This is a genomic window from Streptomyces sp. NBC_01216, from assembly GCF_035994945.1.
Lineage (GTDB): Bacteria > Actinomycetota > Actinomycetes > Streptomycetales > Streptomycetaceae > Streptomyces.
Map to the genome: position 1 here is coordinate 5136722 of NZ_CP108677.1, position 56729 is coordinate 5193450.

The window sequence follows — 56729 nt, forward strand, 5'->3', positions numbered from 1 at the left end:
GCGACACTCCTCTATGTGGTACGCCGCTCCGTCGTGCCGTGCGAAAGGACACGGAGTGGCCGTGCGAGTGATCAGCGCCCTTGTTGGGGGCCGCGGATCACGAGCTGTCTGGCGTCCGAGAGGTGCGAACTCTCGGGCGCCGATGGCGTTTTGGGGGGAAGGGCGGCGCCTGGGTGATGCGCTGTCTCCCCTCTCCACCAAGTCGGTCCACGAAGGGAACCGCAGGTGGGCGAAGGCTGAGAGGGGTGCGAACCCCCTCGTTTTTCGCTAAGATGAAGCTATCTTGGTTCGCATCAAAAGTCAACAGTCCGAGGTTTCCTCGGTTCGCCCAAAAAACGAGGTCCGATGCCAGCTCGCCGTTTCGACAAAGAACGTGTGCGCGCTGTACGCCGAGCTGCGGACGTCTCGCAGGCCGAAGTGGCGTCGGCCCTCGGTGCTGCGGACTCGACTGTGGCGGGGTGGGAGTCGGGAGCGACGACACCCGATCAAGAGAAGCTGCCTGCTCTGGCCAGGGTGCTGGACCGGGACCTTGACGACCTGTTCCCGCGCGACGGCTTGCCCGATCTGACCGACCTGCGGTGCGACGCCGGCCTCTACCGGTACGAGACGCGGGCGGTCATCGGGACCAAAAGCGACGGGCCGGTGGCTGGAGCCGAACAGGGCGTCCGCCGGCTCAAGGAGCGGTACGTCCCTCTCCTGGCGGCTGCCTACGGCGTGACCGAGGACGAGCTGATGCGCGCCCAGGACCGGTCTTTCGGAGAGGCTGACGAGGACGCTTCCGAGGCCGAGAAGGTGCCGGAGACGCTGGCCGAGAAGATCACTCTCCTGCTGAAACGCTCCTACCCGGGCCGAACCGCTCCGGGTGATCAGGAGATCGCGGATTCGGTGAACGCCTACGCGGGCTCCCAGGTCACGTCAGCCGAGGGCATCGAGGCCCTACGAACGGGCAAGGGCGACGCGCCGGTGCCCGTGGTCCTCGAAGGTCTGGCCCAGTTCTTCGACGTCTCCAAGCTGTACTTCGAGCCGAATGAGTCCGTTGCCCGGCAGGTCTACGAAGGGCTCCGTCTCATGTCGGCGGCTAAGCAGGGCAAGGTGGGCAGAGTCCGGGCTCGCGGAATGAGCGCCGAGGGTCTGCCGGCCGACGTCCTCTCGATCCTGAACGATCTCGCCAGCGAGCTGGACAAGAAGGCCGGTCCAGGCACCAACGGCTAGTGCCCTGTCCCCCGGGCCCGTGAGGGTCAGGAGACAGGGCACCAGTGTGAGGTTCCTACCGCTCCGTGCTGTTCGGCTCGTGGCGCAGGCCAGAGGCGAACACGGCCCGGACGGCGCTCAGTGCGGAGAGATCCGCGAGCGGGTCGCCGTCCACCAGGAGGAGATCCGCTCGGTAGCCGGGAACGACCTTCCCCGTGATGTCGCCCAGGCCCAGGGCGGCGGCGGCCTGCGAGGTGGCCATGTCGATGATCATGGCGTTCGGCAGCCCCAGGTGCGAATAGAACGACAAGGCCTGAACTAGCCCGTCGAAGCCGGCGCGCTGCACTCCTGCGTCCGTCCCCGCGATCATGCGGACCCCGGCATCGGCCATCTGCCGCACCAAATCGAACATCGCGCGGGCTCGGTCCTCGCCGAAGAAGCGCGGGAGCATCTGCCAGTGGGGGCTTACGGCCGGGCAGACGGTGATGTCCTTCGCGATGATCTGCTGGACTACGTCGGGCCGGTAGTCCAGGCCATCGCTCGACATCCAGGTGCAGTGCTCGATGGTGTCGACGCCTGCCTCGACGGCGGAGGCGATGCCGTCGGCACCGTGGGCATGTGCTGCGACGGGCACGCCCGCCTCGTGGGCTTCCTCGACCAGAGCGGCCAGTTCCTCCGCCGTGAACTGCGACTGATGACTCTTGGGGCCGTCCTTCGTCAGACCGCCACCGGTGACCATCGCCTTGATGACCCCGGCCCCGGCCGCGAGGTTGCGCCGTACGAGTGCCCGGATCTCGGTCTCGCCGGAGACTTCGCCGCCAAAGAAGTGGCAGTGCCCACCCACGGTGGTCGCCGGGGTGCCCGCAGAGACAATCCTCGGTCCCGCCGTACGGCGATCGTTGATCTCGGCAGCCAGACGAAGGGCCAGGCCGCCGCGGTCACCGAGATCGCGGACGGTCGTGACGCCACTGTGCAGGAGTTGTTCGCCGCGGCGCCGCATGTCCTCGAAGAGGGCTTCATCCGTCGAGCCCTGGAGGGTGGACACCGGATCAGGCCCGCCGTCGAAGGCCAGATGAACGTGGGCGTCGATGAGTCCTGGCACCACGGTTCCGTCGAACTCGAACCGGGGCACGTCGGCCCCGGCCCGCTCCTCGATCTCCGCGCGCGGCCCGACAGCAGAGATCGACTCGCCCTCGATGAGAACGGCGCCGTCTTCCAGGTAGGTCCCTGAATCGACGAGCACTCGTCCACCGGTGATCAGCATCGTGTGACTCCTTGATCGTGCGAGGTCATGCGGCTGCCCGCAGTTCGTCGGATACCGCAATCAGTTGTTTCACATCCGACTCGCGGTCGCTGCCCAGCGCCATCGCGAGTGGAACCGCGCGGCGGGGGGAGGGGGCGCCCTTCTCGATCCGGGCGGCGGCCCGGCGCAGCCGGGCGGCAAGCTCGGCGGAGTCGATGTTGAGGACTGTGCTGTCGTCACTCTCTTCCAGCAGGTACGGACTGATGTCCACCAAGCCGTCGCGGCACTCCACGATGCGACGGTGGTAGCGCCGGTGTACGCCGCGGGCTCGCCATCGGTCCAAGGCGGCCGAGGACGCCGGCCGCAACACGTTGTCCGGGTACGCCTCCGCCAGCAGCTCCCACAGCGGGGCAAGGCGGCGGTGATCGCGCCGGTGCTGGAGCCACAGCCGCAGAGACGAGATCCGGGCTCGGGCTCCGGAGTACGTGATGCCCGCCGCGAACGTGAGGATGGACGCCACCAGGAGGAAGGCGACGGCGGCCATGAGCGGTCTCGGGACCTCTACGCCGGCCGCGCGAACGGCGACGATGACGGCGCGGATCGCGCAGGCCGCCGCCATCGCTCCCAGACCCACGGCAGCCATCCAGAGCCCGGTGGAATGCGGGCGGCGGGACATGCGGGCGTAGCGGCGAGTCCATCGGCACGCCATGCCGAGCGCATACATGAGGTAGAGGCCCGCGACGCCGTAGAAGAACGCGATTTGCGGCGTAGTCATGTCGGTCGTGCTGAAGGAGCCGGCGAAGACCTCGTGCGGCACCGACACGGCAGCCACGGTGATTGCCACCGCGACGACCGCGACAACGACGGCTTCATTCCGCGCCCGGCGTCGGCCCGCCTCCTCGTTGGCGGCGGAGAACAGGTAGAAGCACATCAGGAAGTACATCGCCAGGAGCAGCAGCACGTTCTGGATCAGCTTCGCCGTTCCGTGCCCGGCGACGGTGTCGACGCCGGACGCGCCACCGGGCATCGCTACCGGGTACGAGAGCGTGGCGCAGAGCAGGCAGAGGGTGACGGAGCGAAGAGGTGCGTCATGCGGGTTTCGCTTCCACTGGTAGAGCTTCCAGACCAGTGCGGCCACGAGCCCCAAGAGCAGGAGTTCCACGAGTTACAGCCATCCCCGCCGGTCACCGAGAGCGGCCTCGACCCGGCGCAGAGCGGGGTCATCGGCCGGCGGAGTGGAGCTTGCGAGCAGGGCAGACCACTCCAGGATGATCGTGGCCACGAGCTCGACGGAGCACTCCTCGCCGTCGTCGTACGAGCAACGCTGGGCAACACGCTTGACCGCCTCAGTCCCGAAGACCGGCATCAGGGCGGCCCAGCCCTCCACATCGACGGCTGTCGCGTCTCCGTCGCGGGCGGATTCCTCGGCTGCCTTCTCGTTCTCTGCCACGAGGATGTGCCCGACCTCGTGCAGGATGATCCCATCCTGGTGCAGGTCGGTCGTCTCCTGCTGGTACAGGATCACGTCGTAGGTGTCGTACTCCGCCCACATGCCCGAGGGGCCGGGCTTGGGCAGCGGAGCTGCCCGCAGAAACAGGGGGCGCCCGCGCCGTCGGCTCAGCTTCTCGCAGAGGTCGTGAACGTCGAGCGGGGGAGTGACCCCGAGGTCTTGCAGCTCACGCCGAATCAGCCGGTGCAGATCCTTCTCCACCGTCCGGGCTGCGGCTGTGCGCCAGCGTCCGAGACGTCGGCGGTTGGCTCCGCCTTGAGCAGGAATCTCAGACTCCGCCGCGTCTCGACCACTCTTATCCGACCACACTGAGTAATCCCTCCAACCGGCAGGTGATGGCTCCCCTGAGCCGGGCGACATCGCGCCCCCATCCATGGCGTCCGGATCCCGGCGCCGGAACGACCGCCTCTTGAAGAGGCGGGAGGCCGGACGCCGAGGGCCTTCCGCGAGCTCGGATATCGCGCACGCGAACGCGCGCCGATGCCCCGAGCTGGGCAGACCCGTGGAGCCCCCGGAAGCCTCTTGGACAGTACGTGACGCTTCAGACAAGACATGGCTTAAAAGCCATGATCGATTCGTGTAGATGGCAGGCAACTTTGACCCGCCAAAGTGCCCCAAATCAACCTTGTTCAATTCTGCACAAGGCCCTGAGCTGCGTCTTCGCAATCTGGCGTGAACGGGTCAACGTCTGCGGGCCTATAAGTGGCTCCGTTATCAACCTGGGACTTTCGGCGAGTGAAACACCGCCCCATAAGCGCATGAAAAGGACGAAAGTGCTGCTCGGTGGAGGGTGTGGCGACGGTCGCTCTGGGGCAGTTCGGGCAACTGTCGCGTTTACGCTTTCAGTCATGTCGAACGCGATATCTGCCCAGCCAGACAGTTACCTGGAGTTCTGGAATGAGTACCATCTGTGCACATTGACCACGCTGCGACCTGACGGGCGACCGCATGTCGTACCTGTCGGGGTGACGGTGGATGCTGCGGAGGGTGTGGCCCGGGTTATCACCCGCAAATCGAGCCGTAAAGTGGCCAACATTCTTGCGGGCGGGAGTGAGGCCCGTGTAGCCGTCTGCCAGGTCGACGGCGGCCGGTGGGCCACGCTCGAAGGCGTGGCGGAGGTGTGCACCGACGAGGCTGTGGTCGAAGACGCGGTGACCCGTTACGGAAAGCGATACGGGCGTACGCCGGGCCCGGATCCTGAGCGGGTGGTTATCCGTATCTCGGTCGAGCGGGCGCTTGGTCAGACCTTGGGTGCGCGGCCTCAGCCAGCCCAGGCCGCTGCGTAGCGGCAAGTGATCCACGGGTGGGCTGTCCACGGCATAGGCATATGCAGACCCTGAGTGTTACTCAGCCCTGAGTTTTCCTCAGAAGCCGTATCTCAACCGAACGTGATCGCTTGATTTCTGCTGGTCAGGCATGGTGTAGCTCCGAATGAGGGAGGGATCCGGCGTCTTGTTTCCGCTCCATGAGCAAGGGGTGCGCGATGGCGTCGGTTCTGGGAATGCTGGAGGAGCGGGAGACAGCGGCCCGTGTGCGGGTGGAAGGGCTTCGGGAGGAAGTCGCGCGGTTGGCTGGGGTGTTGGAGGCCGCCGAGATCGAGTTGGACCGGCGGGTGATCGCGCGGGAGGAACTGGTCGAGGCCCTGGCCGTGTCCGCGGCCGAGACGACTGCCGTGACCGAGGCGGAGCAGGAAATCGTGCCCTCGCCCGCGCCGGTGCCGGGGTCGATCGTGCCGCCTTGGCGCGAAGGCTTGCCGGTGACGGTGCTGGCGCCGGACTACCAGCGGATCCTGGGCGTGCTCGATGAGCGGCAGCCGGCGGGCCAGGGATCGCTCAAGGCCAGGGAAATCGCGGTGGGGCTGGGCCTTCAGACGACGTCGGCGAAGGTCGAGGGGGTGCGCTCGAAGGCCAGGCGCCTGGCGGAGCGCGGGTGGCTCGTGCAGGAGACGTCGGGGGCCTTCAGCGTCGGCCGGCGGCCCGTGGCCGTGCCAGGCGACGGCTCATCCGCGTGACCATCGACCACCGGATCATCGCCTCGCTGCTGGCCGGCAACGTCTCGTAGTCCCGGGCCAGTCGGCGCGAATGCATCAGCCACGCGAACGTGCGTTCTGCGTCCGGTGGTCAGGTGCGGCAAATTTTCGTTACCCGCGGCAATGGTTCGATCGCCTTAGCTCGAAAGGGTGAAGAGTGGGCGTTGGGTTGATTTCTGTTTCGGCGGCGAGTACGGGATTTCGTGACCGAATTTGACAGAGGCTGGACGCGTGATGGCGCTTTATGTCTGCAGGTGTCTGTGCGGAGTATGGCGACCTGGATTCAGGGGTGCTCGCGTGGAGTTCCGGGCTCCGTTTTCGCGGGTTTCTGCACCGCGTGGGGCGGAGGCGGGCGCGGCTATCGTGCCAAGGAGCACGGGAGGGACCCGGGTTGGTGTGGTGTCAGCCCCGGAGCCCCTACCGCCGTGCCGGACCTACCCCAACGTGAGGAAAAGGGCATGACTCAGCACGTCCGCCGAAAGCTCGCACGCATTCTCCCGACGGCGCCAGAAACTAGTATTCCGCTCTCCGCCGTTCTGCAAACCGGAGTGTCGAGCGTGTCTATGACGACGCTCCGCTTCAGCTCGCTGTTGACGCTCGGCGTCATCGTCGCCCCGGTGTACTGGCAGCAGCCCGTTCCCGCGCAGTTGCTGCTTGGGCTGTCGTGCACCGCGGCTTTGGACCGCAGCGGGTTCGTCCGCCTGAAGGTGCGGCGCTTCAGCTGACGCTGCCGCGCTCGTCGGCCGAGGAGGGTCGCCGCCCCGCGCACGGTGCGGCGGCCCGTCCGTACTTCCGCTCACCCTTTTACCGCCCATGACCGGGAAAGGGGGCGCGCGTGCGAGTGCCCTCCCCGCGTCGCCAGCCTCCTCTTTGTGCCTCACCCAGCTGCGAGACGACCACGATGCTGCTGCGACCCGATTCTCCGTACCCCCGCGCGACGAGCACTGCCGGCTCCTCGGTACTCGGCCCCATCCTGCCCGGTGCCGGCCCCGCTCCCGGTGCCGGAGCCGCCTTCACCGCCTTCTGCCTCGAACACGGCGACGTCTACCGCCGCTACGCCGCTGCCGTCACCGGCGACCCGGCGGCCGGCGAGCGCGTGGTTGGTGTCGCGCTGCTGGAGCTGCGGGCCCAGTGGTTCACGGCGCTGAGAAGCCCGGCACCGTCCGCGCTCGCCTGGCCCCTGCTGTGTGCGGCCACGGCGGCCAGTCGAACAGTCACCATGCGAGCGCTTGAACGAGCTCTCGGTTCACGCCAGGCCGACGCCCTCGTACTGCGCCACCGGCTGGGCCTGACTCCCCAGCGGGCAGCCCACGTCATGGGGATGACCCCGGCTGCCTTCGAGCTGCTCAGGCGCAAGGCTCTGCGCCGCGTAGCGACCCTTCCCGCCGGTGCGCATATGCCTTTGTCGGATGCCTTCTGAGCAGGTGTGTTGTGCGCCGGAGCGCTTTCCGGCCAGGCCCTCAGTGATCCGCTTCCAAAAGTTTCGCCGGCTGGCGAAAGCGGGTAGCTGTCGACCGGACCGGCCTCCTAGCATGGGCGCTTCCACCCTCGGGAAACAGCCGCACTAGCGGGGTGCGCGCGGCCGGGAAAGTGTGGGGAGCAGCTCATTCTTGACATCAGTAAACCCAGTGTCGCGCGGATGTACGACCATCTTCTCGGCGGTACTGACAACTACAAGGTCGATCGCGAAGCGGTGCAGGAACTGCTGACGATGGCACCCAGCACACGAGAACTTGCCCTGGTGAACCGCGCCTTCCTTGTAAGGGTGGTGCGGTACCTGGCCCGCGAGCACGGCATCCGACGTTTCCTCGACCACGGATCCGGTCTGCCGACCCGGCCGAACGTCCATCAGGTCGCCCAGGAAGTCGATCCGTCGAGCGAAGTCGTCTACATCGACAACGATCCCACCGTCTACGCTCACGGTCGCGGGATGCTCGCCGAGGACCCCCACACCACGGCCGTTTTGAACGCGGACTTCCGCGATACCGACGAGATCTTCGACAGCCCCGAGGTCCAGCGGCTGCTGCGCGACGGCGCACCGGTGGCTGCGCTGTTCGTCTCGGTACTGCACTGTATTCCTGACAGCGACGACCCCTGGGCCCTGGTGCGGCGCGTGGCCGAACACCTTCCCGCCGGCAGTTTTCTCGTCGTCTCGCAGCTCGCCAGCGACGACGCCCAGCTCCGGGCTCAGATCACCGACTTCATGGCGGACATCACCGACAACCACTGGGGGCAGGTCCGCTCGATAAGCGAGGTCAACCGCCTCTTCGCGGGCTTCGAGCTGCTGGACGGCGAGCAGCCCTGCGAGGTCTCCCTGTGGAAGCCGGACAGTGATCTGGCGCCCCGGCAGCGAGGCCAGGAGTGGGTGGAGTACGGCGGCGTCGCGAGAATCAGCTAACGCGCCTTCGGGGGCGGCTAAGCGAGGTACGCGATGTACTCGTCGATCTTCCGCATCGACTCCTCCTTGCTCAAAGCCCGCCCCCACAGGTCGTCCAGGGCTGCCTGGTACATCTCCACGTCGTCCACGTCTTCGAGCAGTTCACCGCCGCGGTTCCTGGTCTCCAGGTAGACCGCGCGCCCGACCGAGTCGTCATGCGGCTTGAGCAGCATGATGGACGGGTGCAAGGCAGCCCCTGCCGATCTGGGCACGATCCGGACGTGGATGTCGGGACGGTTCTCGGCGAGGTTGAACAGATGCCGCAGCTGCTCGCGGAACACCATCCGGCCGCCGACTTCCATCGACAGCACGCCCTCCGCGATCATCGCCTCGAAGACGGGGGCGTCCTCTTCTTCAAGAAGGCTCTGGCGCTGCAGGCGGATCTCCAGCCGTCGTGCGACCAGACTCTCGAGTATGCGCTTGCGCTCAGGGTTGGGCTGGGCGCGGGTGAAGTCGGTCATGAGCGCCTTGGCGTAGGCGCGGGTCTGGAGCATCCCGGGGATGCCGCTCTCCTGGTAGGTGCGGATCACCTTGGAGGCTGCCTCCCAGGCGAACAGGCCGGCCAGAGGCTCATCCACGACATCCGACGACTTGGCCCAGGCGGGCGAGTTGTCGATACGCCGCAGGCTGCGCTCCGCCTCGTCGATGACCCAGTCCGGCGCGCCGCATGCGAGGAGGAACTCCGTGACCTTGGCAGGGTCCTGATTCGCGGCACCCGTCTCGTACTTGCTCAGAGTCGGTACGGACCCCATCACGGGCACGGCCGCGACGGCGTCGGCCTGACTCCAGCCCCTCTGCTTGCGGTGAAACCGCATCATGCTGCCGACGGACCGCGCCACCGGGTGCGACGCGGCCTTCGGCTTCTTCCCCGGTTCCTCGGGGAAGGGGATCAGCTGACCGGACATGTGTTCCACTCCTCACGGCCGGCGTTCACCGTCCTGCGAGCAGCATTATTCGTCCATTCAGCCCAGCGCAACCCCTGGCCAGGGAATTTCAGACAGTCATCCCGTTGAATTCACCCTTGACGGCTCCGTCCAGGAAAGCAGACAGCTCCCCCTTTGTGAAGATCAGGGCCGGGCCCTTCGGGTCGCGGGAGTTCCGCATGGCGATGTTTTCGCCGACCGCGGCAAGTTCGATGCACTCGTTGAGTGCGTCGCTCGCCTTGGCCTTCACCCAGCGTGCGCCTGCCAGTTCGGCGGCGCCGATGCCGTTGGGTACCTCGCTCACATCTCACCTGTCTTCCTGCTGCTGATCAGCAGCAATGATCTGCCCTCGACGGCCACCCGAAGGGCCGCCCCTCCACTTTCGCCGAGCCGCGAAAATTTCCTGTCCTGGCGAAAGTTCTCAGGATTCTAGCCCTGCCGGGAGGGGTTTCGCTGTCCCTCGAAAGGGCGCTTCCGTGAGGATAGAAAACGTAAGTATGAATATCGGATTTAAGGTCGAAGGTGGTGAGAGGGGCCGTGAAGAATGGCCGAAGGGCGCTGAGGTGAACCGCCTGAGCCGCTTGGAGAAATGCTCCTGGTGCCTGTTTTCGGGGCTCGGATGCTGCACACGGCTGACGACCGGCGTGCGTGTGACGGCCGGCCCGGCGGCTTCTGAGCGCCCGCATTCAGTGGCGGCGGACCCGTGCAACACGTCCATCAAGGTGCCTGTTGGTCCCGCGGGGCAGGGCCGAACGGCCCTGTACGCGTCGCCGTGACCCCCGTCACGCTGTGGGGCAGGAGGCGAGCACCGTGGCCGCTTCCGGCGGCTCGGGAACGACGCCGGGTCCCCCTCACCTGCCGGACGGCTCTGACCCGTCAGACCGCTCTGGCCCGGAAGGAGCCGTGTGGGGTGACCAACTCACTCGTATCCCGGAGCAGCACCGCGCCGAGCCCCGTGCGGCCGTCCCGGTCGGTGCCGGTGGAGCCCGACGAGGCATGGAGACTGCTGAGCAGCGTGAGGCTGGGCCGGATCGTGTTCACCCGTTCCGCGCTGCCCGCCATCCGACCGACCCCGCATCTGGTCGAGGGGGCCGACATCATCGTGCGCAGCCACGACTGGCCCGCCCTCACCCCGGCGGCACACTCCGGCCTGGCGCACGGCGTGGTCGTCGCCTACGAGGCGGACCTCCTCGACCATGACACACACCTGGGCTGGAGTGTCGTCGCCGTCGGCTACGCCCACCTCGTCACCGGGTCCAGCGAACTCGCCCGCTACCGCGACCTGCTGCCGGCCTGGGCGGCCGACCCCGCGGACCGCGTGGTGCGTATCCGCGCGGAGGAGATAGCAGGCTTCCGGCTCACGGCCTGACCCACCGCAAGCCCCGCACCCCCTCAGCCTTCTCGGCCCCTTCTTCCAGGCGCAGTGCGCGCCCACACCTACGGCGGGACGCGCCGCGCATCCGCGCGTCCTGCTGTGCCCCTGCCCTTCGTCAGACGGACTTCCCATGGCACCCCTCGCCCCTCAACCCCTCAACGCGACCGATGCCCCGCGCCCGGTGAGGCCGGCGCACCGGCGCACCGGGACAGCCGGCCCCGGCCCCGGGCTCGCCTGGCTGCTCATCGTCACCAGCGCGCTCGGCACGGTGGCCTCGTTCACGATCACCCTGGACAAGTTCCGCCTGCTGCAGGACCCACACTTCGCTCCCTCGTGCAACCTCAGCCCGATCCTGTCCTGCACGAGCGTGATGAGCAGCGGGCAAGCAGCCGTGTTCGGCTTCCCCAACCCCCTGCTCGGGCTCCTGCTCTACCCGGCCCTCGCCGCCGTCGGCTGCGCCGCCTTGGCCGGCGCGAGGATGCGGGGATGGTTCTGGCTCGGGATCAACCTCGCCACGCCGCTCGGCTCGGGGCGTGGGAGCTGGCGCACCAGCTCAATCAGTGGGTCGACGCCGCCGACAGCTCCGCCCAGACCACGCCGGGCGGGCTCGACCGCTTGTTACTCAGTTCGCTGGGCTACTCATAGCCCGATGGCGGACTTCGGCCCCATGTAGGACCCGGCGCCCGGGAAGCCGTCCCGGCACAACTTCACGAACACGTCGCTGAAGCCACGGGCGGGCAGATCATCTAGCGCTACGAACTCGACGCCCCGAATCGGTCGGGTGTCCGCGCCCTCCGTAACCGCTCCGATCTGCCCACCCACGAGTCGGGCCTCGAAGGTGATGTGAACGACGTGAGCACCGGTGTTATCGCACAGGTACAGCAGCCGGCCCACTTCGACCTCGACGCCGGTCTCCTCCCGCATCTCCCTGACCAGCGCATCTTCCAGGGTCTCGCCGTCCTCGACCTTGCCTCCCGGCAGGGACCAGGTCCTGGGGCCGTCGGTGTCCTGGTTCAGCAGAAGGACCTTGCCGTCCTCGATGACGATGCCCGTCACGCGTGTATGCATCCACCGACGTTATCGCTCGGTGGACCGGACCGAAGGGGACACTGATGAATCTGCGATCAACCTCTGCGGCGCCACCTGTGGTGATCGCCGCCGGGGGATTGGGTACCCGCGTGGGCAGCTGGTCACCGTACTTCCCCAAGGAGCTTCGGCCGGTGTGTGGCCGGCCTGGCCTCGCGCACATCGTGGACGAGGTCGCCGCCATCGGCAGTGACCGTGCCGTCGTGGTCCACCACCCGTACTACACGCCGCTGATCGACTGGACCCGTCAGGTCCTGGCCCCGGGAGCCTTAGCGCGCTACCGGGCGCTCACCAATCAGCTGCCGGTCAAGCCCCGGCCGGCCGACCACCTTCGTGTCGACTTCATCGCCCAACGCGGCAGGTACGCCGACGTCACGTCCGTGCTCAACGGTGCCGAACATTTGCGCACGGGGGAGTTCTACGTTGTCTTCGCTGACAACGTCGACCCGACCCACGCGGCACTGTCTGCGCTCACGGAGACCCCGCTGGACACCGCCGCCGTATTGGCCGCACCCTTCGACGTGGACGCGGCGAGCAACCACGGAGTGATCGTCTGCGCGGGCGAGGGACCCGTTCTGAGGATGGCTGGCTTGATCGAGAAGCCCGACCGACAGCAGGCGGCCCGACTGGAAGCGGAGCGTGGTACTGCCAACCTGCGACTCCTCCATGGCCGGCTGCGCGTGACGCCGGATCTGCTGGACCACCTCGCCATAGCCGGGCGGAGCAGCACCAGCGAGCCGAAGCTCTCCCTGGCACTGGCCTCTTACGCACGATCCAATCGCGTCGACGTGGTCACCAGCACACAGCCCTTCACGGACCTCGGTCTCTCGAGCCCCGGAGGAGCCGTACAAGGCGACGACGTTCCTTTGGCTATGCCTCGGTCTTGACCTCGCGGACCTTGGCCTTGTCCACGAGGCGAAGGAGGAGGTCGGCCAGCTGGATGACCTCAGCCGCTTCCATGGGGTCGTCGAATGTCACCGTGCGGTGACTCGCCGGGTTCTTGAACAGCCCGATCGCGCCGGCGAAGAGGGATGACATCGCCAGTTGCTCGCCACCCTCGGCCCCGGCGTCAGCCAGCGCGCCGCCGCCAGCCCCGTTGTTGTGGGGCTTGAAGGCGGTGCGCATGAGGTTCACCCCGATCTCGGAATGCCCGAGTCCAGCGGTGTCGCGCACCGCCACCTCGACTTCCTTCATCGCCGCGAAGCAGGCAATCTCGTACTGGCCGAGGTGGAAGTTCGTCCGCACATGCCCTTCCAAGGCAGGGTGCATCGGTCCAGCCAGACGGTCAGCGGCGGCCAGTTTGACCAGCGCAGAGGGGTCAGCGACGAGCTTGCGGCCGTCCGTCGTTACGCGGCGGAAGTCGCTGGTCCTGCTGCCGACTTGGCTGACGAGCGCCTTGGACTCCACCCATGCCCAGGCTTCACAGACGCGGTCCAAGAGCTCTGCCTCATCCGGCTCTCCCTTGAACGACATCCGCGCTTCCGCCGTGATGTTCTGCGGCAGGAAGTACGTCTCCTTGGCCAGACGTTCGAGTAGGAGCATCCCCAGCTCAGGGGTGGGGAGGGTGCGCAGGGCGTTCGCCGGGATCGGCGGCGTAGCGTTCGCGGTCACGTCGTGAAGATAGTCCGTCGGCGCCGCCGCACGCAGCGGGTTTCCATCAGCCTTTACTCGTCGTCCGGGATCTCCTCCAGGACCTGCCCAAGGTACTTCCGGGTCACGCGGTAGCGCTTCGGCTTTGGCTTCGGCGGGAGGGCCCAGCCGTTGGCCTTCGCCTCCGCGATGGAGGCCGCCGCCCAACTCCGCATGAAGCTGATCAACATCGAGTCGGATGATCGAGGTCCCCAGTAGCGCTCGAAGAACCAGTCACTCCGGCGAAGATCTGTGATCTCAGCCTGAACCACGTCGAGGTGATCCAGTAGCTCCGAGCAGACCTGTTGCGCTTCTTCGAACGCACCCCGGAGCGTGTGTTTGTTCCGTCGTCTGGTTCGTAGCGGCCAGCGCTCCCGGAATTCCCTCTGCACTGCCCATTCGATTGGGGTTTTGTCGTTCTTCGTATCGTTGCACCTGTCGCAGGCCGGAACCAGGTTGTAGTAGTGATCCAGCCCACCCCTGGACCAGGGTATGACGTGGTCCATCGTCTCGGCTGCGTCGCCGCAGTAGACACACTTCCCCTCATTCGCCGACAGGACCATGAGACAGACCCATGTGGGCTGTCGCTTTCTCCCCACCCTTTGCCCCCTGTGATTCAGACACTCGACGCGTTCGCTGCGTGGCAGCCCAGTTGCTAACGGATGCGGGCCTTGGCCCTCGCTTGGGCGCGGGCGAAAGTCGGCTGTGCGAGATCGAGGGTGTTTCCGAGAACCGTGACGAAGCCGTTGACCTGCTGCCGAGCAGCCTGCTCCTGGTCGGTCGGCAACTCGAAGATGTCCGCCATGGCGCCGGCCTGCGAAGCCCAGTCAGCGCGAACACCCTGATACTCCTGCCAGTTCTCCCGGTGCTCCTCGCGAGCGCGACGGAGGAGGTGCTCAGACACCGCCTCGAAGGCCAGGATGTCGTTGACCTGCAACTGAAGGTCCCACATCGCCACGGCCTGATCCGTGGTGATGGGCGCGACCGCAGGCCCGAAGCCGCGAACGATCTCGGGGAGTCCCCGCGCTCGCCACGGACTGGCGACGGTGCTGAGAGCGGCCGCGATGTTGTCGAAGTCCGGCCTCCGGCTTTCCTCCCCGGCGCGGATCCACTGTTCCGCGATCCGGCGCTGACCGCTGGTCGCCGCCGGATCTGCGAACTGAGCGACGACCTTGTTCGCGGTGCTCCTACGGCGCGGTCCGGAGTTGATGCCGACGCTTTGCGCCCAGGTCTGAAGTGCCCTACGGGCTTGGCCGTCCGGGACGATGGTGTCGTTCATGCACCAGACGTACAGGACCACGGGAATCATGGTCCGGTGAGGGACGCGTGCGATTGGTGATCTGAGTTTGGCCGCGTTCAGCTCGTAGAACAGCCGACGCTGCTCCGGCGGATAGATCCGGCGGTCGCTGCCCCGTTGCGTTGTCTTCCGGTAGAGCGGAGGTGCGAGGAGACCCACCTCGACGTAGTCGGTGACCGTCCGCGGACTGAGCTTGATCCCGAGGGAGCGGGCATCCTCCACCAGGTCGTCAGCCGTCCCGGCCGACCACTCGCCCGGCTGGTCTGTCATGGGCTGGAACTTACACCGAGATAGAGGGCGATCGAGCGGGACTTCTCGGGCTCCGCTGGCCCAAAGTGAGGAGCAACGAAACGCCCTCGCGCCGCTCCCTCTCGCAAAGTCGGCGGCACGAGGGCCTGGCACCCTTGGAGGGCCCATGTATCACCGTACGCGCTACCCCATCCGGCGCCGCCCGGTACGGGATCACCGCCCGGCATGGCGGAAGGGCATCCTCACACATATCCTCCGTGTCGCCGGGGGAGCTGCTGTGACCACGGCCGTCACGGTGGGGCTCAACCACCTGATCCGCTGAACCGACGACTCGCTGTGGCGGCCCGAAGGTCGCCCAGCAGCCGGCGGCTAGGGTGAGGACGTTCAACGTGTAGACGCCCGAGCCCCCAGCGCGGCACTACACAGAGTAACTGCGCGCAGTGGGCGAGCATGGGGGGCAGAGCGTGGGGAGCCCATGGCGACTCGCGCAGTGAAGTGAGGACGCTGGCGGGCGGAGTTCTCCGAAGCTCCGCGGGTGCGGTGGGGTGCGGGACGCAGAGAAAGTGGTGCGGCGAACGCCGAACGGTTCTCGATCGAGCAGGATCGAGGAGGACGCAGCCGGATGGAAACGGATATATATGTCCGATCCTTTGGCATCGTTGCAGGTGAGACGCGTCACTGAATTGGGTTCGAGTCCCACCCGCCCCACCCTAGAAAAACGTTCTGACCTGCGAAAACGCCCTGAGGGGGGTGTCTTCGCGTGTGGCGATCGCCTCGCATTGGTGTGGCGAAACGGGTGCCTCTGGTCTGTCTTGCCGGGCTTAAACCGGCTTGACCTGGGGCTTTCGGTGGAACGTGAGTGTGAAGTCATGAGGATGATCCCATGGTGATCCCACGGCTCCTGCGTGTGACGCGCCGCACATCGGGTCGGATACCCGCTTTCTGCCTGTCCGCTGGGTCAGGTTCTGCCGGCAGGCGTCGGGGACTGTCCTACTTCTGTGTTGAGGCTGACGGGTAGATCATTTCCACAGTGCCCGTGCCCGGGAACGCGAGTTCCGCTGATGTCGGCGACGAAGGCGATGTCGCGGCCGGTCTAGGCGTCACCGGTGATCATGTGGGCTTCCTTGAGGTGGGCCCCGGTGTAGCCGATGAGGTCCACGGCTGGTCACTCGTGGTGGCGAACAGGTCGGACAGCTTGTCTCCCGTGGCATCCCCCGCGGTCGCGGGGATGTTCCGCCCGCGGTGTTTCGCCGGGGTCTCGAACCCGATGCCGTTCTGTGGAAGGAGCTGCGGCGCATCGCTGCAGTTCGGTGACCCATAGGGGGTCTCCCTTAGTTCTAATCGGACTTGAGTCTTGACTCAAGTCCGATTAGAATTGCTTCGTGAAGCGAAGAGACCTCATGAAACGGCTGAAGCAGATCGCAGCTGAGAAGGAGGTTGACTTCACGGGGCCGGAAGGTAGCGGACGCGGTCGGCACGAGACGTACAGGATCGGCGCCGTCAAGGTCCATGTCCCCCGGCACTCCGAGATCGCGGAGGGCACTGCCGCATCGATCATCCGGACGGCCGAGGGGGCGTGAGTCCCCTCGGCCGTCCGGGCCAACCGTCTCCACATCATCGAACTGAGCGGAAAAAGGGGCGCACTGAATGACCACGCACAAGGCAACAGCAGAGCGTCAGGGACGCTTCTGGGTCGTGACCATCGACGGCCTTCCAAAGGGAGAGCAGAACGTCACGCAGGGCCTGACCTGGACCGAGGCGCACGAGAACGCACGAGATCTGGTCAGCCTCGTTCTGGACATCGAGGACGATCCGGTCGTCTACACCGTCGACCTGATCCCGGCCGACCCTGCGATGTTCGAGGTCGTGCGGGAGGCTGAAGAGGCCGACGCTGCCGTACAGGAGGCGGAGACCCGCCGCCGCGCCGCAATGACACGAGCAGCAAAGACACTCGTCGGCCTTGGGCTGACGCAGGCCGAGGCTGGTCGCATGCTCGGCGTCACACACCAGCGGATTGCACAGCTCGCGCCCAAGGCGTCGAGCAAGGGCGTCAAGAAGAAGACCGTTGCCGCTTGACTGGCAGGACGTGACAGGTGGTTCTGCTGGCATATCCGACTCGCCGCTTGGCTGACGAGTTCGACTGGCTTATTCGGTATGCATCGGCCCGTCGGTGGTCGTACCGCTCTCGGGGACGCACGCATGCGACTTCATGCAGTTGCCAGCAGGGCTCTCTTGTGGAGCCCGACGACTCCGCTTCGACTTCGCCCACTTCGCGCCCCCACCACGGAGCAGCTCACCGCCATCGAGCAGGCCGTCAGAGGCCACGAGCCCTTGATGCCCCCGCCGTCCGAGTTGAGGCCGAAGCCGCCAGAGCTATCGCCCTGTTCGGTGAGCAACACGGTGAGCAGGTCTGCGTCGTGGACATCGGCGACTTCTCGCGCGAGCTCCACGGTGTAACCACCGGAACCGCGGTCCAGCAGGATGCGATCCTTACCCAGGAGGAAACCAGTGCGAGGTAAGCGGTGGTGGATTCATCAGCCCTATCGCGGCGGTCGCGTGGGGTGAGAGGAGTTGCCCATGTCGCAGGTATGGAAGATCACGGTCATCGTGCTGGCGGCGGCCGGAGTCCTCTCCACGCCGCTGATCTGGCTGCTGAACAGTCCCGATGCGGGACAGCTGACGGGGGCCTCTATCCAGGCCGCCGTAGGCATCGCAGCCTTGGTCTGGGCGCTGCTCCAACCCGGAGGCAACCACACGGATGACACCGCGGTGGATACCGGACAAGCCCGGGCGAGTGGTGGGGGCACGGCCGTGACGGGTGTGAGGCGACCGAAGGGACGGGGCAGTGGGTCCGCGAAGGCGGAAGGTACGGGGAATGCCACCGCCACGGGCAATGACAGCAGCGCCATCAGTGGTATCGACTACAGCTGACAGACCAGCTGGGCCGCAGAAAGAGGGAACGGTCGCGTGACCACTGGGGGCAAGCGCGCAGAGGACCCCATCGGAGCCGCAGATACGCACGTGGTGGTCACCGATACGGGGAACGCCACGGCTGCGGCCGGCGCCATGGCGGTGACCGGCTACCGAGGGCCGGCGCCAGGGACGGACGGCATCCCGACTGATCCGATATGGGTATCCGACACAGGGGACGCGCGGGCTGCTGAGGGCGGTTTCGCAAATACTGGCTACATCTACCAGGTGAGTGCCGGCCATTTGACCATGGTGCAGCAGCGCGCGCCCCGCGAGCCGGCCTCTTGGCCGCACCAGGTGGGCGTGCTCCCTTCCCGCGCTCACTCCTTCCAATACCGTGCCGAGTCCGACCAACTGCGGGCGGTGGTCGCCAACGGCGGCACGGCTGTGCTGGGGCAGGTGCTCACCGGTATGGGAGGGGTAGGCAAGACCCAGCTCGCCGCCGATTACGCTCGCACTGCATGGCAGGACGGCAGCCTGGACGTCCTGGTCTGGGTCACCGCGAGCGCCCGCTCGTCCGTCGTGACCGGATACGCGCAGGCCGGCGTCGAACTGTGCCGGGCCGACCCCGATGACCCAGAAGGGGCTGCGCAGACGTTTCTGGCGTGGCTGACACCGAAAGCCGGGGCGACGCCATGCCGGTGGATGATCGTCCTGGACGACGTAGCTGACCCGAATGACCTACGCGACTTGTGGCCGCAGGCCAGCCCTCACGGCCGCCTCCTGGTTACAACCCGCCGTCGTGACGCAGCCCTGTCGGGAGACGGCCGTCACCTCATCCATGTCGGCCTGTTCACTGAAGCGCAGGCAGTTGCCTACTTGGTCCGGTCTCTATCCGTCTGTGGCCGACAAGAACCCGTTGAACAGCTCACGGCCTTGGCGCGTGATCTCGGACTTCTCCCTCTTGCCCTGGCCCAGGCCGCCGCGTACCTCATCGACACTGGCCTCGGCTGTGCCGCGTACCGTGCGCTCCTGGCCGATCGGGCAACCAACCTCGCGGATACCGCCCCTGACGCTTTGCCCGATGACCACGCTGCCCCTGTCAGCGCCGCATGGTCGCTGTCCATCGACCGTGCCGATACGCTCCGCCCCATAGCTCTTGCCCGACCTATGCTTCACTTGGTGGCCATGCTCGGGACAGACGGCATTCCCGGCAGCGTCCTGAATGGTCCATCGGCCATCGCCTATCTCGCCCAACACCGCACCACCGGGCAAGAAGGCACCACAGAGTCTCCAGGAAGTGTGTCGGCTCAGGACGCGATCCTCGTCCTCAGGGCTCTGCACCGGCTCAGCCTGATCGAGCATGTTCCTCAGACACCACATCAAGCTGTCCGCGCCCACCAGTTGATCCAACGCGCCGTTCGTGATGATCTCACTCGCGAACAACACGCTCAGGCCGCAAGAGCAGCCGCTGATGCGCTGGTATCGGCGTGGCCCGGCGTGCCCCGTGATATTCGGCTTGAGGAATCCCTGCGAGCCAGCAGCAAGGCGCTGAGCCAGTGCGCCGAAGAGGCTCTCTTTTACCGCGATGCACACGACGTATTGTTCCGGGTCGGGAGGAGTCTTGGAGAGACCGGCCAGGTAAGGGCTGCCCGCGACTACTTCGAGCACCTCGTTCAGACCGTCACCGGTCGTCTGGGCCCCGATCACCCCAGCACCCTGGCCGCCAGGGGCAACCAGGCCCAGTGGCAAGGACAGGCCGGCGATGCCGCGGGCGCCGCAGACGCCTTCCGGCAACTAATGGAGCAGATGTTGCATTCCATCGGTGCCGACCACCCATACACCCTAACCTCCCGTGATCACCTCGCCATGTTTCAAGGGGCGGCAGGGGACGCGGCTGGTGCCGTTGCTGTGGCAGAAGCTCTCCTCCAGGACCGGCTGCGCGTGCAGGGGCCGGACCACCCTCATACCCTCACGACACGCGGTGCCCTCGCTCGCTGGAAGGGTGAAGCCGGAAATCCGGCTGGCGCGGCAGACGCTCTTGAATCCCTATTGAAGGACCAACTGCGCCTTTTCGGCCCAGACGACCCAGACACTCTGGCCACACGCGGCGCCCTCGCGCACTCTCGGGGCTTGGCGGGGGACCCAGCTAGAGCTGCAGATGACATGGAGCAGCTGCTGCAGCACATGCTGCGAGTCTTTGGAGCTGATCACCCCGAATTCATGGCTGCCACTTACAACTTGGCGCACTGGAGAGGCGAAGCGGGCGACCCTGCTGGCGCTGGAGAAGCCATTGAGCAATCGCTAGGGCAGACGCTGCGAGTGCTGGGCCCCGACCACCCGTCGACGCTCATCGCCCGAGGCGTGCTGGCCAATTGGAAAGGGCAGATAGCGGATCCAGCAGCCGCCGCAGACGACTTGGAGAAACTGCTCGATCACATGCTTCGGGTACTGGGCAAAGACCACCCTCACACGCTTACTTGCCGAGGCAATCTTGCCTTCATGCGGAGTCTGGCGGGAGACCTGCATGCTGCTGTGGATGCCCTGGAAAAGCTACTCGAAGATCAGCTTCGTACTATTGGTCCTGACCACCCTTCCACACTCACTTGTCGCAACAACCTCGCTAGATGGAGAGGGCAAGCCGGGGATCCAGTCAGCGCAGTAGCTGCTCTTGAGCTGTTGCTGGAGGACAGGCTGCGAATCCTGGGACCGAACCATCCCGACCTATTGATCACTCGCCACGATCTCGCCGTCATGCAAGGACTGGCAGGGGAGCTGGCCAGTGCAGTCGCTGCTCTTGAGGTGTTGCTGGAGGAGAGGCTGCGAATCCTGGGGCCGGACCATCCTGACCCATTGACCACTCGTCACGATCTCGCGGTTATGCAAGGACTGGCAGGAAATCCAACCGCCGCAGTGGACGCTCTCGTAAGGTTGCTGAAGGATGAGGCACGGATCCTTGGCCCCGATCATCCTGACACCCAGACAGTTCAGTACAGCTTGGAACAGTGGCGCAGGGTGGCAAAACAGCGGCCCTTGGTATGACGAACTGGCCGTCCGTCCCGCTGGAACGGTGTGGCTCGACTGCCTTCTTCACCGCGTTCGACGAGCGCGCACCGTCGCCGATGCCGCAGGAGGCCCGCCTACGCGCTTTCGTAAGTCGTCGTCCGCGGCGTTGGCCCGAAGTCAGTCGGTGGTGGTGGGTCGGCCCCGCGGGCGGGCAAGGGAACGATCAGCCACAAGACTGATGGCAGGGTTCAGTGGGCAAGCGTTGGGGCGTTTGTCCAGGCAGAAGATCACCGGTGCCCTCGGCCGAAATCCGGCAGCTGGCCGTCCAGACCCACGCCCCCCTGCTCCGCAGCCGGTCCTCGCTCACGAGCACGCCAGCAAGGCCATGCTCGGCGCGGCCATCACGGCCGATCTGCTTGACCAGGGCCCTGCCGCGCGACTCATCGTCCGGGCCGCGTAGACGGTCGGCGGCGGCGGTACCGGCGGATTGCGAGCGCTGGCGGACGCCATCCAGAGCGCTTGGAACAAGCCCTTGCCCGTTGCGGCCGCCGCCGTCCTCGGCTCTCGCCAGCCGGACGTGGGTGAAGCCCTGGCTGGTGACGACACTGGCCCGGGTCTTCCGGCATCTGACGCGGTCAGTTGTCTGAGTGCTCAGGATCGGCGGCCTGCGCCTCGGCGAAGGTGCCGTAGTCGGTGGAGTGGTTGAGTAGGGTGAAGTCCATGTCGCCGGCGGTGAATCGGCTGGTGTAGTAGTGCCCGGTAGCGGCCTTGGGCCTGAGGCCGGTCACTGCTATGCGGCAGGCCCCTTCGTGCCGTGGGCTCCGGTTCTGATGCTCCACGCGGGGCGTGTTGTCGTATAGGAAACCGATCTCGGCAGATCCGGAGTTCTCGGGCGCCCCGACGGTGGCGTTGCTCGACCGCGAGGTGCTCTCCTTCGTGCGGAGCGTCGCGTGCAAGCTCCAGTAGGTCTGCTCGATCGTCATGTACGTGGTGATCGGACCCCGGTTTCCCCCCTCGGGGATGTGGCTTTCCGGACTCGGGGAGAGGATCACGCGCCAGGTACCAGTGACCCAGGGGCGGCCGGTGAGGCGGTGGATGACAGGCCAGTGCCAGGCCCACTTGTCGAAGACGAGCACGCCGTAGCCGACGACGGCCGGGATGTACGCGAAGAGGTACCGGAACTCGGACGGGTACAGGCCCAGTACGACCAGTACGACCGTGTAGAGGGTGGCGGCGATGGTGGCGCCGGTGCGGATGGTGGTCGCTGTGTTCATCATCAGCTCCCGTAGCCGAGGTAGTGCCAGGCGCCCTCGATCAGATCGCGTGCGTCCTTCCGGTCCCACTTCTGGCCTTCGCCGAAGACCTTCTTCACGCCGTTCGGCTCCATCATGCCCTGAGCACCGAACCAGGTGCTCGTAAGCTGGCGGTGTACTTCCCGCAGGCTCGCCTGGACGGCGTCGTCGAAGCCGCCATTGAGGAAGGCGTGGTCTGGCACGTTGTAGATCAGACACTCCGAGAAGTACGACGGCAGCGCCTTGATCACCCCATGAGCCGCAAGGTCATTCTCGACGTTCTTCAGAACACGGACGACGAACTTGTACCGCAGCTTGGTGTTGGTGTTCTTCGTACGACCGTTGGTCAGCTGGAGCTCGGGCCAGTTGACGATCTTCTTGCCATCGCGTCCGTAGACGACACTCCCCTCGTAGTGCCCGCCGACGGCGGTGCTGTCGTAGAGGACGTACTTGAAGCACGGGACGACGTCGGTGCTGGGGCGGCTGCCGGCGACCTCCGGCACGTTGAAGGCGATGTTGTGGTCCGTGTCGATGGCACCGAAGTGCTGGACAAGCGCCTGTTCCACCTCAGCCCGGAGCTTCTCCGGCGTCCATTGCCCCGAGTACCGGTCGGGCTTGGCGAGCCATGAAGCACCGTCGTAGAAGAAGCACTCGTTCATCTGCACCTTGATGTCCACGTCGCTGTCGCTGCGGACGTTGGTGTTGTTGGAGTATGAGCCCTTCGGGTCGACCGCGATCGCGAGCCCCTGGAAGGGCGCGTACTGGGCGATCGCGGCGCGCACCATGCGCTCCGCGCGTTCCAGCCGGAGCTTCTCGGACGGACCCGGCGGGTTCTTCCACTTGTTGAGCAGAGCTATCCGCTGCTCGTACGACAGCTGGTGTGCCATGAAGCCCTCCCTGCACCCGATGCACCGACGACAGCCTATGAGCCGGGTCCGACAATCCGGCCTCGCAGCGAAGATGGACAGGAGCTGTATCCCGTGTCGCCGATGACGAGGGTGGGCCTCGTCCCCGACCAGCCGGCCGAGTGGGGGTACCAGGATCGCGTCCAAACCTGCAATGAACTGGGTGCAGTCGTTGGTGTCCCTCGGCGAAGGCGAGCGCGCGGCCGGACTGGCCGCAGGCAGCTGGTCTGTCTGCCTCCGGACCGGCCGAGGGAAGATGCCGCACGCGACGGCCAAGCAATCGAACATCTTACGGTTGTCGTCTAATCGCTTTCCGGCCGCCAGTACGTACTATCCATCCTTGAATCGGGACGCAGTGGCGGGTCCTGAAGCCTCATGTTCATGTTCTCCATGCGCCAGTCTTCGATTTCTTCGCGGGCCTGATTAAGTGCCTCGCACTGCTCGGCGGAGAGGTAGAAGCTTACGGCATCAACTGATTTCCAGAGTCGGTTGACGCGCTCCAGGTCAGGTGGACGTTGCGCGGAAAGCGCGAGGTAGGCAGTCACGGCTTCATTTACCTCACTCTGCAAGACGCGCGGATGCAGCTCCGGCAAGATATCGATACCGCCATCGGCGCTATAAACCACCACAATGGCTGGCGGGTGTTCACTACCGAGATAGCGCACGGCGTTGTTGAACCTACTGCCGCGAGCTGGATCACCCTCGCCCCTGGCCGAACCGTCAAGGATGACTCCGATTGCGTGGCAACGTCCTTGAGGGTCAAGGAGGACGGCGCCATCCATGTCGGTGAGCTGGGTGAGGAAGTTATCAGATAGCAGGGTAGGCTCGACTGCCCATGATTGAGGAGAAAGCCTACGCGCTTCACCTTTCGCGTCGGCAGAAATTACAAGCATCGCCCCATGGCGGTGCTTGCCGATGGCTTGCGCTGCCTGTGTCAAGGCGTCATCGTCTGGCTCGGAGAAGAGTCGATCCGAGAGGTCGCGAAAATAGCTCTCATCGAGCACATGCTTGGGCAGGCTAATGATTCCGTCTCGGGCAGCGAGAAGTGCAGTGCCGGCGTGGGAAAGTTCCCAATATCCTCGCCTCAAGAACGTGACAACAAACACCGAATCGGAAGCAGGGTCGTAGTCCGGCCGTACGGTTCCGAGGCCGTAGACAAATTCACCGTTAGATAGTACGTCGGCGGTTGGACCGCTTCCCTCGAGAAGCTTGCGGACTGCTGGCGTATTGCGGTTCTTGACGGGTTCCGCTAGCTTCAAATTCACCTCAATGGCTGGATTGTCTGCTCTCGCCAATACCAAGCGCCCAGCGCCCTCGCGCCCTTCGTAGGGCAAGGATGACAGCTGATTCATCAGCAAGTGAAAGTCGCTGGCAAACCAATATCCGGCGCAGTAGATTATGGTGCGCAGCATGTGCTCTGTCGCGCTACGCACGATTTCATCCGTCGATGCACTCAAGATGCGAAGATCGGAACCAGCGTCCGGTAGATAGAGAGTTCGCCGAGCTCGGCCAAGGATATCCCAGATTACTGCGTGTGCGAGCGATGGAACAATCGCCATTCGATCACGCGAGGTTGTGGAAATCCGGGGCACCTCGCCAAGCCTGTCTCTTGGGATTCCGGCGATAATGTGAACTTCGTAGTCCCCGACTCTGACTGATTTGCTTACAAAAAAGGTCCAGGCTTTCTGCTCCTCCAGTGAGGCAAGTCTGTCTCCAAGGGCTTCGGCCCTCATTCCATCCATGAGCGATTCTTGATGGAGCCTGTGTCCTCTTGGGTCGGAGATGATGAATGAACTTTCAGGGTTTTTGTTGTATTTTTTGATTGCGGTGCGCTGTACGTCAGAAAAATCTTCCGGAGTGTAGAGCTTCTCCCCCTGCTCCACGCAGATGTCGAATGGATGATCGCCGGCCGCCTTGAATCCTACAAGGAGGCACCTGGCTTCGGCTGCGAAGCCGATATGCTCAAACGCCCGCTCAAATTCCATGTTAAGTGAAATGCGGAAGGTGTCTTGAAACCCCCACATGAACTGTTCGATGAATCGTTTTCCCACTTGCTTCCCCGTGCTCGTCGAAGAATGACTTGACAGGATGAATTATTGTAGGTGGAGCGAGACTGCTCTCTACTTGTGCTGATGAATTCGCGGGACTTCGCTGCCGGCCAGTCCAAGGGTGGCCCGGCCCGCATCGCGCACATGCTGTCCGGAACCGTCGCCGCGTCATGGCCATCGCCTTGCGGCCCTGAACACCAACCGGAGCGACGCCTGGCACGAGGACGGCTTGCCGCCCCGCAACGGCTGATCGCCGACACCGCCGCTGTTTCGATCACGTACCGGCACGTAAAGCATGACCAAAAGGACACACCTGGGTGTTGCCGTCGGCCAGGTGCCGGCCTCCGAGGTCGGCATTGCCAGAGCCCCGTACCCATGACCACCATCGTCCTCATGATCACCATGCTGAAGAGCCGGGCCGACGGCCTCTGGTTCACGGCAGGCCAGGCTCTGTCCCTACCGTACTTGTCATCGTGATCGTGTTGGCTGGCTTTGGTGCGGACGCCTCCGGTGACGATCAGCCCGCCACCTGATCGCTCTGGCTCAGACTGGACCTCAGGGTGGTCTTCCGTCTCGTGGCCCGCCAGGGAAGGCCAGGAGAGCGAACCCGCCTGGCTGGATGAAGGTCATCGACCGCTTCGCCCCGGCCAGGCCCGTCGGCCTCACCGCCGCCCTGGCTTTCGTAATCCCGAAAACCTCGTCCTGGCCATCGGTGCCGCCGCTCCAATAGCCTCTAACACCACGTCTGCCGACAGCAGGACCGTTCGGTGGCCGTTCGTTCTCAGGCGCCTGAGCCTCTGCTTCCTGCATGGGGAGGTGTAGGTGAGGGGGCGGAGGCGGAAGGCTATCGCGCTACAGAACGTAACTGGCGACTGTTGGCGAAGACGGGGCATGGGGATGGGAACTCAGACAGCAACGTTGCTGTGATCCGGGGCGACAGCGTGGGGAGCAAGTCCTGGAAGGGGGCCGGTGTGGCGAACGCCTAACGGCCGCCGACCGAGCGGGATCGAAGGGGGATGCAGGCGGATGGAATCGGATGTATATGTCCGACCCTTCGGCATCGTCGCAGGTGAGACGCGTCACTGAAATGGGTTCGAGTCCCACCCGCCCCACCCTAGAAAAACGTTCTGACCTGCGAAAACGCCCCTGGAGGGGTGATTCCGCGTGCAGCGGTCGCCTTCATTGGTGCGGCGAAATGGGCGTCGCTGACCCGCCTCGATGGCTCCACGCCTTCTTGACCTGGGGTTTTGGGTGGAGCGTGAGTGTGAAGCCTTATCGAGGATCCCACGCCGATCCCACGGCTCCTGTGTGTGACACGCCGCACACTGCGCCGAATATCCGCGCCTTCGTCGGTGCCTCATCGACCAGGTGGTCGGAGGCGTGTCGACGGGGTGGGTTCTGGGGTCGGTAGCCGCGGCCGCTCGGGAGGGTCTCTGTTTCCGTTGAGTGCTGCGAGGTTGATCCCGTTCTCCAGTGCGTACGCGTTGTTCGCATGGATCGGGTTGGCCTTCGCCCGCTCTTCGGAGAGCGTGCGCAGCTGGTTCTCGCGGTGCTCGAATGTCTGGGTGCTCTGCATCCCGGAGCCCTCGGGGCAGGTGCCGTCCGGGCGAGAGTCCACCCGGACGGCATCGGTGCCATGGCGTACGGGGGTTTCAGCCCGCGCAGCCCAGTGACTTCTGGACGGCGGGAAGGTAGGTCCCGATGAACCGCGAGAGGTCCTCCCGCCGCTGCGGCACGTCCTCGGGGAGATCGCCCGGGACGTGGGCCTCGACGACCACCTTCCGGTCCTCCCCCTGGCGGCGGCAGTGGTCTGCCGCGAGTGCCCCGCTGTCCGCCACGCGGCCCTGGTCGCCGACGTCGATCGCGGCGGGGTGGCCGTACCGGTCCAGCTCCCGACGTCGTACCTGTACCGGGTCGGTGTCGGACGGGACGAGATCAGCCTTCAGATACAGCGCCGGCTTCTTGTCGACGGAGACCTTGCAGACCGAGCTGCCCCCGCCCAGGTCCACCGGCTCGGCGCCCAGCCGCTCGCCGGAGGGCAGCAGCGGACGAAGGGCGTCCGTGCCGACGGAGATCCCGCACACCTGGTCGGGCATGGCGTACGACGAGGGCTGGGAGCATCCGGCGGCGGTGAGCAGGGCGAGACCGGCCGCGGCGAGCGTGCCACGCCGCCCCTTCGGGAGTCGGAGAGTCATCACCTGCCCGCCAGTCCGGATGCCCGATGGTTGCCGTCGAACGCCGCGCCGTTGATCTCGCCGGTGATCGTGTACCTGTTCTGGCCCTTGTGCTCGGGGCAGGATCCTCTGCACCTGATCGCGCAGGGCGGTGGCGTCCGCGGGGCTGTGCTCCGGCACTTCGTGGCCCTTGGCGGCCCGGTCGGGGTGGATGTTCATGGTGACGGTGAATCCACCGTTCCCGGTCTCCACCACGGTCAGGTTCCGGGTCAGGCCCTGCTCGACCTTCAATGTTCCGAACTGCTGTGATCCGCCACCTCCCCCTCCGCCGTCCAGTTGGTTGAGGCGCGTTGCCGTCTGCTGCTCGCTCGCCGAAGTCTTGGTACCGGCCCATTCGTCGTCGAACGACACAAGATCCCCGTGTGATGTCGCGTTCTGACATGTTTGCGATCGTGAGTGCGATTCGCCTTAGTCCCGTCGGCGGAACGGTTGAAGATCCGGGCGGTGATTCCGCGTCGCTCGACGTGATGGCCGTTCATGGGCCTGGCCGACGTCGAGGCGCCCGCGGGTGCCGGCCGGCGAGCAACGCTTGGGGTAGGCGGACGCCGTACCGATCCGATCACCGGGACTGTTCCGATGGTCTGCGGCTCGGACGGAGGGCTGCCGGCTTGAGCCACGGGAGACGGCGATGAACGGGCCGGTGCGGATCGGCCGGTTCGGATCGGACGGGTGCTCGGCGTGCCCCTGCTCGTTCACTGGACGGTGCCCCTGCTCGTGGTGATCTTCGGATACAGCCTGGGAAGCCGGACGGTCCCCGTCTGGCTTCCGGGCCGGCCGTGCGCGGCCTGCAGGCGACGGGAAGGAGCCGCTGATGAGCGTCGAGGCGATCATGCACACCGAGTTCCCCCGAGGGATACACGGTCTTCTTCGGTGCCGACGGGAAGGTGATCATGACCCCGCGGAGCTTGGAGCATTCCACCACGATCAAGTCGTTGCAGTACGACACGATCGTGTCGCTCGGGCGCCACGCGAAGACCATCTCGGACGTCTATCTCGACTTCCCGGCGGACGAGAACTCCGCCCCCGACCTCGCGATCCTGCGCGAGGACTCCCAGAGGGTGGGCAAGCGCTACAGCTTCGAGGACGTCCTGCTGATCGCTGAGGTGGTGTCCGTCTCCTCCGCACGCAAGGACTACGACGACTGCACCGCCAAGTACGGCCGCTACGGCATCCCCGTCTACCTGGTGGTCGACCCGTACGCGGCGGAGGTCGTCGTCCACACCCAGTCCACCGGAACCGACTACATCGCGGCGCACACCCACAAGTACGGCACCGGCAAACTCCCCATCGACCTGGCCGACGGTCGGACCTTCACCCTCGACCTGGACGAGCTGCCCCGACCCGACCCGACCCGACCCGACCCGAACCGGAGACCGGCGCCCGCTGACGGGCCCGCCGCCGGCGGCCGGGAACGAGCCGACGTCTCGGCGGCAGATGCATTACGTAGCGTGACCGCCCGCCGAATACACCTGGCGGGTGCGTGGACGGCCTACAGCAGACCCACAGAGTGATGGCGAGCCGCAGGGGGTGGAGTTCGACCCGAGATCCGTGGGCGCGGGGGAGCGCGGCGACAGCGGTGCGGCGAACGCTGCACGGCGGTCGTCGATCGAGCGGGATCGAAGGGCGACACAGCCGGATGGAATCGGATGGATATGTCCGGCCCTTTTGCGTCGTCGCAGGTGAGACGCGTCACCGAAAGGGGTTCGAGTCCCCCCGCCCCACCGCGGCCCGTGGCAGCAGGAAGGATTCGTCTGTGGCCACGGGCTTCTTCCCGCCTGCGGTGTACTCTCCGCGGCCGGCGGTGTCGTAGCGACATGCCGTGATCACCCGGATGCCGACGCGGTGCTTCCTTCGGGTGAGGTTCCCGTCGCGTGTCCAGGGGTCGGGTCCGGGTCCCGCGGGGTCCATGGACCCCGCCCCTCGGCCGTCACGCCTCCACGACGGTCAGGTGGTAGACCGTGTCGACCCAGAAGCCGTTCGTGGCGCGGCCCTTGATCTCGAGGACGTACCCGCCCGGGAGTAGGGGGTCGAGTCCGGCCCAGAGGCCCCAGGCGATGTGCGTGCGCAGGCCCACGGGGAAGAAGGGCGAGGTGAACTCGCGCACGGGGAGCGGGATGCCGTTCAGATGGGCGCTCGCCTCCACCGCGGTGAGCCTGAGCGGCGTGCGTGAGTAGTGCTTGGTGTGCTGGATGTTGAGCACCGGGAGGAAGAGCGGGCGGTCGGCGGGGACTTCGCAGTGCCGGACCACGTGGCCGCCGTACGTGCCGGCGAGGAACCAGAGGTCGTCAGGCTGTCGCCAGGCCGCGTGTTCGCCGGTCCTGTCGGCGACCGGACTGCGGTCTTCCGGGGCCGAGAGGGCCCACTGCCACCAGCGCGCCGCCAGGACGCCCCCTTCCCGGTCGGTGATCTGCCAGGTGCCCGTGCTCGATGACATGGTGCTCACGCCCCCACTTCGCTTGATCCCTGACGGCACCCTATGAGGTCCGGGCCGGGGCGGGCCGCGCGGGATGCGGAACGGGGGGCGTGGGTGGTGCCCGCGCCGACGCCCCTCGTGGCGAAAGCGCACAAGGGGCGTTGAGCCGGGCATCGCGGGGCCCGGCCAAACGGGCCTGCCGGGGCTTACTCGACGACGAGGTCGACCTTGATGTTGCCGCGGGTGGCCTTCGAGTACGGGCAGAAGGCGTGGGTCTTCTCCAGGAGGGAGGCGCCCGCCTCGCCCTGGAGGTGGTCGGGGAACTCGGCGCGCATGATGACCGCGAGGCCGAAGCCGCCGTCCGTCGCGTCCTTGCCGATGGAGACCTCGGCGGTGATCGAGGCGTCGGAGATGTCGATCTTCTCCTGGCGGGCGACCAGGTTCATCGCGCTGGCGAAGCAGGCCGCGTAGCCGGCGGCGAAGAGCTGCTCGGGGTTGGTCCCCTGGCCGTTGCCGCCGAGGGCCACGGGGTGGGCGAGAGGGAGGTCGATGTGGCCGTCGGAGCTGACGGTGCGGCCCTCGCGGCCGTTGGCGCTGGCGACTGCCGTGTAGATCGCGTCCATGGGTGTCTTCCGATCCTCTCCGAGGGGTGGTGTGCGGGCGCGCCGCTCGAGCCGTGTGCTTCCGCGGTGCCTCCATATTTGTAGCGCGCGATTTAGTTGTGCACAACTAAATCGCGTGTGACGGTCGTCTCCCGTACCCTGGAACCCATGGACGGACCCACGGACGAGGACTTCCTCCGGCTCGACAACCAGATCTGCTTCTCGCTGCACGCCGCCACCCGCGCGTTCAACGGCGTCTATCGCGGTGCGCTCAAGGGGCTCGGCCTCACCTACCCCCAGTACCTGGTGATGCTCGTCCTCTGGGAGCACGGCGAGCTGCCCGTCAAGGGCATCGGTGAGCGCGTCCGGCTGGACTCCGGGACCCTGTCCCCGCTGCTCAAGCGGCTTGAGGCGGCCGGGTACGTGGAACGACGCCGCAGCCCCGCCGACGAGCGGTCCGTCACCGTGCGGGTCACCGAGGCCGGCTCCGGACTGCGCGGGAAGGCACTCGGCGTGCCCCGGAGCATCGCCGCCGCGACCGGCCTCGACCTGGCCGGGATCGTCGAGCTGCGGGACCGGCTCGACGCGCTGACCGTCCGGCTCGACAGTGTCGACCCGGACGGCCTGAACGACTGCCCCTGACCCACCGGGCGGGGTGGGGCGCCGAGAGCCCGTGATCCCCGGCCCCCGCCCCGCCCTGTCGCGCCCCCGCCCGCCGCACCGAACCCGGCCCTCCTCACCTCACCGAAATGTAAGGAGCCGAGTTGCCTCACGCTCCTATACTCACCGCATGCCCGACATCACCATCCGGCGCGCCACAGCCGACGACTCCCCGTACCTGACCCGGCTCGTCCGGAAGTCCGGCGCCTACCGGGGCGACTACGCCGACATGGTCGACGGGTACCAGGTGGGCGGTACGTACATCGAGCACCACCTCGTGTACGTCGCCGCCGACGGCCAGGGACGGGTGCTCGGCTTCTACGCGCTCCTCGTCGAGGAGGCCGAACTCGACCTCGCGTTCGTCGCCGACCACGCCCAGGGTCTCGGCATCGGCCGGACGCTCATCGAGCACATGCTCCGCGAAGGGCGCGCCGTCGGCCTCGACTCCATACGGGTCGTGGCCCACCCGCCCTCCGAAGAGTTCTACCTGCGCACCGGCGCCCGCCGTGTCGGGATCGTCCGACCCGCCGGACGGATCCACTGGGCCCGTCCCGAACTCCGCTACGACGTCGAGGCCGACGCCGCGTGAGCACCACCAAGGGACCCCCGGACACGCCGGACGCCCCGGACACCCGGGCCCGCGGCGAAGCCGCGCGGACGGACCGCCGGGTCCTCGCGGACCTCACCCCGCTCCGGACCTCCGCGCACTACCGCCGCCTGTGGTTCGGCAACACCGTCTCCTGGGTCGGCCAGGGCATGACCGCGCTCGCGGTGTCACTCCAGGTGTACGAGATCACCCGCTCGCCGTTCTCCGTCGGCCTGGTGGGCCTCTTCTCGCTCGTGCCGCTGATCGTCTTCGGCCTCTACGGAGGGGCGATCGCCGACACCGTCGACCGCCGCGCACTCGGACTGGCCAGCGCGACCGGCTCCGCCGTGCTCTCCGGGGCCCTCGCCGCCGCCGCGTTCGCCGGCTTCCACCACGTCTGGTTCCTGTACGCGATCGTCGCCCTGCAGTCGGTCTGCGCGGCCCTCAACTCGCCCGCCCGCACCGCGATGATCCCGCGCCTGCTCCCGCCCGGGCAGCTGCGCGCCGCGAACGCGCTCAACTCCATGACCATGACCTTCGGCACGCTCGTCGGGCCCAGCCTGGGCGGCCTCCTCGTCGGCATCGGAGGATTCCAGACCGCCTACCTGATCGATGCCCTCGCCTTCTCCGCCGCCCTGTACGCGATGTGGCGGCTGCCGTCCATGCTGCCCGAACGGACCGGCGCCAAGCGCGCCTCCGTCCTCGACGGGCTGCGGTTCCTCGCCACCCGCCCCACCCTCGGCCTGACCTTCCTCTCGGACTTCTGCGCGATGATCCTGGCCCATCCGAGAGCGCTCTTCCCGGTCGTCGCCGTGCTCTGGTACGACGGGGACGCGCGCACCACGGGCCTGCTCGTCGCCGCCCCGGCGGTCGGGGCGCTGCTCGGCGGGGTGCTGTCCGGCTGGCAGGGCCGCATCCGCCACCACGGGCAGGCGATCCTCCTCGCTGTGGCCTGCTGGGGGACCGCGATCGCCGCCTTCGGGCTCACCCGAGACCTCCGGCTCGGCCTGCTCCTTCTCGCCCTCGCCGGGTACTCCGACACCGTCTCCATGATCTTCCGCAACACGATGATGCAGATCGCGGTTCCGGACGAGATGCGCGGCCGGCTCCAGGGCGTCTTCATCGTGGTCGTCGCGGGCGGTCCGCGCCTCGGCGACTTCCTGGCGGGCTCGGTAGCCGGCCTCACCTCGCCGACGGTCGCGATCACCGGTGGCGGCGTGGCCTGCGTCCTGGCGGTCGGCCTCCTCGCCCTCCGCGGCCACGGTCTGCGCCGCTACGACTCCCTGAACCCCACACCGTGATCCCCGGCCCCTCCGGGACCGCGTCCGGGCCGCCCGCGCGCCGTCACGGCGAGGGCGGCACGATCCCGCGCGCACAGCCCAGCTCAACCAGGTCCTGGGGGCGCAGCCGGAGCTGCTCGGCCGTCGCCGGGGCCTCGTCGGGAGCACGCTTGAGGATCGCGGCGGCGAGTTCGGGGGCGATGACGGAGAAGTAGCCGTCCGGCGTGGTCCAGGTGTTGCCGGGTACGGCCAGGGCGAGGGCCCCGCCCGAACCGCCCTCGCCGATCAGCAGCGAGGTGACCGGCGTGCGCGCGGCGGCGATCGCCGCGAACGCCGCCGCGATGGCCGGTCCCGCGCCCGCCCGTTCGGCCTCCGCGTCGTTGGCGGCGCCGGGCGTGTCGATCAGGGTCAGCACGGGAATCCCGAGCCGGCCCGCGAGCTCCACGAGCCGCGCCACCGTCCGGAACCCGGCCGGACGGGTCGCCGTCCCCTTCTGCGCCGCGTACGCCACCGCCCGGCCCTCGTGCCGGCCGAAGCCGCATTCCACCCCGGGGTCCGCCCCGCCGGCCCGGTCTCCGCGGAGGGCCGCCCGCTCCTCGAAGTACGCGTCCAGGTAGGCGCCCGCCCGGGGCCGGCTCGCCCCCCTGGCCCGGGTCACCGCCTCCCAGCCGGTGCGGGGGGCGCCGGCGTCGGTGAGCGCGCCGGGCGGGGGAGCGGGCGCCGGGCCGGAGACCGGCTCCGGACCGGCCGGGTCCGGGGCGAGCAGCCGCAGCCATCGCGCCAGCGTCTCCCGCAGGTCCGCCGGCGCCACCAGCGCGTCCACGTGCCCGTGCCGCCACTGGTCCTCGGCCGTGTAGGCGGCGGGGTCCGCCTCCGGCGGGCGCACCCGCGAACCCGCGAACGCGACCTGCGCGTCCGGGAGGGCGAGGACCACGTCCGCGCCCGCGCCGACCGTCGCCCATCCGCCGCCCGTCGACGGATCGCGCAGCACCGCGACATGGGGGACACCGGCCTCCCGGAGCCGCACGGTCTCGGCGGCCACCCGCTGGAGCTGGGTGAGGGCGACCATGCCCTCCTGCATCCGGCTGCCTCCGGTCGCCACCAGCGAGACCAGCGGGAGCCGCCGTTCGCGGGCCGTCCGGTACGCGGCGACCAGCCGGTCCCCGGCCGCTCGGCCCAGCGAACCGCCGAGGAAGCCGAACTCGAAGGCCAGCAGCACGCATTCCCGCCCGCCGACGCGCGCCGTGCCGTGCACGACGGACTCCTCCTCGCCGGTCCGGCCGGCGGCCCGGGCCCGCGCCTCGTCGTATCCGGCCCAGCCCAGCGGCCCGTCGGCACGCGCCGGCCCCGGCCGGCCCGCGCCCCGGTCCGGGAAGCCGTCGGCGCGGCCCTCGTCCGTGGCGCCGTCCACGAAGTCGTCCGTGACCAGCGCGATCACCGCGCGGGCGGTGAACCGCTCAGCCATGAAGGGCTCCGGGCAGAGCCTTCTTCATGACCTTGCCCATGTCGTTGCGCGGCAGCTCCGCCAGGTGGCGGACCACCCGGGGACGTTTGTACGGGGCGAGCAGCCCGGCGACGTGCGCGGCCAGTTCCGCGGCGGACGGCGGCTCCTCCGGGTCCGCGGGCACCACCCAGGCCACGATCCGTTCGCCGAGGTCGGGGTCGGGCTCTGCGGTCACCGCCGCCTCCCGTACCGCGGGATGGTCGAGCAGCGCGTTCTCGATCTCGCCCGCCCCGATCTTGTAGCCGCCGCTCTTGATCAGGTCCGTCGCCCGGCGGCCGACGATCCGCACCGAGCCGTCGGGGTCCCGGACCGCCATGTCGCCGGTCCGGAACCAGTCCCCGTCGAAGGCCGCGGCCGTCGCGTCGGGCCGGTCGAGATAACCCGAGAACAGGTTGGGACCCCTGACCTGGATCTCCCCGACGCGCTCGCCTTCGTACCCGACGATCTCACCGCCGTCGTCCTCGACCAGGCGCAGCTCCACCCCCGGCAGCGGCATGCCCACCGATCCGGGGCGCGGCCCGGACCCGGCCCGCACGCTGGTGTTCATGAGGGTCTCGGTCATGCCGTACCGCTCGATCACGGTCCGCCCCGTCGCGGCCGTGATCCGCGCGTGGTCGTGCACCGGCAGCGCCGCCGAGCCCGAGACCAGCAGCCGCGCCCCCGCCAACGCCCGGACCAGGGCCGGGTCGTCGTCCAGCCGGTCAGCGAGCCGGTGATACATCGTCGGCACCCCGAACAGCATCGTGCCCCCGCCCGCCCCGAGTTCCCGGGCCACGGCCTCCGGTGAGAACGCGCCCAGATGGCGGACCGAGCCGCCGCGCCGCAGCGGCCCGAGGACCCCGAGGATCAGGCCGTGCACGTGGAAGAGCGGCAGCGCGTGCACGAGGACGTCGTCGGCCGTCCACGCCCAGGCGTCCTCCAGGGCGTCCAGCGAGGCCACGATCGCGCGGCGGGAGAGGACGACACCCTTGGGCGGGCCGGTGGTACCGGAGGTGTAGACGATCAGTGCCGGTGTCTCGGGGTCCCTCACGGGTGACGGCCCGGCGCCCGTGAGCGCGTCCCCGGCGAGCGGTGCGCGGGTTTCCGTGTCGATACGGGACAGGGCGGCCGGACCGGCGGGCAGTACGTCGGACGCGCCCGCCAGGAGCACGTCCGGCGCGCTGTCGGCGATGATGTGCGCCAGCTCCCGCTCGCCGCTCCGCGGGTTCAGCGGCACGGCCGGCACCCCCGCCAACAGGGCCGCGACCACCCCGACCGCCGTCCCCGCGGTCGGGGTCGCCCATACGGCCACCCGCCTCGCGCCCGAGATCCGGCGGGCGAGCGCGCCCGCCCGCCCGGCGAGTTCCCCGTAGCTCAGCTCCTGGGCGCCGAAGCGCAGCGCGGGGCGGTCGTGGGGCCGGTCCGGCCCGGCCGACAGGGCCGGGAAGAGCGCACTCATCGGTCGATCTCCTCGCGTCGCGGGATGCCGGGAGGAATTCTGCCCGCACGGCGGGGCCGGCGGGCTGCGACCTTGCTCACCTCGTGGGCCGGCCCGGACGGTGTGCCGTCCGGCGGGGGACACGGGGGCGGGGTCACGGCCAGCTGACGGTGACGGGGGGCCGCGCGTCGTCGGTGACCCGCAGGCCGGGGCCGCGGGGCGGCGCGAACACCTCGACGCTGATGGCGGCGACGCCGGGCCGGCGATGGGCGGCGGCCAGCGCGCCGCGCAGGACCGCCAGGATCCGTTCGGCGTCGGTGTCCTCGATCAGGGCGTCCACCGCGCCGGAGAAGTGGACCGACGGCCGGAAGCCCAGCAGGGCCGCCGCGCCGCCCGTCTCGCGCAGCACCCGGCCGCGGAACGAGGCGGGCATCTCGGCCGGTGGCTGCTGGAGGGCGAAGATGGCCGTCCGGACCTCCTGGATCGTGGAGTCCAGCTCGTCCACCGCCCGGCCGAGGAGCGCGTCCTCCTCGCAGGTGCCGCCCGCCCGGCGCCGGGTCGACTCCAGCATCATCTCCGTGGCGAAGAGGCGCTGGACGACCAGGTCGTGCAGGTCCCGGGCGATCCGGTCGCGGTCCTCGTACACCGCGAGCCGTTCCCGGTTGTGCTGGGCGTCGGCCAGGACCAGCGCGAGGGCCGCCTGCGAGGCGAACTGAGTGGCGAGCAGTCGGTCCACCGCCGTGTACGGGCGCCCGCCTCGCCGCCGGGGAAGGGCGAGGGTGCCGATCAGCCGGCCGCCGCTCTGGAGCGGCAGCATCATCGAGGGCCCGAACCGGGACCGCACGTGCGTGGTCATCCGGGGGTCGGTCGCCGAGTCGTCGATGAACACCGGTTCTCCGCCGAGCAGTTGTTCCAGCACGGGTGACCCTGGGGCGATCGTCGTGCCGACCAGGTCGCCGGGGTCGTCCACCGTCGAGGCGGCCACGATCTCCATCCCGCCGTCGTCGGTGGGCTGGAGGACGACGCCGGCCGAGGCGTCCGCCAGTATCCGGGCCCGCTCGGCGACGGTCGTCAGCGCGTCGGCCGTCGGCTCGCCGGTGAGCAGCGAGGTGGTCACCGCCGCGGCGCCCTCGATCCAGCGTTCGCGTTGCCGTGCGGTCTCGTACAGGCGGGCGTTGCCGATCGCGATGCCGGCCTGGGAGGCGAGGACCCTGAGCAGTGCCTGGTCCGTCTCGGTAAAGGTGCCGGAACGTTTCTCGGTCAGGTAGAGGTTGCCGAAGACCTCGGTGCGTACGGGGATCGGCACGCCGAGGAAGGAATGCATCTCGGGGTGCCCCTCCGGGACTCCGCCCGAGCGGGGGTCGGTCGTCAGATCGTCCAGACGCAGCGGCCTCGGGTCCTCCGTGAGAGCGCCGATCAGGCCGGCGCAGCCGTCGGTCAGGTCGCCGATCCGTCGGCGTTCGGCCTCCGTCAGGCCCGCGGTGAACAGGGCGGTGAGCCGGCGGCTCTCGGGGTCGATGATCCCGAGAGCCCCGTAGCGTGCTCCGGTCAGTTCGGTCGCGGAGTCCACGATGTGCTGCAGGGTGGCCCGTAGTTCGAGGTCGGTGCCGACGCTGAGGACGGCTTCCAGCAGCATCGGCAGGCGGGGTCCTGGGCCGTCCTCATCCGTGATCGACATAGGGTCATTATCGTACGAATATGGGCGATACGGGGGAGGGGATGGTCACGCCGTGTCCGCGAGCGGGTCGAGGACCATGGCCTGGATCTTGCCCTCCAGCATCGCGCCGAGCCCGAGGATGGCGCACACGTCCGGCCGTTCGGCGATGTGCACCGGCATTCCGGTCGCCTCGCGCAGCATCTGGTCGAGGCCGGGCAGCAGGGCGCTGCCGCCGACCATCATGATGCCGCGCTCGGCGAGGTCGGCCACCAGGTCGGGCGGGCAGTCCCGCAGGATCTTGCCGATGCCGTCGAGGACCGCGGTCAGCGGGGTGTGGATCGCGTCCCGCACGGCGGCCGTGTCGACGGTGACCGACCGGGCCAGGCCGGTCGCCACGTCCCGGCCGTGGATCTCGGTGTAGGTGGGCCCCTGGGGGGTCAGACCGTTGCCGCTGAGGGCGAGTTGCAGCGGGCGTACGGACTGGCTCGGCAGCATCAGCTCGTGCTGGTGGCGCAGGTGCTGGATGATGGCGTGATCGATGGCGTCGCCGCCGACCGGAATGCGTTCGGCGGTGACGATCGCCCCCAGCGAGAGCACGGCGACCTGGGTGGTGGCCGCCCCACAGACCATGATCATGGTCGCCGTGGGCTGCTCGACGGGAAGCCCGCAGCCCACGGCCGCGGCAATCAGGGTGTCGACCAGCTCGACGCGGCGGGCGCCGAGACCGACGAGGGTCTCGACGGCGGCGCGCTGGGCGAGCGGATCGGAGTCGTGCGGTGTGCACGCGGCGGCGCGCAGTCGGGGCTTGCGGCGCAGCTGGCGCCGGAGCTTCTCGCCGAGGAGGTGGCGCAGCATCCGCTGGGCCATGTCGATGTCGACGACGGTGCCACCGGAGACGGGCCGGGTGACGCGGATGTAGTCGGGCGTGCGACCGGTCATCTTCTCGGCCAGCGCGCCGACGGCGATCAGGGCTCCGGTGCGGGTGTTCACGGCGGCGACGCTGGGCTCGTCGACGACGAGCCCGGCGCCCTTGACGAAGACCCGGGTCCTGGCGGCCCCGAGGTCGACGGCGACATGGCAACGACGCAGCTGCTCAAGACTGACGGTCACGGCAAGTCCTCCGGAGTGCGGTGCTGGCACGGAGCGAGGTGTTCGCGGTGTCTGGGCGGTCCTGATGGCATCGTCCGCCTCCTCGACGCCGGGCGCGCGTCGAGCTGAGCCGCCCGGGGGGACGTCACCCGCTGACGGTGTGTCGCATGAGGCCCGTACGCCGGAACGGCATGGAGCGCCGCATGAGGCCGACATGCTGGATGGGGTGTGAGCGATGGAAGAGGCTGAAGTGCCCCGCGAGGTGACGGGTGGGGTGCGGTGTGAGGCGGTGTGAGGGGGCACCGGCGGGGTGGCGGCGCGGGCGGGCCGGTGGCCGGGCGGGCCGGGCCAGGGGCGGCCCGCCCACCGGAAGGCTCCGAGCGGGCGCGGCCCGTCGGAGTCGGGTGTACCGTCCCGGAGCGCGCCGGTCACAGGAGGCGTTGCAGCAGTCCCCAGGTGAACTCGGCGGCGCGGAGTGTGCCGTCGGGGAGGGTGAAGTCGAGACGCAGCCGGGTGGGCGCGCTGCCCTCGCGCGGCCGGGCCGGCGGAAAGGCGTTGCCGACCTCGGCCACGGTGCAGCTCCAGGGCCGCAGATCCTCCGACGCGCGCAGCGTCGGGGAGGGGAAGCCCGGCGCCCGTACCAGGCCGCGGCCCCACACGTCGACGGGCGCGCGGCGGCCGAGCGGGCCGATCATGACCTCCCAGCGCAGCTCGGGCCAGAGTGGCAGCGGCCAGCGCAGCACCTCGCAGGAGTACGCCTCGACGACTCGGCGGGACTCGGGCTCGCCGAGCGCGGCGCGGTACCGGTGGAGTTCGCCCGGACCCCGGCGTGCGTGGGCCCACGCCTGCCACCGCCGGTTCGCCTCGCGCATCTCGGCACGGCTCGCGCCCAGTTCGAGCCGGGCGCTCTCGACGCGTTCCGGCTGGTGGTCGGCCATCCGGCGCAACAGGACGAGCTGGAACTCGCGCGGCCCGAAAGGCGATCCGGCGGGAGCTTCGGCACGAGGGCCGAAACGGGACCCGGGAGACTCGGCGGACGTCATCCAACCATCCTGCCCGAAGCGGGAGATTGGTGACGGCACGCCGCGGACCTGGGGTTTCCTCACAGGATCCTCACCTCCACGGGTACCTTGGCCGGCGGGGCGCGACGTAGCCTGCGGGCGCCATGGACTATTGCCACCCGTGCCGACGGCATCTCAACGGCGCCCTCGCCTGTGCCGGATGCGGGACCCCCGCCGAGGAGCTACGGCACGAATCCCCCCACGCCTACGTCCCCGCGGTCGAGACCGGGCACGTCTACGAACTGGACCCGGTCGAGCCACCACAGGGTTCGGCGCAGGGCGGCGGCCGTGCCGCGCGTCGTCGTGCCGCGGCCGGTTCGGCGGTCACGGAGCGGGCCGTCGCGCGTCGCGATCGTCGGTCCCGCGGCCGTAGGGGCCGCACCGTCCTGGCGGGCGCCCTCGGAGTGATGCTGGCCGCCGGGGCCCTCGGCCTGGCGAAGACCCTCGCGGAGGAACCGGCCGAGGGGGGCGCCGCCACCGCCGTCCGGGAGGAGGACGTCGTCGAGAGCTCACTGCCGCCCGAGCCCTCGCGCGATCCCGGGGAGACCGAGGGGCCGCGACCGGTCCGGGAGCCCGCCCCCGCGACATCCCCCGGCACCCGCGCACCGGCCTCCGGACCTCCCGGCGCGGGTGCACCGGGCACGGGCGGCGGCACGCGGGACTCCGCCACCGGTACGGCGGGGTCGGGCGGCCCGGAGCCGTCCGCCTCGGGCTCCCCTTCCGGCCCGGCCGACGGCCCCGAGGCGAGTCCGAGCGCCACGGTCTCGCGCCACCCCGCCACGACGGTCCCCGGCGATCAGCCCTCGACCGGCACCCCGTCCCCCACGCCGTCGCCGACGGAGAAGCCCTGCACCCCGTTCCTGTGGTGGTGCGTCTGAGAGCCTGCCGGGTGCCGCGCGGGGCGGGGTGTCAGAGGGTGCCCTCGCCCAGCATCCGTTTCAACAGATCGCGCAGCAGGGCCCGCTCGGCGTCCGAGAGCCGGCCGAGCGGCTCGCGGGCGAAGTCCAGGGACTCCCGCAGTCGCCGCGAGGTGTCCAGCCCCTCCGGGGTGGGTGCGGCCAGCTTGACCCGCCGGTCGTCCGGATCGGGGCGGCGCTCCACCAGCCCGCGCGACTCGAGCCGGTCGACGATCCCGGTGACGTTCGACGGCTCGCACCGGAGTTTCTGGGCGATCCTGCGCATGGGGACCGGCTCCAGCGAGAGCAGCCCGAGGACCCTGGCCTGCGCGCCGGTCAGCGAGTGCTGGGCCGCCGCCTGCTCGTACTCCGCGTAGTACCGCGCCACGACCGTACCGATCAGCTCGACGACTTCGAGGGTCAGGGGGTCTGTGCGTGAGGAGGCCATGCGTCACATCGTACCCGGATACTTGACAACATGAAATATCCAGGTGCATGGTTGTTTCACGTTGTTAAGTATTGGCAACGTGAAGTGTTCTCAGTCTGAAGCTTTTCCAGGAGGCCGTGCAGATGTCCGTACTTCCCGTGTCCAGCCGTGAGTGGCACCTCGTCGCCCGCCCGCACGGCTGGCCCACCCCGGCCGACTTCGCCCTGCGTGAGGCGCCCGTCGGCGAGCTCGCGGAGGGCCGGATTCTCGTCCGGAACCTCCACTTCTCCGTCGACCCCTACATGCGAGGCCGGATGAACGACGTCAAGTCGTACATTCCGCCCTTCGCGCTGGATCACCCCATGGACGGCGGTGCGGTCGGCGAGGTCGTGGCCTCCGCCGCCGAGGGCTTCGCCGTCGGCGACCACGTCCTGCACGGCCTTGGCTGGCGCGAGTACGCCGACGTCCCGGCCCGGCAGGCCACCAAGGTCGACCCGGAACTCGCCCCGCTGTCCGCCTACCTCGGTGTCCTCGGTATGACGGGCCTGACCGCCTACGCCGGTCTCTTCGAGGTCGCCTCCTTCAAGGAGGGGGACGCCGTCTTCGTCTCCGGCGCGGCTGGGGCCGTCGGCAGTCAGGTGGGGCAGATGGCCAGGCTCAAGGGTGCCTCCCGCGTCATCGGGTCCGCCGGTTCCGACGAGAAGGTCAAGCTCCTGGTGGAGGAGTACGGCTTCGACGCGGCCTTCAACTACAAGAACGGGCCGGTCCGCGACCAGCTCCGCGAGGCCGCCCCGGACGGAATCGACGTCTACTTCGACAACGTCGGCGGCGACCACCTCGAGGCCGCGATCTCCTCGCTCAACGTCCATGGACGTGCCACCATCTGCGGCATGATCGCGCAGTACAACGACACCGAGCCGGTCCCCGGGCCGCGCAACATGGCCATGATCATCGGCAAGCGGCTGCGCCTCCAGGGCGTCCTCGTCGGCGACCACTACGACCTCCAGGGCCGCTTCGTCCAGGAAGTCGGCGGCTGGCTGCGCTCGGGTGAGCTCACGTACGGCGAGACCGTCGTCGAGGGCATCGAGAACGGCGTGGACGCCTTCCTCGGCCTCCTTCGCGGGGACAACACCGGCAAGATGATCGTTTCGGTGACCGGTTAGTCTTTCCTCAGCCGTCGCGATCGTGGGCGCGAGTCGCGGCGAACCAGCAGAGGGAAATACCCAGGTGTCCATCCAGCAGACCGACGTCGTGTACACGGCGATCGCCACCGCGCAGAACGGACGCGACGGCCGCGTCGCCACCGACGACGGCCGACTCGACGTCGTTGTCAACCCGCCCAAGGCCATGGGTGGTTCCGGTGACGGAACCAACCCCGAGCAGCTCTTCGCCGCCGGCTACAGCGCCTGCTTCCAGGGTGCGCTGGGCGTCGTCGCACGCAACGAGAACGCCGACGTCTCCGGCTCGACGGTCACCGCCGAGGTCGGCATCGGCAAGAACGGCGACGGCTTCGGCCTCATCGTCAGGATCACGGCGGCCATCCCGAACGTCGACGCGGAGACCGCCAAGGGCCTGCTCGAGAAGGCCCACCAGGTCTGCCCGTACTCCAAGGCGACCCGCGGCAACATCACCGTGGAGCTCGCCGTCTGAGATCCGCGTAGGCTTGTGGAGGGCCGCACCCCGACCGACCGGGGTGCGGCCCTCTCTGCATATGCCAAAGGCAATGCGTGCCGGTTCATTCACATCGAAGAATGTGAATGACGAGGGTTGACGTAGTCCTTTGACGATCACTAGTTTCTCGGACGGCTCGTCAACCAGAACGAGCCACCGCGCTCACCGGCGCACAGCAATCCTGCACCGTCTGTACGGCACCACCTTGCCCGTAAAGATCCGATTCCGGTTCACCCCTCGTCCGGAGGCAGTCAAGTTGCACCCCTCACCCCTCATGCTCTCCAGCCGTCCCGGCCGAGCCCCCGCCTGTTCACGCGGCGGCGTCTCCGAAGTCTCTCGGTCCATGTTCTGACGGCCCGGGCCTCAGCCCGCTCGCCTGCCGGTCCGATTTCCGCGACCGCGGATCCCCGCGCTGTTCTCCGGCGTTTCCCCGCTGATTCACATGCTCACCGCCCTTCGGCGGACTCTTGTGCTCGGAGCCTGTGATCCGGCATGCCTTCTTCCGGAATTCCCACGTTTTAGAGCCGTTCCGACGTGTGCTTCTCTTTCTCCGCCCCACCCACCGAAAGGTTCATGGCTGCGATGAGTGCTGCCCCGATCACGGCGTCGGTCGAGCGACGGTCCCTCCCTGTCGGCGGCAAGGGGACCCTCTGGGCCGCCCGCCCCGCCTACGGCGTCTTCGAGTACCGCGGCCGGCCTCTGCGCATCGAGGTCGAGGACCCGGCCGAGGTCCTTTTCCCCACCGACTGCGGTCTGAGTCTGGTGGCCGCCCTCAACCACGAGAGCGCCCCCGATCCCCGCGGTCTCACCGCCTTCGACCTGGGCTGCGGCTCCGGTCTCTACACCGTGGCCCTGCTCTCCGGCGGCGCGTCGCACGTCACGGCCCTGGACGTGAACGCCGCCGCGGCCGGTGACACCCTGCGCAACGTCGCCAGGAACGGTCTCGACGTCAACCGGGTGAGCTGCGTCGCCGCGGACCTGTCCCGTTACGCGCCGGTCGAGAAGGCCGACCTCGTCGTGACCAACCCGCCGCACCTGCCCTACGACCCGCGCTACTCCACCGACAGCGGGCTGGAGACGGCCCTGGTCGCCGGCCGCGAAGGGCGCGGCATGTACGACGCCGTGGTGGCCCGCATCGACGACCTGCTCGTCCCCGGCGGTCGCCTCGTGATGGCCCATTCCTCGCTCGCCGACGTGTCGCGGACCGTCGCGGAGATGCGGCAGAAGAACTACGCGGTGCGCACGATCGAGGTCTGCGAGATGGATATTCCGCTGGAGAGCTACGCGGAACACAAGGACATCATGCTCGGTCATCTCGAAAAGCTGCGTGCCGACGGACGCGCCGAATTCGAGGGCGAGCGATTCATGGTGCACGCGCTGGAGTTCACGCGCTCTGTCGATTCCGCAGACGCCTGAGCACCCCGAACGCGCCGAAAAACGCACGAAAAACGCACGAAAGACTCGACGAGGGGGAAACGCATGACGATCGACGGAAGTGCGGTGCACATTGCCGCTGACGAGGTGGACGGCCTGCTGAGCCGCCACTTCGCCGAGAAATTCGACACCGCGGCGACGGCCGAGATACGTGAGAAATTCGCGGCGGAGCACATCGTCCCGCTGCGTGGCCTGCTTCCGCCGGAACTCTTCGTTCCGATCCGGGACGAGGCTTTCGGCATCATGGACCGTCACGGGGTCAGCCACGATCTCACCTTCGAGATCACCGACAACACCCCGCGCAGCATGACCACCGTGGGCCAGCCCGTCATCAAGGACGAGGGCCCGCTGATCGACGCCTTCTACTTCTCGCCCCGGGTGCTCGACCTCGTCTCCCGCGTCGTCGGCGAGAAGGTCCACACCTGCCCCTACGCGGGCGAGCACTACGTCATCAGCCGCCTGCTCAAGTCCGGCGACACCCACGGATGGCACTGGGACGACTACACCTACGGCATCATCCTGGTCCTCGAGGCCCCGCACTACACCGAGGGCGGCTTCGTCCAGGCGGTCTCCCACACCTCCTGGGACAAGGAGAACCCGGACGTTCACGGTGCGCTGATCAGCAGTCAGGTGCGGTCCTACGCGCTGGAGCCGGGTGACGCCTACGTCGTCAAGACCAACACCACGATGCACCGCGTGTACCCGATCCGCGGCGAGGGCCGCCGCACGATCGTCAACATGACGCTGGCCAGCGACGACGACCTGAGCCGCCCGATGACGCACGAGACCAACGACGCCCTCTTCGGCGGCGTCCGCGATCCGCGAAGCGCCGGCTGACCCCCCGGGTCGTCCACCGAGGAGCCGAACGATGCAACCACGCGAGACGATGCGCGGCCTGCCGCGCGTCGCGCAACCCTTCCTGACCTGGGTGACCGGTGTGCCGCTGGCCGGCGCCGCGCCCCGCGTCATGTGGCGTCCCACCCTGGCCCTGGTCGCCGGTGCCCTGCAGACCGCCGCCTCCGTGGCCGTCGGCGCCTGGGCATTCACCCAGGTCTGGTACGTCCTCGTCCCCGTCCTGGTGCTCACCTGGCCCGTCACCGCCGGTGGTATGCGGCGGCTGGACGTGGTCGTCGTCCACCAGACCCTGCACCGGATGTTCACCGCCTCCAAGGAAGGCAACCGGGTCGTCAGCGAACTGATCACCACGGTGCTGTGGCGTCCGCCCTTCGACGGCAACCGCCAGGAGCACCTCACCCATCACGCGTTCCCGTGCTCCCTGAAGGACGGCGACACGCTCTACCTCCAGAGCACGGGCGCCCGCCCCGGGATGACCCGCAGGGAGTTCCGCGGGTACCTCCTGCGGGCGGTCCTCTCGCCCCGCCACCACTGGTCGTTCCTGTCCAGCCGGCTCCGGGCGAACTTCCTGACCCGCTCACCGCTGTACCGGATGGCGATGGCCTACGCCTTCCTCGCCGCCACCGTGGCCCTGCTGACGCTCACCGGCTGGTGGGCGCAGTGGCTGCTGCTCTGGGTCGTGCCGCTGACGTTCTTCTTCCAGAACCAGACGCTGCTCTACACCCTCAGCGAACACCGCTGGTGGCTCTACGACAACGCCGAGCGCCTCACCAAGGCACAGCGCGACGAGCTGACCTTCGGCCGGTTCTGCGGCCGGGCCGTCCCCGCGACCGAGGGCCTGGGCCCGGCCGGCCGCCTGACCGCGTGGACCGGCTGGTGGCTGCGGATGGCGCTGCTGTACGCCCCTTACCGGATGTGCATCCTCGTCGGCGACACCGTCCAGCACGACCTGCACCACGTCCGCCCCAAGTGCGACTGGGCGAACTCCTCGTGGGTCCGCAACGACGATCTCGCGACCGGGCACGCCGACCGCTACTACGAAGCCTGGGGCGGTCTGCTCACCCACGTCTACGTCGGCAACAGCGTCCGTGACTGGACCGCGGCGCCGTCCGCACCCCTCACCTCGTCGACGGCGGGGTGACCTCCGTGACCACACGAGCAAGGTCCATGAAGAAGATCCTCGTCGTCGACAGCACCGGACGCGGTCACGCGATCTGCGACCTGTTCACCCGCACCGACCCCGACGTCACCGTCTACTACGGCCCCGGCTGCGACGTGATCGACCACCCGCGCATCGTGCCCGCCCCCTCGGTCACGCTCACCGACCCGGCCGGCGCCCTGTCGTTCCTCGAACGCCACCCCGTGTCCTTCGTCTTCGTCTCCCACATCGACGCCCTGTCCCTCGGCTACGTCGACGAACTGCGGCGCGCCGGACACCGGGTCATCGGCCCGACCCGGGCCGCGGCGGCGCTGGAGTCCAGCAAGACGCGCGGCAAGGAGTTCTGCGCGAGCCACGGCATCCCGGTGCCCGAGTTCGAGGTCTTCACCGACCCCGACAAGGCCAAGGACCACCTGCGGACCCTCCCCTACCTCTGCGTCGTCAAGACCGACGGGCTCACGCCCGACGGCGACGGCTCGGTGGTCTGCGACTCGACGGCCGAAGCGGAGGCGGCCGTCGACCGTTTCGCCCGCGAGTGCGGCGAGGGCCTGCGGCTGGTCGTCGAGGAACGGCTGACCGGCCCCGAGATATCGGTGTTCGCCCTGCTCGACGGGGACAGTGCGCTGCTGTTCCCCACCGGGCTCGACTACAAGCGGACACTGGAGAACGACGCCGGCAAGAACTGTGACGGCATGGGGTCCGTCGCGCCCCACCCGGACGACAGTCCGGAGCTGCGCGAGGAACTGCGCACCACCCTCGTCGACCCGCTGGTACGCGGACTCAAGGCGGAGGGGCTGGACTTCACCGGCTTCGTCTACATCGGCGCCATGCTCACCCCGCGCGGACCCGTCGCCATCGAGATCAACGCCCGGTTCGGGGACTCCGAGGCCGAGGTCGTCCTGCCCGGCGTGCGCAGCGACTTCACCCTGTTGTGCGAGGCCGTGCTGGCCCGAGAACTCGGGCGGCACCGCCTGGAGACGGACGGCCTGGCCCGCTGCTCGGTCGCCCTGGTCCAGGGCAGCCTCGACCCGGGGGCGCCCGACGCCCTGGCCGGCTGGCCGTTCGGCGCCTTCGCCGTCGGCCAGGCGGTGAGCGGTCTGGATCGCGTCGACCCCGCCGAAGCGGTGGTGTTCTGCGCGAACGTCCGGCTCGACACGGCCGGGACCCCACGGACCACCGGCGGCCGGGTGCTCCACGTGGTGGGGGCCGGCGCCACTCCCGACCAGGCGCGCGCCCGCGCCTACGGTCAGATCGACCGCATCGGATTCCCCGGCATGCGCTACCGGGCCGACATCGGGGCCGTCGCGGTTCCGGCAGGGAAGTGAGCACCCACATGCCACGCAGAAGAGCCTTCGTCCTCTTCGAGTTCATGAACGCGATGCTCGTCACCGCCCAGGCCGCCAAGGCCCGCGGGTTCGCGGTCGTCGCCCTCAACCGCAACCCGTTGTGCGCCGAGGGCCCGTTCGCGGTGCCCGACGGCCTGGTCGACGAGTACGTGCAGGTCGCGTCCTGGACGGACCCCACCGTCGTCGAACCGCTGCTGAAGTACCTCACCGGCCGCTACGAGATCGCCGGCACCCACAGCGTGTTCGAAGGGGCCCTGGTCCACCAGGCCGCGTTGCGGGAACTCGCCGGGCTGCCGACCACCGACCCCGCGACCCTGCGAGGGATCCTCGACAAGGCACAGGTCCGCGCCCGGCTCCAGGAGGCCGGACTGACCGCCCTGCGGACGGCCCCGCTCGAAGAGGCGCTGGCCTGGGAGACCTGGGGCTTCGACCGGCCCGCCGTGCTCAAGCCCGCCAACGGCACCGGCAGTGCCCTGTGTTTCGAGGTCGCCTCACCCGGCGAGCTGCGCGCCGCCGTCGAGACGGTCGAGCGGACCGACGTCGTCAACCCCCTGATGCGGGACTACATCCGGGCCCATGGTTCCTTCGTCCTGGAGGAGCGGGCGGAGGGCGAGCTGCTGTCCGTCGAGTCGATGGTGCACCGCGGCGAGGTGGGCTTCCTCGGCCTCACCGGCCGCTACGTCCTCGCCTCCGACCCGGTGGTCGAGCAGGGCACCCAGATTCCTTACTTCCACCCGCACATGGAAAGCATCGTGGAGTTGTCGCGCGCCGTGCACGAGGCCCTCGGCTTCCACCACGGCGGCAGCCACCTGGAGTTCATGGTGGCGGAGGACGGCACCGCCGAACTCATCGACTTCAACGCGCGCTCCGCCGGCTTCGCCTCCCCGGTCACCACCGGCGCCGCCTACGGCATCGACTTCGGCGAAGTGCTCGTGGACGTCGGCTGCGGCATCCGGCCCGACCTCTCCTTCACGCGGCGGGCCCACCGGTTCGCCGTGGAGATGGTCGTCCTGCCGCGCCCCGGGACCACCGAGTTCCGGTCCATCGAGTTCCCGGACGACGCCCTCGCGCCCCGCGCCAGCAAGAGCGTCGGCGAGAAGCTCAGCGGGCGGGCCGACCAGCTCGACGCCGTGGGCATGTTCATCGTCACCGGCGACACGGCATCCGAGGCGCACCGGCGCGGCCTGCGGGCGCGCCGCGAGGTCGTCGTCAACGGCGAGCCGCTGGGTGATCACCCGAACAACGTCGTGGCCCACTCCCGCCACATCGGCCGGGACCTCCCGGCCCCGTCGCCGACCGGAGGACCCCGGTGACCCGCACGCACGAAGAGGCAGCCATGACGCAGGACGACGGTCCGGCCGCCGTGTTCGAGAGCCGGGAGTCGGCGGTCCGCTCCTACTCCCGTTCCTTCCCCGCCACCTTCGCGACCGCCCGGCGGGAGTTCGTGACCGGTGCCGACGGCACGCGGTACCTCGACTTCCTCGCCGGGGCGGGGGCCCTGAACTACGGCCACAACCCCGAGTTCGCCAAGCGGGCCCTGGTCGACTACATCGAGCGCGACGGTCTCACCCACGCCCTCGACCTGGCGACCACCGCCAAACAGGACTTCCTGGAGACCTTCGAGGCACAGATCCTGGCGCCCCGCGGCCTCGACCACCGGGTGCAGTTCTGCAGCCCCTCCGGTACCAACGCGGTGGAGGCCGCCCTGAAGGTCGCCCGGCTCGTCACCGGGCGCACGAACGTCGTCGCCTTCGGCGGCGGGTTCCACGGGGTCAGCACGGGCGCGCTGGCCGCGGTGGGTTCGGAGTTCTACAAGCAGGGGTTGCGCGCCACCCTGCCGACGACGACTCACATCCCCTTCCCCGACTCACCCATGGGGCCCTTCGACTCCCTCGACCTGCTCGACCGGCTGGTGTCGGACAGCAGCTCCGGCGTCGAGAAGCCGGCCGCGGTCATCCTGGAGACGGTGCAGTGCGAGGGCGGGGTGTACGTCGCCCCGACGGATTTCCTCGTGGGCTTGCGGGCCTGGTGCGACACACACGGGGTGCTCCTGATCGTCGACGACATCCAGGTCGGCTGCGGCCGGACCGGGACCTTCTTCTCCTTCGAGCGTGCCGGGATCCGCCCGGACCTGATCACCCTCTCGAAGTCGATCAGCGGCTACGGCCTTCCGATGGCGCTGCTGCTGGTGAAGCCCGAGTACGACGTGTGGAAGCCGGGCCAGCACAACGGCACCTTCCGCGGCAACCAGCTCGCCTTCGTCACCGCGGCGGAGACCGTCCGCACCCACTGGGCGGACGGCTCGGGCGACGCCTTCGGCGCCGAGGTGCTGCGCAAGGGCGAGATCGTCGCGGAGTACCTGCGACAGAACGTGACTTCGCGGTTCGCCGCGTCGGTGCGCGGCCTCGGGCTGATCTGGGGGATCGACGTGAGCCCTGCCGGAATCTCCGGGGCCAAGGTGTCGCGCCGCTGCTTCGAACGCGGGCTGATCGTGGAGACCTGCGGCCGGGACAGCGAGGTCGTCAAGATCCTCCCGCCGCTGATCCTCTCCGACGACAGCCTGACGGCCGGCCTCGACATCATCGTCGAGGCCCTCTACGACGAGGCCCAGAACGGCCGGCGGGCCACCGCGGGCGACCCGCTCGCCACGACGCCCCACGCCACCACCTCGTGACCACCGGAGGAATTGCCAGCATGAACACGATCCTGATCATCGGCGGGCGGCTGCAGGCCATCGAGAAGGCGAAGGCGCTCGGCCTGCGGGTCGTCCTGCTCCAGCACAAGGAGCGGCTGCTGCCCGGGCAGGCCGAGGCGGCCGACGCCCTGCTGCTGGTGGACTACCTCGACTGGGACGTCACCTGGCCGATCGTCCGCGCCGCCCACGAGGCGTACGGCTTCACGGCCGTCATGACCCTGGTCGAGCAGGCGACCGAGCTGGCCGGCCGGCTCAACGACCGCCTCGGGCTCGTCGGCACCTCCTACGAGGTGGCCAACCGGCTGCACGACAAGCTCAGGATGCGCGAGTGGCTGCACCACAGCGGCTTCGAGTCGGTGGGCTGCGCCGAGGTCAAGAGCGCCGCGGACGTACGGGAGTTCGGCACCCGCCACGGCTATCCGGTGATCGTCAAGCCGCTGGACGGCACCGCGAGCCGCGGCATCGCCGTCATCGACGGGCCGGACGAGGCCGACGCCGCCTGGGCCGAGGTGGCCGGGCTCCGCGACCGCGACGACCTGCCGATGGCCACGTTCTACCCGGTCACCTCCTTCATCGCGGAGGAGTACATCGACGGCGTCGAGTACAGCGTGGAGACCTTCTCCTTCGCCGGCCGCCACATCGTCGTCTCGGTCACCGGCAAGTTCCACGACGGCGTGGTGGAGATGGGGCACGCGCTGCCCGCCGTCCTCGACCCCGAGGACGAGCGGACCATCGTCGACCACGTCGTCGGCTTCCTGACCGCGGTCGGACTCAAGGACGGTGTCGGCCACACCGAGATCAAGCTCTCCTCCAAGGGCCCGAGGATCATCGAGGGCCACGACCGCGTGGCGGGCGACCGGCTGCTCGACTTCATGGCCGTCACCCACGGGGTCGACCTGGAGCAGTACGCCGCCGGCTGGCCGTTCCGCCTGGTGACCGAACTCCACGAGCGACCGAAGGCGGTCCGCGGTGGGGCGACGAAGTGGGTCAACGGCAGCCCCGGTGTCGTCGAGTCCGTCGAGGGCGTCGACGAGGTCCGCGCGCTGCCGGGCGTCCTCGGCGTCGACGTGTACCTGGAGCCGGGCGACGTGATCAGCCCGATGACCGACAACTACGGCCGGCACGTCCAGGTCCTGGTCACCGCCGAGGACACCCCGGCCGCCATCGAGCGCTGCGACGGAATCCTCGACCGGATCCGCGTGGTCACCCGGCCCGTCCAGGGCTGACCCCGCACCCGTCACGTTCGAACGAAGCGAGAGAGAGCCAGGAAGTGGCAACCACCGTCGAACCCGAGTCGATAGGCCGGAAACTCGGCATCCCACGGTTGAAGGGGCACGGCAAGTTCGTCTCCGCGAGTCTGATCGACAGCCTCGGCACCGGTCTGATCCTGGCGTTCACGGTGGTGTACTTCGCCCGGACCACCTCGGTGTCGCTGGCCGCGATCGGCGCCGCGATGACGGTGGCGCGCCTGCTCGCCCTGCCGACGTCGGTGATCGTCGGCCCGCTGATCGACCGGTTCACCGCCCGGCGCACGGCTGCCTGGGGCAACCTGGTGTCCGTCCTGGGATACCTCGGCTTCCTCCTGGCGCACTCCGTGTGGCAGATCGTGATCGTGGTGTTCCTCGTACAGGTGGGTCACACCACCTACTGGACGTCCAGCAGCGGCCTGGTGGTGCTCGCCGCCCCCGAGGACCGGCGCACCACCTGGTTCGGCTTCATGACGGCCCTGCGCAACACCGCGATGGGCATCGGCGGAGCACTGGCCGCCTTCGCCTTCACCCTGGGAGAGGGGACGGCGCTCCACGCCATCGTCATCGGCAACGCGGCCAGCTACGTCCTCGCGGCCATCCTGCTGTACGCCTGGCGGCCCTCCCCCCAGGAGACGCCTCCGGAGGCCCCGCACCCGGCCGCCGACGTCATCCTCGACGCGGCCCCGGAAGAGCGGACCGCCCCGCCCGAACAGCCCCGCGCGGGCTACGCGACGGTGCTGAGGGACTTCTCGTACACGCTGCTCATCGGGGTCAACGCCACCATGGTGTTCGCCCAGATGCTGATCAAGGTGCTGCTCGCGATCTACATCGTCGAGGCCCTGGAGATGCCGGCCTGGACCGCGGGAACCCTCATCGTGGTCAACGCGGTCCAGGTCTCCCTCACCCAGACCCTGGTCGCCCGCAAGGCCGAATCCTCCCGGATGACCCGCGCCGTGATGCTCGCCGCGTTGCTCAACACGGCGGCGTTCGCCCTGTTCGCCGTCCTCTATGTCACCCCCGACGCCGTGACGTACGTCGGGCTGCTCCTCGCGATGATCGTCTTCACCCTGGCGGAGGTCATCGCCTTCCCCGCCCTCGACACCCTGAGCGTGTCGATGGCGCCCAGCACCATCCGAGGCCGGTACCTGGCCACCTACCAGCTGTCCTGGACCGTCGGCGAGGTCGTCGCACCAGGGCTGCTCACCTTCCTCCTCGCCCGGGGCGAGGTGCTGCCGATGGTCTTCCTCGCCTCGTTGAGCCTGCTGGCCCTTCCGCTGCTCCTCGCCCTGGAGAAGAGAGCGAGGACCACGGTGTCCGAGACCTCCGGAACCCTCGGTGCGTCCGACGAGAACAAGACGAACAAGATGAGCGAGACGAACGAGACGATGACAGGAGAAAGCGCATGAAGACGGTCGTCGTGATTTCGACCCGGGGCTTCGGAGTGTTCCGCCACGATCTGCTGGTGGAGCCGGACCAGGTGCGGTTCGTCGGCATCTTCTCCGAGCAGGACAGCGCCAACGTCTCGCCGGAGGAGCGGGAGTACTTCCACGCGATCCACGTCGTCCCCTGCGGACTCGACGACCCCTCGTACACCGAGTCCTCGATAGCCGACCCGGCGTCCGTCCGGGCCCTCGTGCGCGAGCTGGCATCCGAGTGCGGCCCCGGCGAGCTCACCCTGCACTGCTTCGACGAGCGCAATCTGCTGCTGACCGGCGAGCTGCGTGAGGAACTCGGCCTGTCCGGCCCGACCTACGACGACCTGCTGCCCTACCGGGACAAGTGCCTGATGAAGGAGCGACTGGCCGGCACCGGCCTGCGCGTGCCGAAGTTCGGCCGCTTCGACGCGGAGGCCCACGCGGCCGATCCGGCGGCCTACCTGGACCGGATCACCGCCGAGGTCGGTCTGCCCTTCGTGCTCAAGCCCGTCGACGCGGCCTCCGCCGACGGCGTCTACAAGGTGTTCAGCGCGGAGGAGTTCCACGCGCTGCCCGCGGACCTCGGGCGCAGCTACGAGTACGAGGAGCACATCGACGGCACCATGTACAGCGTCAACCTGGTGACGCGGAGCGGCGAGACCGTCTTCGGCGGGGTGACCGAGTACCTGGTCAACTCCACCGAGGTGCAGAAGGGCCGGGTCAACGCCGACATCAATCTGATCGACTCCGACCCCCGGGTGCCCCGCATGGTGGCCTTCGCCGAGACCGTCCTGGACGCGCTCGGCCGACTGGACGGCGGAAGCCACCTGGAACTCTTCCACACCAAGGACGACGAGCTGGTCTTCCTCGAGGTGGGCGCCCGATTCAAGGGCCTGGCCGGGCTCGCCGCCATGCAGGAGAACTACGCGGTCGCGCTCCTCAACCTCGCCTTCGAGATCGAGGCGGGGCTGTCCAGCCGCCCTTGGGACCAGGAGCAGATGTACTGCTTCGACGCCGTCATTCCGAAGCGCCCCGGGGTCGTCGCCGAACTCCTCGACCCGGACGTCGAGAGCGACTTCACCATGAAGTGGAAGGTGGAGAACGGCGAGGAGATCAAGCAGGGCGCCTCGCTCATCGACAACGGCGGTACCTTCCTCGTCCGCAACAAGGACTACGAGACCCTCTACCGGGACTTCGAGAAGCTGGCCGGGTACACCCCGATCCGCTACACGGACGAGGTCTGACGCCGTGCTCCGACGCGCACGCGAAGCGGAAGCCGTCGACATGCCGTCGCTGCGTGCGGCCGTCGGCCGCATCGTCGAGGCGGACCGCTTCGACGGCTGGCTTGCCGAGCTGCCCGACCACGTCCTGGTGGCCGTGGCGGCACCGCTCGAAATGCTCGGATTCCAGCATTATCTGACGCCCCCTCAAGACGATCTGCTGGTCAGGGCGGCGCGCGTGGTGTGGGACTCTGTCGCCGGTCTCCTGGACGACTGCCCGGCCGATCTGGCGGCCGAGTTCGCCTCTCTCGGCGCCGCCGTCACCCCCTGTGACGCCGGCCGGGCGTCGCGGCCAGGGGCCCGCTGAGCCGACGCGACACGAAAGATCAGGAGTCCCTCCGTGCACTACACCGCTCTCGACCTGGACCGGGCCGGCGACCGGCGTTCGGACGCCGCATGGGTCGCCGCACAGGCCGTTCGTCCCGGCACCCGGGTGCTCCCGCTGTGGCGGGACCGCTGCCTCACCCAGGACGGGACGCCGGTGGCACGGACGGCCGGATCGGCGGCCTCGCTGCTCGCGGAGGCCGCCGAACCGGTGCTCCTGGGACTCGACGGGGACGAGGCGGTCTTCGCGGCCGACCTGTCCGCACTGGAGGAGGGCCGGGCGCTGGCGCTCGCAGGGGCCGACGCCGTCCACGACGTACGGCAGCTCGTCGCGCACATCAGCCCGGCCGAGGCGGGCCTGCTCGCCTACGCCCGCGGTCTTCTGCACTGGCACCGCAACCAGCGGTTCTGCGGCGCCTGCGGCGGACCCTCCGAGGCCCGGCACGGCGGCCACCTGCGGGTGTGCCGCGACTGCGGGAAGCTCCTCTTCCCGCGCATCGAACCCGCGGTGATCATGCTGATCGAGCGGGCCGGACAGCCCGGACGCTGCCTGCTCGCCCGGCACGCCCAGTCCGGACCGCAGTCCTTCAGCACCCTGGCAGGCTTCGTCGAGGTCGGCGAGAGCCTGGAGGACGCGGTCCGCCGCGAGGCATTCGAGGAGGCGGGCGTCCAGGTGAAGTCCGTCGCCTACCAGGGCTCGCAGGCGTGGCCCTTCCCGGCCGGTCTCATGGTCGCCTTCCGCGCCGAGGCGGCCTCGGACACCGTCCGGGTCGACGGCGAGGAGGTCGTGGACGCCCGCTGGTTCACGGCGGCCGAACTGCGGGCCCACATCGACGCGGGGCACGTCTACCGCCCCGACTCCATCGGCAGGTTCCTCATCGAGGGCTGGATCGCCGAGCACACCGAGAGCGCCGACGAATGAAGCGAAGGGATCACACGGATGGATGAAACCGATGGCTGACGCGTCGGCGGCCCCGGAGTCCCGGGGGCCGCTGCCCGGGTCCCGGGTCCTGGCCGTCCCCGCCGCCGAACCGGGCCGGGCCCTCGACTACTTCCTCCGGGTCCGGCTGTCCTGCGAGACGGACCCCTACGACGTCCACCACGACCTGTCCGAGGGAGCGACGGGCTTCCTCCTGCTCGACGCCCGCCAGGAAGCCGCGCACCGGGAGGAGAGCCTCCCCGGCGCGCTGAGCGTTCCGCACACCACGATGACCGACGAGCGCCTGGCCGCCCTCGACCCCGGACCCGTCTACGTCACCTTCGGCTGGGGCCCCGCCTGCAACGCCGGCACGAAGGCCGCCGCGCGACTCGCGTCCGCCGGGTTCCGGGTCAAGGAGATGATCGGCGGTCTGGAGTACTGGAAAAGCCAGAACTATCCCACGAAGCCAAAGGGTGAATGAAGTGAGCGCGGAGATCAAGCGTGTCATCGACGAGGTCGACGGCATACGCGAGGGCCTGGACCGCAGTGCCCCACGCGACCCCGAATTACTCGACGGCCTGCTCAAACAGATGGAGAACTCCCGCCATCTGCGCGAACAGCCCATCGCGCGGGCCCTGATGGAGGACCTCCGCGGCTACGGTGCGGAGCCCCGGCTGCGGCGGACCAAGGCCCACATCAACTCCGCGCGCGACCGGCACATCTTCTCGTTCTTCGACGCCTCCTACTTCCCCCGGCTGTCCCTCGACTACCTGACCTACGAGCCGCTGCCGACCCACCCGCTCCTCGCGGAACGGTACGCCAGCAACACCATGCCGGTGAACATCACCGCCTGCTCCGGGGGATTCGAGTCACGGGTCGTCGTGGCTCTCTTCCCGGAGAACCACATCGACGGCCGGCAGGACCCGGACGACCTGATCTTCTACTTCATCGACAAATTCGTCGAACGCCACCATCGCGTCACCCGGAAGATGATCGACGCGGTGATGGCGCCGGGGAGCTTCCCGCTCATCCAGGGAGCCGACGAGGATCTCGTCGAAGGGGCCTCCGCCTGGTGGGTGCGGCTGCACGAGTTCCACCACCGGCAGGGCGACATGCCCATCCCGGACTACCTTCACGCCAAGAAGCTCAAGCCGCTGGCCGGCCTGGAGGAACTGCGCGTCGACGTCTCCTCGATGCTGGTCTGCCTCCGCGACGACGAACTGCCCGCCGACGAGGCCAGGCGCGCGTACGAGTACATGCTGGCCGAACGGCTGCTGCGGTACGCGGTCGAGGGCATCCCACGGCCGAACTACGACGCCGTCGCCTCCCAGCTGCTCTTCAACTACCTCTCGGAGAACGGCGGCATCGCCCTGCGCGGCGACCGGATCCACCTCGCCCCCGGGCTCCCGGACGTGCTCGCCCGCT

Annotated in this window: 55 protein-coding genes and 1 pseudogene (1 of these 56 cut by a window edge); 34 read left to right on the top strand and 22 right to left on the bottom strand. The window is 68.6% G+C overall.

Going from position 1 to position 56729, the window contains the following annotated elements; translation table 11 throughout:
* Nucleotides 1-375 precede the first annotated feature (375 nt).
* Entirely contained in the window at nt 376-1212 is an 837-nt protein-coding gene (locus OG393_RS22950) for a helix-turn-helix transcriptional regulator (protein ID WP_327376571.1), read from the top strand.
* A 55-nt stretch (nt 1213-1267) separates the two neighbouring features.
* Here the strand turns inward: OG393_RS22950 and OG393_RS22955 are convergent, their stop codons facing one another.
* The 3 genes from OG393_RS22955 to OG393_RS22965 are packed head-to-tail and all read right to left on the bottom strand — an operon-like array spanning nt 1268 to nt 4145.
* Nucleotides 1268-2455: an amidohydrolase family protein gene (locus OG393_RS22955; RefSeq protein ID WP_327376572.1), complete on the bottom strand. Its 1188-nt coding sequence runs from the start codon at nt 2453-2455 to the stop codon at nt 1268-1270.
* Between the two features lie 25 nt (nt 2456-2480).
* A complete protein-coding gene (locus tag OG393_RS22960) occupies nt 2481-3596 on the bottom strand; it encodes an MAB_1171c family putative transporter (RefSeq protein WP_327376573.1) in 1116 nt (371 codons plus the stop codon).
* A 3-nt stretch (nt 3597-3599) separates the two neighbouring features.
* Complete coding sequence (locus tag OG393_RS22965) at nt 3600-4145, bottom strand: hypothetical protein (RefSeq protein ID WP_327376574.1); 546 nt, start codon at nt 4143-4145, stop codon at nt 3600-3602.
* Between the two features lie 647 nt (nt 4146-4792).
* Here OG393_RS22965 and OG393_RS22970 point away from each other — a divergent pair.
* Together OG393_RS22970 and OG393_RS22975 are read left to right on the top strand one after the other, a co-directional pair.
* Entirely contained in the window at nt 4793-5230 is a 438-nt protein-coding gene (locus tag OG393_RS22970) for a pyridoxamine 5'-phosphate oxidase family protein (RefSeq protein WP_327376575.1), read from the top strand.
* A 197-nt stretch (nt 5231-5427) separates the two neighbouring features.
* On the top strand, nt 5428-5955 hold the full coding sequence (locus OG393_RS22975; protein WP_327376576.1) for a hypothetical protein: 528 nt from the start codon (nt 5428-5430) through the stop codon (nt 5953-5955).
* On the opposite strand, the pseudogene OG393_RS22980 reads toward OG393_RS22975, so the two are convergent.
* Nucleotides 5903-6052: pseudogene (locus OG393_RS22980) on the bottom strand (IS5 family transposase); the annotation flags it as partial. The gene OG393_RS22975 and the pseudogene OG393_RS22980 sit on opposite strands and share 53 nt — an antisense overlap.
* A 379-nt stretch (nt 6053-6431) precedes the next feature.
* On the opposite strand from OG393_RS22980, the gene OG393_RS22985 reads away from it, so the two are divergent.
* The 3 genes from OG393_RS22985 (at nt 6432) to OG393_RS22995 (ending at nt 8371) form a co-directional block, all read left to right on the top strand.
* The gene (locus OG393_RS22985; RefSeq protein WP_327376577.1) at nt 6432-6698 is read left to right on the top strand and encodes a hypothetical protein; all 267 of its coding nucleotides are present in this window, start codon (nt 6432-6434) and stop codon (nt 6696-6698) included.
* 176 nt (nt 6699-6874) lie between these two features.
* Entirely contained in the window at nt 6875-7393 is a 519-nt protein-coding gene (locus OG393_RS22990) for a hypothetical protein (protein ID WP_327376578.1), read from the top strand.
* Nucleotides 7394-7579: 186 nt separating this feature from the next.
* A complete protein-coding gene (locus tag OG393_RS22995) occupies nt 7580-8371 on the top strand; it encodes an SAM-dependent methyltransferase (protein ID WP_327378515.1) in 792 nt (263 codons plus the stop codon).
* A 17-nt stretch (nt 8372-8388) separates the two neighbouring features.
* Here the strand turns inward: OG393_RS22995 and OG393_RS23000 are convergent, their stop codons facing one another.
* Together OG393_RS23000 and OG393_RS23005 are read right to left on the bottom strand one after the other, a co-directional pair.
* Complete coding sequence (locus OG393_RS23000) at nt 8389-9315, bottom strand: helix-turn-helix transcriptional regulator (protein WP_327376579.1); 927 nt, start codon at nt 9313-9315, stop codon at nt 8389-8391.
* A gap of 88 nt (nt 9316-9403) precedes the next feature.
* Nucleotides 9404-9637, bottom strand: coding sequence for a DUF397 domain-containing protein (locus tag OG393_RS23005; RefSeq protein ID WP_327376580.1), 234 nt, complete (start codon nt 9635-9637; stop codon nt 9404-9406).
* Between the two features lie 606 nt (nt 9638-10243).
* On the opposite strand from OG393_RS23005, the gene OG393_RS23010 reads away from it, so the two are divergent.
* Nucleotides 10244-10702, top strand: coding sequence for a pyridoxamine 5'-phosphate oxidase family protein (locus OG393_RS23010; RefSeq protein ID WP_327376581.1), 459 nt, complete (start codon nt 10244-10246; stop codon nt 10700-10702).
* A gap of 136 nt (nt 10703-10838) precedes the next feature.
* On the top strand, nt 10839-11381 hold the full coding sequence (locus tag OG393_RS23015; protein ID WP_327376582.1) for a vitamin K epoxide reductase family protein: 543 nt from the start codon (nt 10839-10841) through the stop codon (nt 11379-11381).
* Here OG393_RS23015 and OG393_RS23020 read toward each other — a convergent pair.
* Nucleotides 11348-11776: an NUDIX hydrolase gene (locus OG393_RS23020; protein WP_327376583.1), complete on the bottom strand. Its 429-nt coding sequence runs from the start codon at nt 11774-11776 to the stop codon at nt 11348-11350. The genes OG393_RS23015 and OG393_RS23020 overlap by 34 nt on opposite strands.
* A 44-nt stretch (nt 11777-11820) precedes the next feature.
* On the opposite strand from OG393_RS23020, the gene OG393_RS23025 reads away from it, so the two are divergent.
* Nucleotides 11821-12681 (top strand): NTP transferase domain-containing protein, encoded by an 861-nt coding sequence (locus OG393_RS23025; RefSeq protein ID WP_327376584.1) that lies wholly within the window; start codon nt 11821-11823, stop codon nt 12679-12681.
* Here the strand turns inward: OG393_RS23025 and OG393_RS23030 are convergent.
* The 3 genes from OG393_RS23030 to OG393_RS23040 form a co-directional block, all read right to left on the bottom strand.
* Nucleotides 12665-13405: a TIGR02391 family protein gene (locus OG393_RS23030; RefSeq protein ID WP_327376585.1), complete on the bottom strand. Its 741-nt coding sequence runs from the start codon at nt 13403-13405 to the stop codon at nt 12665-12667. The two genes, OG393_RS23025 and OG393_RS23030, sit on opposite strands and share 17 nt — an antisense overlap.
* 53 nt (nt 13406-13458) lie before the next feature.
* Complete coding sequence (locus OG393_RS23035; RefSeq protein ID WP_327376586.1) at nt 13459-13986, bottom strand: HNH endonuclease; 528 nt, start codon at nt 13984-13986, stop codon at nt 13459-13461.
* Between the two features lie 92 nt (nt 13987-14078).
* Nucleotides 14079-14990: a hypothetical protein gene (locus OG393_RS23040; protein ID WP_327376587.1), complete on the bottom strand. Its 912-nt coding sequence runs from the start codon at nt 14988-14990 to the stop codon at nt 14079-14081.
* Nucleotides 14991-16351: 1361 nt separating this feature from the next.
* On the opposite strand from OG393_RS23040, the gene OG393_RS23045 reads away from it, so the two are divergent.
* The 4 genes from OG393_RS23045 to OG393_RS23060 all read left to right on the top strand — a co-directional run bounded on the left by OG393_RS23045 (nt 16352) and on the right by OG393_RS23060 (nt 20921).
* Entirely contained in the window at nt 16352-16549 is a 198-nt protein-coding gene (locus OG393_RS23045; RefSeq protein ID WP_037923936.1) for a hypothetical protein, read from the top strand.
* 67 nt (nt 16550-16616) lie between these two features.
* Nucleotides 16617-17045 (top strand): hypothetical protein, encoded by a 429-nt coding sequence (locus OG393_RS23050; protein ID WP_063890612.1) that lies wholly within the window; start codon nt 16617-16619, stop codon nt 17043-17045.
* Between the two features lie 501 nt (nt 17046-17546).
* The gene (locus OG393_RS23055) at nt 17547-17900 is read left to right on the top strand and encodes a hypothetical protein (protein WP_327376588.1); all 354 of its coding nucleotides are present in this window, start codon (nt 17547-17549) and stop codon (nt 17898-17900) included.
* 36 nt (nt 17901-17936) lie between these two features.
* The gene (locus OG393_RS23060; RefSeq protein WP_327376589.1) at nt 17937-20921 is read left to right on the top strand and encodes a tetratricopeptide repeat protein; all 2985 of its coding nucleotides are present in this window, start codon (nt 17937-17939) and stop codon (nt 20919-20921) included.
* 599 nt (nt 20922-21520) lie between these two features.
* Here the strand turns inward: OG393_RS23060 and OG393_RS23065 are convergent.
* From OG393_RS23065 to OG393_RS23080, 4 genes are all read right to left on the bottom strand, one after another.
* The gene (locus OG393_RS23065; protein WP_327376590.1) at nt 21521-22162 is read right to left on the bottom strand and encodes a hypothetical protein; all 642 of its coding nucleotides are present in this window, start codon (nt 22160-22162) and stop codon (nt 21521-21523) included.
* On the bottom strand, nt 22162-23064 hold the full coding sequence (locus OG393_RS23070) for a hypothetical protein (RefSeq protein ID WP_327376591.1): 903 nt from the start codon (nt 23062-23064) through the stop codon (nt 22162-22164). Before OG393_RS23070 ends, OG393_RS23065 begins: the two co-directional genes overlap by 1 nt.
* Before the next feature lie 320 nt (nt 23065-23384).
* Nucleotides 23385-25133: a diadenylate cyclase gene (locus OG393_RS23075; protein WP_327376592.1), complete on the bottom strand. Its 1749-nt coding sequence runs from the start codon at nt 25131-25133 to the stop codon at nt 23385-23387.
* 1649 nt (nt 25134-26782) lie between these two features.
* Nucleotides 26783-27325, bottom strand: coding sequence for a hypothetical protein (locus OG393_RS23080; RefSeq protein WP_327376593.1), 543 nt, complete (start codon nt 27323-27325; stop codon nt 26783-26785).
* A gap of 30 nt (nt 27326-27355) precedes the next feature.
* On the opposite strand from OG393_RS23080, the gene OG393_RS23085 reads away from it, so the two are divergent.
* Nucleotides 27356-27613 (top strand): hypothetical protein, encoded by a 258-nt coding sequence (locus OG393_RS23085; protein WP_327376594.1) that lies wholly within the window; start codon nt 27356-27358, stop codon nt 27611-27613.
* 641 nt (nt 27614-28254) lie between these two features.
* Nucleotides 28255-28875, top strand: coding sequence for a Uma2 family endonuclease (locus tag OG393_RS23090; protein WP_327376595.1), 621 nt, complete (start codon nt 28255-28257; stop codon nt 28873-28875).
* 416 nt (nt 28876-29291) lie between these two features.
* Here the strand turns inward: OG393_RS23090 and OG393_RS23095 are convergent, their stop codons facing one another.
* Nucleotides 29292-29798, bottom strand: coding sequence for a hypothetical protein (locus OG393_RS23095; RefSeq protein WP_327378516.1), 507 nt, complete (start codon nt 29796-29798; stop codon nt 29292-29294).
* A gap of 185 nt (nt 29799-29983) precedes the next feature.
* The gene (locus tag OG393_RS23100; protein WP_327376596.1) at nt 29984-30400 is read right to left on the bottom strand and encodes an organic hydroperoxide resistance protein; all 417 of its coding nucleotides are present in this window, start codon (nt 30398-30400) and stop codon (nt 29984-29986) included.
* 147 nt (nt 30401-30547) lie between these two features.
* On the opposite strand from OG393_RS23100, the gene OG393_RS23105 reads away from it, so the two are divergent.
* From OG393_RS23105 to OG393_RS23115, 3 genes are all read left to right on the top strand, one after another.
* The gene (locus tag OG393_RS23105) at nt 30548-31021 is read left to right on the top strand and encodes a MarR family winged helix-turn-helix transcriptional regulator (protein WP_327376597.1); all 474 of its coding nucleotides are present in this window, start codon (nt 30548-30550) and stop codon (nt 31019-31021) included.
* A gap of 148 nt (nt 31022-31169) precedes the next feature.
* Complete coding sequence (locus OG393_RS23110) at nt 31170-31628, top strand: GNAT family N-acetyltransferase (RefSeq protein WP_327376598.1); 459 nt, start codon at nt 31170-31172, stop codon at nt 31626-31628.
* Nucleotides 31625-32926 carry an MFS transporter gene (locus tag OG393_RS23115; protein ID WP_327376599.1) on the top strand — a complete coding sequence of 434 codons (1302 nt, stop codon included), beginning with the start codon at nt 31625-31627 and terminating at the stop codon, nt 32924-32926. Before OG393_RS23110 ends, OG393_RS23115 begins: the two co-directional genes overlap by 4 nt.
* 43 nt (nt 32927-32969) lie before the next feature.
* On the opposite strand, the gene OG393_RS23120 is transcribed toward OG393_RS23115, so the two are convergent.
* The 5 genes from OG393_RS23120 to OG393_RS23140 form a co-directional block, all read right to left on the bottom strand.
* Nucleotides 32970-34370 (bottom strand): carboxyl transferase domain-containing protein, encoded by a 1401-nt coding sequence (locus OG393_RS23120; protein WP_327376600.1) that lies wholly within the window; start codon nt 34368-34370, stop codon nt 32970-32972.
* Nucleotides 34363-35847, bottom strand: a complete 1485-nt coding sequence (locus OG393_RS23125; RefSeq protein ID WP_327376601.1) for an acyl-CoA synthetase — start codon at nt 35845-35847, stop codon at nt 34363-34365. Before OG393_RS23125 ends, OG393_RS23120 begins: the two co-directional genes overlap by 8 nt.
* A gap of 133 nt (nt 35848-35980) precedes the next feature.
* Nucleotides 35981-37504, bottom strand: coding sequence for a sensor histidine kinase (locus OG393_RS23130; protein WP_327376602.1), 1524 nt, complete (start codon nt 37502-37504; stop codon nt 35981-35983).
* Between the two features lie 45 nt (nt 37505-37549).
* A complete protein-coding gene (locus OG393_RS23135; protein ID WP_327376603.1) occupies nt 37550-38593 on the bottom strand; it encodes a rod shape-determining protein in 1044 nt (347 codons plus the stop codon).
* A gap of 407 nt (nt 38594-39000) precedes the next feature.
* Complete coding sequence (locus tag OG393_RS23140) at nt 39001-39615, bottom strand: hypothetical protein (protein ID WP_327376604.1); 615 nt, start codon at nt 39613-39615, stop codon at nt 39001-39003.
* Between the two features lie 122 nt (nt 39616-39737).
* On the opposite strand from OG393_RS23140, the gene OG393_RS23145 reads away from it, so the two are divergent.
* Nucleotides 39738-40511 (top strand): SCO2400 family protein, encoded by a 774-nt coding sequence (locus OG393_RS23145; protein ID WP_327376605.1) that lies wholly within the window; start codon nt 39738-39740, stop codon nt 40509-40511.
* Nucleotides 40512-40542: 31 nt separating this feature from the next.
* Here OG393_RS23145 and OG393_RS23150 read toward each other — a convergent pair whose 3' ends face one another.
* A complete protein-coding gene (locus OG393_RS23150) occupies nt 40543-40977 on the bottom strand; it encodes a MarR family winged helix-turn-helix transcriptional regulator (RefSeq protein WP_327376606.1) in 435 nt (144 codons plus the stop codon).
* 122 nt (nt 40978-41099) lie between these two features.
* On the opposite strand from OG393_RS23150, the gene OG393_RS23155 reads away from it, so the two are divergent.
* The 15 genes from OG393_RS23155 to OG393_RS23225 form a co-directional block, all read left to right on the top strand.
* Nucleotides 41100-42119, top strand: a complete 1020-nt coding sequence (locus OG393_RS23155) for an NADP-dependent oxidoreductase (protein WP_327376607.1) — start codon at nt 41100-41102, stop codon at nt 42117-42119.
* 64 nt (nt 42120-42183) lie between these two features.
* A complete protein-coding gene (locus tag OG393_RS23160; RefSeq protein ID WP_327376608.1) occupies nt 42184-42606 on the top strand; it encodes an organic hydroperoxide resistance protein in 423 nt (140 codons plus the stop codon).
* A gap of 603 nt (nt 42607-43209) precedes the next feature.
* On the top strand, nt 43210-44043 hold the full coding sequence (locus OG393_RS23165) for a methyltransferase (RefSeq protein WP_327376609.1): 834 nt from the start codon (nt 43210-43212) through the stop codon (nt 44041-44043).
* A 63-nt stretch (nt 44044-44106) separates the two neighbouring features.
* On the top strand, nt 44107-44898 hold the full coding sequence (locus OG393_RS23170) for a HalD/BesD family halogenase (protein WP_327376610.1): 792 nt from the start codon (nt 44107-44109) through the stop codon (nt 44896-44898).
* A gap of 31 nt (nt 44899-44929) precedes the next feature.
* On the top strand, nt 44930-46057 hold the full coding sequence (locus tag OG393_RS23175) for a fatty acid desaturase (protein WP_327376611.1): 1128 nt from the start codon (nt 44930-44932) through the stop codon (nt 46055-46057).
* Nucleotides 46058-46062: 5 nt separating this feature from the next.
* Complete coding sequence (gene purD, locus OG393_RS23180; protein WP_327376612.1) at nt 46063-47400, top strand: phosphoribosylamine--glycine ligase; 1338 nt, start codon at nt 46063-46065, stop codon at nt 47398-47400.
* Nucleotides 47401-47408: 8 nt separating this feature from the next.
* Nucleotides 47409-48734 carry an ATP-grasp domain-containing protein gene (locus tag OG393_RS23185; RefSeq protein ID WP_327376613.1) on the top strand — a complete coding sequence of 442 codons (1326 nt, stop codon included), beginning with the start codon at nt 47409-47411 and terminating at the stop codon, nt 48732-48734.
* Nucleotides 48735-48757: 23 nt separating this feature from the next.
* Nucleotides 48758-50095: an aspartate aminotransferase family protein gene (locus OG393_RS23190; protein ID WP_327376614.1), complete on the top strand. Its 1338-nt coding sequence runs from the start codon at nt 48758-48760 to the stop codon at nt 50093-50095.
* A 20-nt stretch (nt 50096-50115) separates the two neighbouring features.
* Nucleotides 50116-51342, top strand: coding sequence for an ATP-grasp domain-containing protein (locus tag OG393_RS23195; RefSeq protein WP_327376615.1), 1227 nt, complete (start codon nt 50116-50118; stop codon nt 51340-51342).
* Between the two features lie 44 nt (nt 51343-51386).
* A complete protein-coding gene (locus OG393_RS23200; protein WP_327376616.1) occupies nt 51387-52772 on the top strand; it encodes an MFS transporter in 1386 nt (461 codons plus the stop codon).
* The gene (locus OG393_RS23205; protein WP_327376617.1) at nt 52769-54025 is read left to right on the top strand and encodes an ATP-grasp domain-containing protein; all 1257 of its coding nucleotides are present in this window, start codon (nt 52769-52771) and stop codon (nt 54023-54025) included. Before OG393_RS23200 ends, OG393_RS23205 begins: the two co-directional genes overlap by 4 nt.
* A 4-nt stretch (nt 54026-54029) precedes the next feature.
* Nucleotides 54030-54368 (top strand): hypothetical protein, encoded by a 339-nt coding sequence (locus OG393_RS23210; RefSeq protein WP_327376618.1) that lies wholly within the window; start codon nt 54030-54032, stop codon nt 54366-54368.
* A gap of 33 nt (nt 54369-54401) precedes the next feature.
* Nucleotides 54402-55307: an NAD(+) diphosphatase gene (gene nudC / locus OG393_RS23215; protein ID WP_327376619.1), complete on the top strand. Its 906-nt coding sequence runs from the start codon at nt 54402-54404 to the stop codon at nt 55305-55307.
* 31 nt (nt 55308-55338) lie between these two features.
* Nucleotides 55339-55785 (top strand): rhodanese-like domain-containing protein, encoded by a 447-nt coding sequence (locus tag OG393_RS23220; RefSeq protein WP_327376620.1) that lies wholly within the window; start codon nt 55339-55341, stop codon nt 55783-55785.
* A gap of 1 nt (nt 55786) precedes the next feature.
* Nucleotides 55787-56729, top strand: the 5' portion of a protein-coding gene (locus OG393_RS23225) for a DUF6421 family protein (protein ID WP_327376621.1). The gene runs 170 nt beyond the window's last position; only the first 943 of its 1113 coding nucleotides appear in the window; it begins with the start codon at nt 55787-55789; the stop codon falls past the right edge of the window.

Bases quoted from the DNA above. Each gene is read 5' to 3' on its own strand.
- OG393_RS23040 (WP_327376587.1), bottom strand. From the start codon at position 14,990: ATGACAGACCAGCCGGGCGAGTGGTCGGCCGGGACGGCTGACGACCTG.
- OG393_RS23110 (WP_327376598.1), top strand. From the start codon at position 31,170: ATGCCCGACATCACCATCCGGCGCGCCACAGCCGACGACTCCCCGTAC.
- OG393_RS22955 (WP_327376572.1), bottom strand. From the start codon at position 2,455: ATGCTGATCACCGGTGGACGAGTGCTCGTCGATTCAGGGACCTACCTG.
- OG393_RS23155 (WP_327376607.1), top strand. From the start codon at position 41,100: ATGTCCGTACTTCCCGTGTCCAGCCGTGAGTGGCACCTCGTCGCCCGC.
- OG393_RS22970 (WP_327376575.1), top strand. From the start codon at position 4,793: ATGTCGAACGCGATATCTGCCCAGCCAGACAGTTACCTGGAGTTCTGG.
- OG393_RS23190 (WP_327376614.1), top strand. From the start codon at position 48,758: ATGACGCAGGACGACGGTCCGGCCGCCGTGTTCGAGAGCCGGGAGTCG.
- OG393_RS23000 (WP_327376579.1), bottom strand. From the start codon at position 9,315: ATGTCCGGTCAGCTGATCCCCTTCCCCGAGGAACCGGGGAAGAAGCCG.
- OG393_RS23080 (WP_327376593.1), bottom strand. From the start codon at position 27,325: ATGACTCTCCGACTCCCGAAGGGGCGGCGTGGCACGCTCGCCGCGGCC.
- OG393_RS23125 (WP_327376601.1), bottom strand. From the start codon at position 35,847: ATGAGTGCGCTCTTCCCGGCCCTGTCGGCCGGGCCGGACCGGCCCCAC.
- OG393_RS22990 (WP_327376578.1), top strand. From the start codon at position 6,875: ATGCTGCTGCGACCCGATTCTCCGTACCCCCGCGCGACGAGCACTGCC.
- OG393_RS22975 (WP_327376576.1), top strand. From the start codon at position 5,428: ATGGCGTCGGTTCTGGGAATGCTGGAGGAGCGGGAGACAGCGGCCCGT.
- OG393_RS23165 (WP_327376609.1), top strand. From the start codon at position 43,210: ATGAGTGCTGCCCCGATCACGGCGTCGGTCGAGCGACGGTCCCTCCCT.
- OG393_RS23140 (WP_327376604.1), bottom strand. From the start codon at position 39,615: ATGACGTCCGCCGAGTCTCCCGGGTCCCGTTTCGGCCCTCGTGCCGAA.
- OG393_RS23035 (WP_327376586.1), bottom strand. From the start codon at position 13,986: ATGGTCCTGTCGGCGAATGAGGGGAAGTGTGTCTACTGCGGCGACGCA.
- OG393_RS23145 (WP_327376605.1), top strand. From the start codon at position 39,738: ATGGACTATTGCCACCCGTGCCGACGGCATCTCAACGGCGCCCTCGCC.
- OG393_RS23205 (WP_327376617.1), top strand. From the start codon at position 52,769: ATGAAGACGGTCGTCGTGATTTCGACCCGGGGCTTCGGAGTGTTCCGC.
- OG393_RS23175 (WP_327376611.1), top strand. From the start codon at position 44,930: ATGCAACCACGCGAGACGATGCGCGGCCTGCCGCGCGTCGCGCAACCC.
- OG393_RS23065 (WP_327376590.1), bottom strand. From the start codon at position 22,162: ATGATGAACACAGCGACCACCATCCGCACCGGCGCCACCATCGCCGCC.
- OG393_RS23070 (WP_327376591.1), bottom strand. From the start codon at position 23,064: ATGGCACACCAGCTGTCGTACGAGCAGCGGATAGCTCTGCTCAACAAG.
- OG393_RS23105 (WP_327376597.1), top strand. From the start codon at position 30,548: ATGGACGGACCCACGGACGAGGACTTCCTCCGGCTCGACAACCAGATC.
- OG393_RS23015 (WP_327376582.1), top strand. From the start codon at position 10,839: ATGGCACCCCTCGCCCCTCAACCCCTCAACGCGACCGATGCCCCGCGC.
- OG393_RS23025 (WP_327376584.1), top strand. From the start codon at position 11,821: ATGAATCTGCGATCAACCTCTGCGGCGCCACCTGTGGTGATCGCCGCC.
- OG393_RS23020 (WP_327376583.1), bottom strand. From the start codon at position 11,776: ATGCATACACGCGTGACGGGCATCGTCATCGAGGACGGCAAGGTCCTT.
- OG393_RS23100 (WP_327376596.1), bottom strand. From the start codon at position 30,400: ATGGACGCGATCTACACGGCAGTCGCCAGCGCCAACGGCCGCGAGGGC.
- OG393_RS23185 (WP_327376613.1), top strand. From the start codon at position 47,409: ATGCCACGCAGAAGAGCCTTCGTCCTCTTCGAGTTCATGAACGCGATG.
- OG393_RS23090 (WP_327376595.1), top strand. From the start codon at position 28,255: ATGACCCCGCGGAGCTTGGAGCATTCCACCACGATCAAGTCGTTGCAG.
- OG393_RS23150 (WP_327376606.1), bottom strand. From the start codon at position 40,977: ATGGCCTCCTCACGCACAGACCCCCTGACCCTCGAAGTCGTCGAGCTG.
- OG393_RS23195 (WP_327376615.1), top strand. From the start codon at position 50,116: ATGAACACGATCCTGATCATCGGCGGGCGGCTGCAGGCCATCGAGAAG.
- OG393_RS22985 (WP_327376577.1), top strand. From the start codon at position 6,432: ATGACTCAGCACGTCCGCCGAAAGCTCGCACGCATTCTCCCGACGGCG.
- OG393_RS23170 (WP_327376610.1), top strand. From the start codon at position 44,107: ATGACGATCGACGGAAGTGCGGTGCACATTGCCGCTGACGAGGTGGAC.
- OG393_RS23095 (WP_327378516.1), bottom strand. From the start codon at position 29,798: ATGTCATCGAGCACGGGCACCTGGCAGATCACCGACCGGGAAGGGGGC.
- OG393_RS23050 (WP_063890612.1), top strand. From the start codon at position 16,617: ATGACCACGCACAAGGCAACAGCAGAGCGTCAGGGACGCTTCTGGGTC.
- OG393_RS23120 (WP_327376600.1), bottom strand. From the start codon at position 34,370: ATGGCTGAGCGGTTCACCGCCCGCGCGGTGATCGCGCTGGTCACGGAC.
- OG393_RS23130 (WP_327376602.1), bottom strand. From the start codon at position 37,504: ATGTCGATCACGGATGAGGACGGCCCAGGACCCCGCCTGCCGATGCTG.
- OG393_RS23220 (WP_327376620.1), top strand. From the start codon at position 55,339: ATGGCTGACGCGTCGGCGGCCCCGGAGTCCCGGGGGCCGCTGCCCGGG.
- OG393_RS23055 (WP_327376588.1), top strand. From the start codon at position 17,547: ATGTCGCAGGTATGGAAGATCACGGTCATCGTGCTGGCGGCGGCCGGA.